Here is a 57,671-nt window from a genome sequence, read left to right as displayed (position 1 = left end):
CGGGACACGTGGGCGTTGACTCCCCAGCGGGGCACGCGGGGCGGGACTTCCGAGACGGACGGGCGGTACGGGCGCGGAGCACGCGCGCGATGGTGCTCGCCGCGTGCGGCGGGCTCCTGGCGACCGGCTGCGCGACGATGCCCGACAGCGGTGACGTCCAGGTCGTGCGGGGCGCCAATCAGGGCGACTCACAGGTCCGGGTCTACGCCGTCGCGCCCCGGGCGAACGCGGACCCGAACGAGATCGTCGACGGCTTCCTGGAAGCCATGACCAGTGACGACCCCGGATTCGCCACCGCCCGCAAGTACCTGACGAAGCAGGCCGCGCGGACCTGGGAGCCGGAGGAGAGCATCACGGTGCTCACCACCGCGCCCGCCCGCGAGGCCGCCGACCGCAACGCCGACCCCGACAACGAGGGCCGCGCCTACCCGCTCTCCGGCCGCAAGATCGCGACCGTGGACGCCCGGCACGCGTACCAGCCGGTCAGCCCCGCCCCGTATCTGCAGTCGATCCATGTCGTGCAGCAGCCGGCCGCCGACGGCAAGTCCAAGGAGTGGCGGATCGCCAGCCTGCCGCCCGGTCTGGTGCTCGGCGAGGCCGACTTCCTGCGCAACTACCGGTCGGTCAACAAGTACTACTTCGCGTCCGGGGAGGACTGGGTCGTCGCCGACCCCGTCTACATCCGGCAGCGGCAGGATCCCGTCACCCGGATGGACTCGGTGACGCAGACGGTGAAGGCGCTCCTCGAAGGTCCCACGAACTGGCTCAAGCCGGCCGTGGACTCCCGCTTCCCGTCCGGTACGGAGCTGGCGAAGGGCGTCACCACGTTGACGACCGACGACCAGTCCACGCTGAAGGTGCCGCTGAACGCCAAGGCGGACCGGGTCGGCGGCGAGGCGTGCCGGCGGATGGCGGCGCAGCTGCTGTACACCCTGGGCGATCTGACCTCCGTACGCGTCGAGCAGGTGGAGCTGCTGGGGTCGACGGGCCAGTCGCTGTGCCGCCTGGGGAAGGGGCAGAAGTCCGAGTTCGCCGCGGTCAGGAACACGGACCGGCAGGAGAACCCGTACTTCGTCGACGCCCACCACAAGCTGATGATGCTGGTCGTCGGGGCCAAGGAGGCGAACACGCCCGTGGAGGTGCCCGGCCCGTTCGGCAAGGGCACGACGCCGCTGCGGTCGGTCGCCGTCGACCGGGGCGAGACCCGCGCCGCCGGAGTCGGCCAGAGCGGCCGGGATCTCTTCGTCTCGTCCATCACCACGGAGCAGGACTCCCTGCCGCCGGTTCTGAGCAGCAAGGCCGCCAAGCCCGGTGACCGGCTGTCCGCGCCCAGCTGGGACGGCCGGGGTGATCTGTGGGTCGCCGACCGCGACCCCGCCGCGCCCCACCTGTGGATGGTGCCCGACGGCACCGGTGCCCCCGTCAGGGTGCGGACGCCGTGGCTGGGGGAGGACGCCAGGATCGAGTCCCTGCGGGTCTCCGCCGACGGGGTCCGGATCGCTCTGGTGGTCACCCGCGGCGATCGCACCACCCTGCAGATCGGCCGGATCCAGCGGCAGACCACGGGGGAGGAGCCGGTTGTCTCGGTGCTCGACCTCCAGCCCGCCGCGCCCCGGATGGAGTCGGTGACGGCCGTGTCCTGGGCCGGGCCGAGCCGGCTCGTCGTCGTCGGTAGGGAGGCGGGCGGGGTCCAGCAGATCCGTTACCTGCAGACGGACGGCTCGACGTCGGCGACCTCGGTGCTTCCGGGCCTGAACGGGGTGACCTCGGTGGCCGCGCCGCACGGCGACTCGGTGCCGCACGACGACTCCGCGCCGGTGGTCGCCGACTCCGGTGACGACGGCATCGTCCGGCTCGCGCCGGGCACCAACTGGCAGCCGGTGGTCAAGGACGGCACCTCGCCCGTCTATCCGGGGTAGCGGGAGGCGCCGTGGGGCTGCGGACCTGACGTACTCCGGGGTCCCGGCCGAGGTTCCTCGGGGCCCGGACGGAAGCTTGGATTCCGGGGTTTTCCACAGGGGTGGTCCGGGGGCCGCGCAGGGCGCAGAGTGGAGCCATGCGGGGGTGGTGGCGCGAGATCGCCGGGCTGGTGCTGCCGGTGGCCTGCGGAGGCTGCGGCAGACCGCGTACCGAGCTGTGCGCCTCCTGCGCGGCCGCACTGACCGGGGGAGGGGCGGGACCGCGGCGGGTGCGGCCCTCGCCCGAGCCCGCCGGGCTGCCCGCGGTCCATGCCGCCGCGCCGTACGCCGACGCCGTGCGGGAGTTGCTCCTCGCCCACAAGGAACGCGGGGCGCTCACCCTGGCCCGCCCCCTGGGCGACGCGCTGGCCCGTGCCGTGGAGGCGGCCGCAGGGGGCGTCAGGGGCTCTTCGGCCGCCACGCTGCTCCTCGTACCGGTGCCGTCCTCCCGGCGCTCCGTGCGGGCGCGTGGCCATGATCCGACGCGGCGGATTGCGCTGGCGGCGGCGGCACGGCTGCGGTCGGCGGGGCGGCAGGCGCGGGTCGTGCCGGTGCTGCGGCAGCGGCGGTACGTGGCGGACCAGGCGGGTCTCGGGGCGCGCGGGCGGCTCGCGAACCTCTCCGGCGCCCTGGAGGTCGTACCGGGCGGCGGGCGGCTGCTCACGGTGGGAAGGGTGGTGCTCGTGGACGACCTGATGACCACGGGAGCCTCGCTGGCGGAGGCTGCGCGCGCCATCGGAGCCGTCCATCTTCCGTTCATTCCTGAATTACCGAACGGTTTACCGGGCGGTTCGGCGCAGCACGGATTCGAACAGCGGGTGGCGGCTGTAATCGCATCCTCTCCCGCTTCGTTCGAAATAAACCGGAACTCCTCGGGAACCTGGATCGTTGCAGGTGGTGAGAGGTGAAAGCACCCGTGCGGAGGTATGTCGCGGTAGCGGGTGCCGACACCCGTCCGGAGGGGCTATGTTCGGTTGAGAGGAATGGTGAAAGCCATCGCCTCGACGAATACTGGTTGCGCCTGCAGGACAGGAGTTCAGTGCGAATCAACCTCTTGTCGATGGGGTGGGGATCTTGTCGACTGGGGAGGAGGAGGTGAAGTCGCCTAGTCCGAGCTCCGGTAAACCACCGGAGTCTGGTGCAAAGGGAGAAGCCCTGCGGCCGAGGAGCCGACCAGGGCGATCCGGGAACGGAGTTCTGCGTGGACATCGTCGTCAAGGGCCGCAAGACCGAGGTGCCCGAGCGGTTCCGCAAGCACGTGGCCGAGAAGCTGAAGCTGGAGAAGATCCAGAAGCTCGACGGCAAGGTGATCAGCCTCGACGTCGAGGTGTCCAAGGAACACAACCCGCGGCAGGCCGACAGGTCTGACCGAGTGGAGATCACTCTCCACTCCCGAGGCCCGGTGATCCGGGCGGAAGCTGCGGCAGGCGACCCGTACGCGGCGCTCGACCTCGCGAGTGACAAGCTCGAGGCGCGACTGCGCAAGCAGCACGACAAGCGGTACACCCGCCGTGGAAACGGCAGGCTTTCGGCGGCCGAGGTCGGGGACGTGGTGCCCGGCGTCGCCCAGTTCGACGGGGACGGCAAGCTCGTCGCGGACGAGACCGACGAGGTGCCGACCAAGATGGTGGGCCCGATCGAGGTCCAGGGCGACGGCCCGCTGGTGGTCCGCGAGAAGACGCACAAGGCCGCCCCGATGACGCTCGACCAGGCGCTCTACGAGATGGAGCTGGTCGGTCACGACTTCTATCTCTTCGTCGACTCCGACACGAAGCAGCCGAGCGTCGTCTACCGGCGACACGCCTACGACTACGGCGTCATCCATCTGGAGAGCGACCCGCTCGCCGAGGGCCGAGGCGCCGGCGGCGCGCTCGGCGGCTGACAGCCGGAGCCTCGCCGCCGACCCCACAACTCCTCAGTTGCCCCCTATGGTGCCCCTGGAGCGCTTTTCGCGCCCTCAGGGGCACCCCCGTGCGTCCATGGAACACGCCGTCGCCGCCCGGGCATGAAATCATGGCGTGCACGCCAACCGGTGCTCTCCGAGTGCCGGTTGAAGGACCGGAAACGAATTCAGGCCACGGCCTTCAGGGGGAAGAACGATGGCGGACAGCTTCGGACCGGTGCTCAGCGGGCGCGAGCACGGTAGTGCGGTCCCGGAGGGATCGGATTCGGACAGCGGCGCATTCCGCAAGGAGCCCATCCGGGTCCTCGTCGTGGACGACCACGCACTCTTCCGGCGCGGACTGGAGATCGTCCTCGCGCAGGAGGAGGACATCCAGGTCGTCGGAGAGGCCGGGGACGGGGCGGAGGCGGTCGACAAGGCCGCCGACCTGCTGCCCGACATCGTCCTGATGGACGTACGGATGCCCCGGCGCGGCGGTATCGAGGCGTGCACCTCCATCAAGGAGGTGGCCCCCAGCGCGAAGATCATCATGCTGACGATCAGCGACGAGGAGGCCGACCTCTACGAAGCGATCAAGGCGGGCGCCACCGGCTACCTCCTCAAGGAGATCTCCACCGACGAGGTCGCGACCGCCATCCGCGCGGTCGCGGACGGGCAGTCGCAGATCAGCCCTTCGATGGCGTCGAAGCTCCTCACCGAGTTCAAGTCGATGATCCAGCGCACCGACGAGCGCCGGCTCGTGCCCGCGCCCCGGCTGACCGACCGCGAGCTGGAGGTCCTCAAGCTCGTCGCGACCGGGATGAACAACCGGGACATCGCCAAGGAGCTGTTCATCTCGGAGAACACCGTGAAGAACCACGTCCGGAACATCCTGGAGAAGCTCCAGCTCCACTCCCGGATGGAGGCCGTGGTCTACGCGATGCGGGAGAAGATCCTCGAGATCCGCTAGCCGTCTCCCGGCGGACGCCCGCTCAGGCCCGGCGGACGCCCGCTCAGGCCCGGCGGACGCCCGCTCAGGCCAGGGCGCGGACCAACTCCGGCGCCAGCTCGGGGTGGTTCATCCGCTCCGGCACCACCGACACCGCGTCGCAGCCGACCCACGCGGCCGCCTCGCGCAGCGCCGTCGCCACCGCGGGCACGGCCCTCGGGCCGTCGAGCGTCACCTGCCGGGCGACGAGCGTCCTGCCCTCGCGGGCGGGGTCCACCCGGCCGACGAGGCGGCCCCCGGCGAGGACCGGCATCGCGAAGTAGCCGTGGACCCGCTTGGGCTTCGGCACGTACGCCTCCAGGCGGTGGGTGAAGCCGAAGATCCGCTCCGTGCGGGCCCGCTCCCAGATCAGCGAGTCGAACGGCGACAGCAGCGTCGTACGGTGCCGGCCGCGGGGCTCCGAGGCCAACGCCGCCGGGTCCGCCCAGGCGGGCTTGCCCCAGCCCGCCACCGTGACGGGGACGAGCCCCGCCGCCTCGACCACGGCGTCGAACTGCTCGCCCTTGATCCGGTGGTAGTCGGCGATGTCCGCGCGCGTCCCCACCCCCAGCGCCTCCCCGGCCTGCCGCACCAGGCGCCGCACGCACTCGGTGTCGTCCAGGTCGTCGTGGAGCAGAGCGTCCGGGATGGCCCGCTCGGCCAGGTCGTACACCCGCTTCCAGCCGCGCCGCTCGACCACGACCACCTCGCCGTACATCAGGGCCCGCTCGACGGCGATCTTGGCGTCGGACCAGTCCCACCACTCGCCCTTGTTCTTCGCGCCGCCCAGTTCCGTCGCCGTCTGCGGGCCCTCGGTCCGCAGCTGGTCGATCACCTTGTCGTACGCCCCCGCGGACAGATCGTGGTGCCACTGCGGGCGGCCGCGGTAGGCGCGGCGGCGGAAGGCGAAGTGCGGCCACTCCTCGACGGGCAGGACGCAGGCCGCGTGCGACCAGTACTCGAAGGCGTGGGCCTCGGTCCAGTAGGCGTCCTCGACCGTCGTACGGCCGACGGCGCCCAGGCGCGCGTACGGGATGAGCTCGTGCGAGCGGGCGAGTACGGAGATGGTGTCGAGCTGCACCTGCCCCAGGGCGCGCAGCACCCCGCGCACTCCGGCGCGACGGTCGGGCGCGCCCAGGAAGCCCTGGGCGCGCAGCGCGATCCGGCGGGCTTCGTCGGCGGACAGTTCGGCGGCGGGGCGCGGCACAGTCGTCATGGACGGCACCCTAGGCCCCGGCACTGACAGCCGGGCCCGGGCGGCCCGTCGGCCCTGAGCGGGCCCGCCAGGCCCCGGTCGCACGGTCAGCCTCGCCCCCGGCCTCCGGCCGCACGTCAGCCCCGCCCAGGTCCGTCCGGCCCCCCGGTCGCACGTCAGCCCGCCCGGCCTCCGGCCGTACGGCCGCCCCGTCCAGGTCCGTCGAGCCCACGGCCGGACGTCAGCCCTGGGCGGGCAGGTCGCGGGTCGTCAAATACGGCAGCGGGCTCGGGAGGCCGAAGTCGGAGGGGAGCAGGGCGCCCACCCAGCTGTCCCTGAGCGTGCCCTTGTTGGTGAGGCCGGCGCGCTGCGCGCCCTCCATCACGAAGCCCACGCGCTCGGCCACCGCGCGCGAACCGACGTTGCCGACCTCGGCACGCCACAGCAGGCGGGTGCAGCCGAGCGCGGTGAAGGCCCAGTGGGCGAGGGCGCGGACGGTCTCCGTCATGTAGCCGCTGCCCCGGTACTCCTTGCCCAGCCAGAAGCCGACCTCCCAGACGCCCGTGCCACGGCTGGACAGGGCGACGGCGGCGAGCAGCGGGCCGCCGGCCAGCGGTTCGACGGCGAAGGCGTACTCGGTGTCGTCGCGCCAGCCGTCGGGCACGAGCCGGTTCAGGAAGAACTCGGCGTCCTGCCGGGTGTAGGGGTCGGGGACGACGGTCCAGCGCAGGATGTCCGGGTCCTGGCAGAGGGCGTACACCGCGTCGGCGTCCTCGGGAACCCAGTTCCGCAGGCGCAGTCGGTCGGTGGTGAGGGTGATCGGCTCCATGACTGGATTGTGGTGAGCCGCCGGATCGGAAGCGAACACTTTTCGGATGGGGCGGCACCTTCCGCCCACCTCGTGCGTTCTCTTTCCGGGCGGACGTACGGCTCCGGCACTGTGGGCCTCCCTTCGCGAGGGCGGTCTCGCTTACGATGGCCGTTGCGGTGGGGACCACCTGCCGTGCCCGCGCTCGCGTCCGTGACAAGACCCAGTGCCAGGCCCGACCGGCAAGGAGACCAGCCTCAGTGTCCGTCTTCAACAAGCTCATGCGTGCAGGCGAAGGAAAGATCCTGCGCAAACTGCACCGCATCGCGGACCAGGTCAACTCCATCGAAGAGGACTTCGTCAACCTCTCCGACGCCGAGTTGCGGGCGCTCACCGATGAGTACAAGCAGCGGTACGCCGACGGTGAGAGCCTCGACGACCTGATGCCCGAGGCCTTCGCGACGGTGCGCGAGGCCGCCAAGCGTGTCCTCGGTCAGCGCCACTACGACGTCCAGCTGATGGGTGGCGCCGCCCTCCACCTCGGCTACGTCGCCGAGATGAAGACCGGTGAGGGCAAGACCCTCGTCGGCACCCTCCCGGCGTACCTCAACGCGCTCTCCGGCAAGGGCGTCCACCTGATCACGGTGAACGACTACCTGGCGGAGCGCGACTCCGAGCTCATGGGCCGGGTGCACCGCTTCCTCGGCCTGTCCATCGGCTGCATCCTCGCCAACATGACGCCGGCCCAGCGCCGCGAGCAGTACAACTGCGACATCACGTACGGCACGAACAACGAGTTCGGCTTCGACTACCTGCGCGACAACATGGCGTGGTCCCAGGACGAGCTCGTCCAGCGCGGCCACAACTTCGCCTGTGTCGACGAGGTCGACTCCATCCTCGTCGACGAGGCCCGTACGCCGCTGATCATCTCCGGCCCGGCCGACCAGGCGACGAAGTGGTACGGCGACTTCGCCAAGCTCGTCACCCGCCTCGCCAAGGGCGAGCCCGGCAACACGCTCAAGGGCATCGAGGAGACCGGCGACTACGAGGTCGACGAGAAGAAGCGGACCGTCGCCATCCATGAGGCCGGTGTCGCCAAGGTCGAGGACTGGCTGGGCATCGACAACCTCTACGAGTCGGTGAACACCCCGCTCGTGGGCTACTTGAACAACGCCATCAAGGCGAAGGAACTGTTCAAGAAGGACAAGGACTACGTCGTCATGGACGGCGAAGTCATGATCGTCGACGAGCACACCGGCCGTATCCTCGCCGGCCGCCGCTACAACGAGGGCATGCACCAGGCGATCGAGGCCAAGGAGGGGGTGGCGATCAAGGACGAGAACCAGACCCTCGCCACGATCACCCTGCAGAACTTCTTCCTCCTGTACGACAAGCTCTCCGGCATGACCGGTACGGCCATGACCGAGGCCGCCGAGTTCCACCAGATCTACAAGCTGGGTGTCGTCCCGATCCCCACGAACAGGCCGATGATCCGCAAGGACCAGTCGGACCTGATCTACCGGACCGAGGTCGCCAAGTTCGCCGCCGTCGTCGACGACATCGCGGAGAAGCACGAGAAGGGCCAGCCGATCCTCGTCGGCACGACCTCCGTCGAGAAGTCCGAGTACCTCTCGCAGCAGCTCTCCAAGCGCGGCGTGCAGCACGAGGTCCTCAACGCCAAGCACCACGACCGTGAGGCGAGCATCGTCGCCCAGGCCGGCCGTCGCGGCGCCGTCACCGTCGCCACGAACATGGCCGGTCGCGGTACGGACATCAAGCTCGGCGGCAACCCGGACGACCTCGCCGAGGCCGAGCTGCGTCAGGCGGGTCTCGACCCGGTCGAGCACGTCGAGGAGTGGGCCGCGGCCCTTCCCGGCGCCCTGGAGCGGGCCAAGAAGGCGGTGCAGGCGGAGTTCGAGGAGGTCAAGGACCTCGGCGGGCTGTACGTGCTGGGAACCGAGCGCCATGAGTCCCGCCGTATCGACAACCAGCTGCGCGGTCGTTCCGGCCGTCAGGGCGACCCCGGCGAGTCCCGCTTCTACCTCTCCCTCGGCGACGACCTGATGCGTCTGTTCAAGGCGCAGATGGTCGAGCGCGTGATGGCCATGGCCAACGTGCCGGACGACGTGCCGATCGAGAACAAGATGGTCACCCGCGCCATCGCCTCCGCCCAGTCGCAGGTCGAGACCCAGAACTTCGAGACCCGTAAGAACGTCCTGAAGTACGACGACGTCCTCAACCGGCAGCGTCAGGTCATCTACGGCGAGCGCCGTCGTGTCCTGGAGGGCGAGGACCTGCAGGAGCAGATCCAGCACTTCATGGACGACACGATCGACGACTACATCCGCCAGGAGACCGCCGAGGGCTTCGCGGAGGAGTGGGACCTCGACCGTCTGTGGAACGCCTTCAAGCAGCTCTACCCGGTGAAGGTCACCGTGGAGGAGCTGGAGGACGCGGCCGGGGACCGGGCGGGCATCACCGCCGAGTTCATCGCCGAGTCCATCAAGGGCGACATCCACGAGCAGTACGAGGCGCGTGAGAAGCAGCTCGGCTCGGAGATCATGCGTGAGCTGGAGCGGCGCGTGGTCCTCTCCGTCCTGGACCGCAAGTGGCGCGAGCACCTCTACGAGATGGACTACCTCCAGGAGGGCATCGGTCTGCGCGCCATGGCGCAGAAGGACCCCCTGGTCGAGTACCAGCGCGAGGGCTTCGACATGTTCACCGCCATGATGGAGGGCATCAAGGAGGAGTCCGTCGGCTACCTGTTCAACCTGGAGGTCCAGGTCGAGCAGCAGGTCGAGGAGGTCCCGGTGCAGGCGAGCGCTCCCTCGCTCGACAAGCAGGACGCGGTACCGGCCCCCGCCGGGCGTCCGGAGATCCGCGCCAAGGGCCTCGAAGCCCCGCAGCGGCCGGACCGGCTGCACTTCTCCGCGCCGACCGTGGACGGTGACGGCGGCGTCGTCGAGGGCGACTTCGCCTCCGACGACGCGGACTCCGGCGACGGGATGACCCGGGCGGAGCGCCGCAAGGCCCAGAAGAACGCGGGCGGTGGGCGTCGCCGTAAGAAGTGACGTCGTGCCGCTGAGGCGGTGACGCGTCGCGTGGGGGCCGGTCGCCTGTCGGGTGACCGGCCCCTTCGTCGTGCGGGGTCGGTGGCTCGTGGGGGTGGCCGGCCCCTTCGTCGTGCGGTGTCGGTGGGCCGTGGGGGTGGCCGGTCCCTTCGTCGGGTCGGGTCGTCGGCCCGTCGGAGTGGCACGCCCCTTCGTCATGCGCGGCCGGTCGTCGTGCCCAGGCCGTCGAGTTCGACCGCGGCGCAGCGCCAGCGCTGGTCGGCGCCGCGCTCCAGGCGGAACGCCATGGCGCGGACGCGGGGCCCGGTGGCGATCGTCGCGAAGGCCTCCACCGCCGTCCGGTCGGTGTCGACCTGGGCCGAGCAGCGGCGCAGGACCGGGCGGGGGCCGAGGGACCGCAGGGGCGTCTCCGGGGCGATCCGGACCAGCTGCTCGTACGCCTCGCCGACGGTGTGGCCGAGCATGCAGTGGACCGGTCGTTCCCCGCTGAGTACGGCGAGCAGGCGCTCGGCGAAGACGGTGTGCGGGGGAAGGGCGCGGGGTGCGGTGGCGGCAGCGGGACGGGTGCCGGCGGGGCCGCGCGGGCGGGTGCCGGCGGGACCGCCGGGCGCGGTGCGGGGGCGGGGGGTGCGCGGGGCGCTGGGTCGGGTGGTCGCGGTGGAGGGGTGCGGCTGCGGGTGCGGTGTCTCGGTGGGAGTCGCGGCGGAGACGTGTGGTGTCGCGGTGGCAGTCGCGGCGGAGGCGCGCGCTGTCCGGGTGGTGGTCCTGAGAGTGGTGGTCATGACGGTCCCCTGTCGTTGCGTAACCGGTTGGTACCGGTCAGTAACTTCCGTTGGGGATCTTGTACGGGTGGGCCCGGACCGCCCGCAAGGGCCCGGGTCCCCGAAGCTCGTCGGAACGGGAATCACCTATCCGGGTGACGCGCCGGAAAATCGGCTCTCAGGGCCGGACGGAAGGGCACGCCGAGGTGGACGCGGGGCGAGCGCCGCCCGGATCCCCGAAGGGGGACCTCCCACGTATCCTGAGGGCCTCTCCGTCGACGAAAGCGGCCAGCCATGCGCGTGTACGTTCCACTGACCCTTCCCGGTCTCGCACAGGCGCACAAGGCGGGCGAGCTGGGCCCGGGCCCGCTGACGGCCTACGCGGTGACCCCCGCCCTGCGCGAGTGGTACGTCTCCGACGACATCGAGGAGCTGGAGTACGCGGCGCTCAACCGGGCCGCGTCCGCCTCCCTGCGCCTCCTCGCCGGCGACCCCGGCGCGCCCCGGCGCCGGATCGTCGTCGCCGTCGACGTGGCCGACAAGGACGCGGTCACGGACCCCGACCGCGGGCTCGACGCCGGTTCCATCGGCGAGGTCCGGATCGCCGGAGCCGTGCCGCTCGCCGAGGCGGCCGCGGTGCACGCCGACGCGGACGACGCCGAGCCGGACGTGACGGCCGCCGCCGCCGCGCTGGGGGCGGCGGACCAGGGTGACGACGACGCGCAGTTCGTCGTGGACGGGGCCGAGGACCACGAACTGCTGTGGTTCGGGGTGCAGGAGATTCCGGCGTTGCTGGGCTGACCTGCGCGGACCCCAACGGCGAGTCTTCGCTGTCACAGCCGCCGGGTACCGTCTTTCCATGGGGAAGCACGACGGCTTGCGCGGCAAGCATCTGGTCTGGGACTGGAACGGAACACTGCTCGACGACACCAGCGCGGTCATCGGAGCGACGAACGCGGCCTTCGCCGAACTCGGTCTCGAACCGATCACGCTGGAGCGGTACCGCGAGCTGTACACGGTGCCGGTGCCCAAGTTCTACGAGCGGCTCATGGGGCGGCTGCCCACCGACGCCGAATGGACCGTCATGGACGGCATCTTCCACCGGCACTACTGGGTGCGCGCCGAGAACTGCGGGCTGACCTCCGGTGCGGCGGAGCTGCTCGCCGCGCGACAGGCGTCCGGGCTGACGCAGTCGCTGCTGTCCCTCGCCCCGCACGCCGACCTGGTCCCCCTGGTCCGGCGGCACGGGATCGCGGAGCGGTTCCTGCGCATGGACGGGCGCGTCGACACCTCGACGGACGGGAAGTCCGGGCACATGGTGCGGCACCTGGCCGCGCTCCAGGGCGTCCCGGCGGACCGCGTCGTCGTCATCGGTGACGCGGCGGACGACGCGGTGGCGGCGGCGCACGTGGGCGCGCGGGCCGTGCTGTACACCGGGGGGTCGCACAGCCGGGCGTCGCTGGAGCGGGTGGGCGTGCCGGTGGTGGACTCGCTCGAGGAGGCGGTGGCAGTCGCGGAGACGTTGATGTAGACCGCCGCCGCGACGAGCCCCGCCTCGCGCCTCAGGCCCTCGTGCGGAGGACCTTCAGGAATTCGCGCATCCAGGTGGGGTGGTCCGGCCAGGCCCGGGAGGAGACCAGGAGGCCGTCGACCACCGCCGCGCTGTCCTGGAAGGTCGCTCCCGCCGCCTGCATGTCGAGTTCAAGCGCCGGGTACGCCGTGACCCGGCGGCCCTCGAGGCCGCCGACCGCCGCGGTCAGGAGGGGGCCGTGGCAGATCTGGGCCACCGGCTTGTCCGCGTCGAAGAAGGCCTTGAGCACCTTGCGGAGTTCCGGGTCGTTGCGCAGGTACTCCGGCGCCCGGCCGCCCGGGATCACCACCGCTACGTAGGCGCCCGGGTCGACCTCCGAGAAGGCCAGGTCGGCGGGCCAGGTGTAGCCGGGCTTCTCGGTGTACGTGTCGAAGCCGGGCTCGAAGTCGTGGACGACGAACCGGAGCTGCTTGCGCGCGGGGGCCGCGATGTCGACCTCGTATCCCTCTTCGAGCAGCCGCTGGTAGGGGTACATCACCTCCAGCGACTCCGCCGCGTCCCCGGTCACGATCAGGATCTTCGCCATGGCTCTCCCAGATCACAGATGGTCGGTCTGCATTGCTGCGCCCGTGCTCGGGTACACGCTGCCCGTGGCGGGGTGCCTTGCCAAGAGGACATGTGTCGCTGTCCATAACGTCAAACTTCCACCCCCTCTTTTGTACACATACGGACCATGACGGCGCGGGGGGCGAGGGCGATAGGCTTTTCCCGTGATCAGCGCAATACGCCGAGGGGGCAATGCGGCCCCCGGCTGCCGCCCGGCCCGCGACAGGGGCCGGGCCGACCGTGCGTTCGCTGATCCCCTCCGTCCGGGCGTGCCGCGCTCCGTGGCCGATAACGACCCGGGCATCTCTCATCAGGGCATAGCGTCGTCTTCGACCGGAATCACCGCGTCGTGGCGTTGTGCCCCTTCTTCCACCGACGTCACGCAACGGCGCGCGACAGGAGTCAGAGGACATGCAGACCAAGCTGGACGAAGCCAAGGCCGAGCTGCTCGAAAGGGCCGCCCGGGTAGCTGAGCACAGCCCGGTCGGGGGGCGACTTCCGACGGGCCCGGAGGGTGCTGGGGAGCGCCCGGACCGGGACGCCGTACTCGAGTACCTCCAGCGCTACTACCTCCACACGGCGCCGGAGGACCTCGGTGACCGGGACCCGGTCGACGTGTTCGGTGCCGCGCTCTCCCACTACCGGCTCGCGGAGAACCGTCCACAGGGCACGGCGAACGTACGCGTCCACACTCCGACGGTCGAGGAGAACGGCTGGACAAGCAGCCACTCCGTTGTCGAGGTCGTCACTGACGACATGCCGTTCCTCGTCGACTCGGTCACCAATGAGCTGTCACGCCAGGGTCGTGGAATCCATGTCGTGATCCACCCACAGGTCCTGGTCCGCCGGGATGTCGCGGGAAGGCTGATCGAGGTCCTCTCGGCCCAGATCCAGGGCGAGCTGCCGCATGACGCGCTGACCGAGTCCTGGATCCACGTCGAGATCGACCGCGAGACCGACCGCGCCGACCTCAAGCAGATCACCGCCGATCTGCTGCGTGTCCTGTCCGACGTCCGCGAGACGGTCGAGGACTGGGACAAGATGCGCGAGGCCGCCCTGCGGATCGCCGACGGCCTCCCGGCCGAGCCCACGGCGACCGATCTGCGTCCCACCGAGGTGGAGGAGGCCCGCGAGCTGCTGCGCTGGCTCGCCGACGACCACTTCACCTTCCTCGGCTACCGCGAGTACGAGCTGGTCGACGGTGACGCCCTGTCCGCCGTCCCCGGAACGGGCCTCGGCATCCTGCGCTCCGACCCGCACCACTCGGGCGACGACGAGGGGCACCACGCCCACCCCGTCTCGCCGTCCTTCAGCCGGCTGCCCGCCGACGCCCGTGCCAAGGCGCGCGAGCACAAGCTGCTGATCCTGACGAAGGCCAACAGCCGGGCGACCGTGCACCGCCCCTCGTACCTCGACTACATCGGTGTGAAGAAGTTCGACGCCGCCGGCAACGTCATCGGTGAGCGCCGCTTCCTCGGTCTGTTCTCCTCGGCCGCCTACACCGAGTCCGTCCGTCGCGTCCCGGTCGTCAAGCGCAAGGTCCAGGAGGTCCTGGAGGGCGCCGGCTTCTCGCCGAACAGCCATGACGGCCGCGACCTGCTCCAGATCCTGGAGACGTACCCGCGCGACGAGCTGTTCCAGACCCCGGTCGACCAGCTCCGGTCCATCGTCACCAGCGTCCTGTACCTCCAGGAGCGGCGCCGGCTGCGGCTCTACCTGCGCCAGGACGAGTACGGCCGCTACTACTCGGCCCTCGTCTACCTGCCGCGCGACCGCTACACGACCCGCGTCCGGCTGCGGATCATCGAGATCCTGAAGGAGGAGCTCGACGGCACCAGCGTCGACTTCACCGCCTGGAACACCGAGTCGATCCTGTCCCGGCTGCACTTCGTCGTCCGTGTCAAGACCGGCACCGAGCTGGCGAAGCTCACCGACGCCGACGTCGAGCGCATCGAGGCCCGGCTCGTCGACGCCGCCCGCTCCTGGGCCGACGGCTTCGCCGAGGCGCTGAACGCCGAGTGCGGCGAGGAGCGCGCCGCCGAACTGCTCCGCCGTTACGGCAACGCCTTCCCCGAGGGCTACAAGGCCGACCACTCGCCGCGCGCGGCCGTCGCCGACCTCGTCCACATGGAAGCCCTCGTCCGCACCAGCGGCAAGGACTTCGCGCTCTCCCTGTACGAGCCGGTCGTCGCGGCCCCCGGTGAGCGCCGCTTCAAGGTCTACAAGACGGGCGACCCGATCTCGCTCTCCGCCGTCCTGCCGGTCCTCAACCGGCTCGGCGTCGAGGTCACCGACGAGCGCCCGTACGAGTTGCGCTGCGCCGACCGTACGCACGCCTGGATCTACGACTTCGGTCTGCGGCTGCCCGTCTCCACCGGCAACGGCGGCGACTCGTTCGGCGACGACGCCCGCGAGCGCTTCCAGGAGGCCTTCGCCGCCACCTGGACCGGCGAGGCCGAGAACGACAACTTCAACTCGCTCGTCCTCTCCGCCGGGCTGACCTGGCGCGAGGCGATGGTGCTGCGCGCGTACGCCAAGTACCTGCGGCAGGCCGGCGCGATGTTCAGCCAGGACTACATGGAGGACACCCTCCGCAACAACGTCCACACGACCCGGCTGCTCGTCTCCCTCTTCGAGGCCCGGATGTCCCCGGAGCGCCAGCGCGCCGGCACCGAGCTGACCGACGGCATCCTGGAGGAGCTGGACGGCGCCCTCGACCAGGTCGCGAGCCTGGACGAGGACCGGATCCTGCGGTCCTTCCTCACCGTCATCAAGGCCACGCTGCGGACGAACTTCTTCCAGAAGACGTCGGACGGGCAGCGCCACTCCTACGTGTCGATGAAGTTCGACCCGCAGGCCATCCCCGACCTCCCGGCGCCCCGCCCGGCTTTCGAGATCTGGGTGTACTCCCCGCGCGTCGAGGGCGTCCACCTGCGCTTCGGCAAGGTCGCCCGAGGCGGTCTGCGCTGGTCCGACCGCCGTGAGGACTTCCGTACGGAGATCCTCGGCCTGGTCAAGGCCCAGATGGTGAAGAACACCGTCATCGTGCCGGTCGGCGCCAAGGGCGGCTTCGTCGCCAAGCAGCTCCCGGACCCGTCCGTGGACCGTGACGCCTGGCTGGCCGAGGGCATCGCCTCGTACAAGACCTTCATCTCGGCGCTGCTCGACATCACCGACAACCTGGTCGCGGGCGAGGTCGTGCCGCCGGTCGACGTCGTCCGCCACGACGAGGACGACACGTACCTCGTGGTCGCCGCGGACAAGGGCACCGCGACCTTCTCCGACATCGCCAACGGCGTCGCGGAGTCGTACGGCTTCTGGCTCGGTGACGCCTTCGCCTCCGGCGGTTCCGCCGGTTACGACCACAAGGGCATGGGCATCACGGCCCGTGGCGCCTGGGAGTCCGTCAAGCGCCACTTCCGCGAGCTGGGCCACGACACCCAGACCGAGGACTTCACGGTCGTCGGCGTCGGTGACATGTCCGGCGACGTCTTCGGCAACGGCATGCTGCTCTCCGAGCACATCCGCCTCGTCGCCGCATTCGACCACCGCCACATCTTCATCGACCCGAACCCGGACGCGGCCGTCTCCTATGCCGAGCGCCGCCGCCTCTTCGACCTGCCCCGCTCGTCCTGGGCCGACTACGACCCGTCGCTGCTTTCCCCGGGCGGTGGCATCCACCCCCGCAGCGCCAAGTCGATCCCGGTCAACGCGCACGTCAGGGCCGCCCTCGGCATCGAGGACGGCATCACGAAGATGACCCCGGCCGAGCTGATGAAGGCGGTGCTCCACGCACCCGTCGACCTGCTGTGGAACGGCGGCATCGGCACGTACGTCAAGTCCTCCGTCGAGTCCAACGCCGACGTCGGCGACAAGGCCAACGACGCCATCCGCGTCGACGGCCAGGACGTCCGCGCCAAGGTCATCGGCGAGGGCGGCAACCTCGGCGCGACCCAGCTGGGCCGCATCGAGTTCGCCCGCTCCGGCGGCCCCGAGGGCCACGGCGGCAAGGTCAACACCGACGCCATCGACAACAGCGCCGGCGTCGACACCTCCGACCACGAGGTCAACATCAAGATCCTGCTCAACGGGCTCGTCACCGAAGGTGACATGACCGTGAAGCAGCGCAACAGGATCCTCGCGGAGATGACCGACGAGGTCGGCACGCTCGTCCTGCGCAACAACTACGCGCAGAACACGGCCCTCGCCAACGCCGTCGCCCAGTCGCCCTCGCTCCTCCACGCCCACCAGCGGTACATGCGCCGCATGGGCCGTGACGGGAACCTCGACCGGTCCCTGGAGTTCCTGCCCAACGACCGGCAGATCCGCGAGCTGCTCAACAACGGCCGGGGCCTGAGCCAGCCGGAGCTCGCCGTCCTCCTCGCGTACACCAAGATCACGGTGGCCGACGAGCTCATCGGTACGGGGCTGCCCGACGACCCGTACCTGCGCGGGCTGCTCCACGCGTACTTCCCGACGCTGCTGCGCGAGAGGTTCCCCGAGGCCGTCGACAACCACGCCCTGCGCCGCGAGATCGTCACCACGATCCTCGTCAACGACGTCGTCAACACCGGCGGCTCGACCTTCCTGCACCGCCTCCGCGAGGAGACCGGCGCGTCGATCGAGGAGATCGTCCGGGCCCAGACCGCCGCCCGCGTCGTCTTCCGTCTCAGCCAGGTTTGGGACGCCGTCGAGGCGCTCGACAACCGGGTGCCGGCCGAGATCCAGACCCGGATGCGGCTGCACTCCCGCCGGCTCGTCGAGCGCGGCACCCGCTGGCTGCTCAACAACCGGCCGCAGCCGCTCCAGCTCACCGAGACCATCGACTTCTTCGCCGAGCGCGTCGACGAGGTCTGGGAGCAGCTGCCGTCGCTGCTGCGCGGTGCGGATCTGGAGTGGTACCAGTCGATCCTGGACGAGCTGACCGCGTTCGGTGTGCCGGAGGAGCTCGCGCTGCGGGTCGCCGGCTTCTCGTCCGCGTTCCCGATCCTCGATGTCGTCGCGATCGCGGACCGCACGGGCAAGGACCCGCTGGCGGTGGCCGAGGTCTACTACGACCTGGCCGACCGGCTGCGGATCACCGACCTGATGGACCGGATCATCGAGCTGCCGCGCAGCGACCGGTGGCAGTCGATGGCCCGCGCCTCGATCCGTGAGGACCTGTTCGCGGCGCACTCGGCGCTGACGGCGGACGTCTTGGCGGCGGGGGACGAGACGGCGAGCCCTGAGCAGCGGTTCAAGGCCTGGGAGGAGAAGAACGCGGCGATCCTGGGCCGCGCGCGGACGACCCTGGAGGAGATCCAGGGCTCGGACACCTTCGACCTGGCGAACCTGTCGGTGGCGATGCGGACGATGCGGACGCTGCTGCGTACGCACAGCTAGGGGTGTGAGACGCAGGGGCCCCGCCGGTGTTCCGGCGGGGCCCCTGCGTCGTTCCGCGTTCCGTCATTCCGTGGGGGGTGTGACCGTCGACGTCCACAGGCGGCGGGCGGCGAGCAGGGCCGCCGCGAGAAGCAGGCCGTTGCGGAGCACCATCACGGCGAGCCCCTGGGTGGTGCCGGCGATGACCTCGTCGTATAGGACGGGGTACGCGAGCGAGCTCAGCGCGGCCGCCGGGAGCAGCAGCAGCGCCACCGGGCGCATCACGGTCTTCCGGGACGTCAGACAGACGGCGGCGAGCCCGAGCAGCCAGATCATGTACTGGGGGCTGATCACCCTGCTGGTCGCGGTGAACAGCAGGACGGCGGCGAGGGCCGCGTCGAGCGGGGTGGCGGGTGTCCAGCGGTGGGCGCGGAGGCGCCACAGGAGCAGCCAGCCGAAGGCGATGACGGTGAGCAGCAGGGCGAGGTGGCCGAGTGTGGAGACGTACGGGCCGACGTACTCGAAGGCCCCGTAACGGAACTCGACCCTTCCCGGCCAGGCCCCGGTGGCCCCGGCGAGCGCGAGGACCGTGCCGCCGAGGGACTCGATCTGGATGCCGCGGGCGCCCTGCTGGCGCAGGAAGCCGAGGGGCCCGGAGAAGAAGAGCGCCAGGGTGGCGAGGAGGGCGAGGGCGGCGACGACCGCGGCGGTCCAGGCCTCGCGGCTGGTACGGCCCCGGGGGGTGCCGATCAGGGTGAGCGCCGGCCAGACCTTGACCATCGCGCCGATGCCGGCGAGGGCACCGCCGAGCCGTCGGGAGGCGGTCGAGCGGGCCCCCAGGGCCAGCAGGGCGAGGACGGCGAGGGCGGTGGTCTGGACGTCGTACCGGGCCAGGGGCAGGTGCAGGAGGAGCGGCAGGCCGCAGACCCAGATCCAGGCGCCGTGGGTGAGGCGGGCACTGTCGGCGCGGGCGAGGGCGAGGGTGACGACCGCGTCGGCGAGGAGGCTGAGGGCGACGAACGCCTGGAAGTACGTCAGCCAGGGCAGGAGGCCCGGCGACATGATGACGAGCCCGGCGCCGGGCGGGTACTGCCAGGTGACGTCGCCGACGGGGAAGGTGCCCTGGGCGAACTGCGTGTACCAGTGCTGGTAGAGCTCCACTTCGCGGCCGACCCCGCCGATGCCGAGGGTGTCGCGGACGAGCAGCAGGACCATGCCGACGCGGGTGAGCAGCCAGACGGAGGCGAGGGCGAGGTAGGGGCCGCTGCCGACGGTGACGAAGGTGGCGGAGGTGAAGGTGTCCGAGTCGAAGGGGGACCCGGTGAGGGAGGGGGGTTCGGGACCGGTCCGGGGCGGGGGCGCGGTGCCGGTGTCCGTTCCGGGGCCGGGTGCGTGGCCGGCTCCGGTCCCGGGTGGGGGTTCGGGGCCGGGGGGCGACTGAGGGTGATCGTTCGTCATCCCTCCGCACTGTAGTCCTCTTTGTCTTATTTGCCCCTTTCCTTCGCGCCCATCCCGGTGAACTCCTCGTACGCCGCCACCGGCTCCTCCGCCGGCCCGTCCCTCCGCAGGGAGCCCGACTCGTCCTCGACCTCGTCGGCGCCTTCGCGGCCGGTGGCGGCGCTCACGGCCTGACCGGGCAGGCCCGGCCGGCCCCTACTTCACCGCGCCCGCCATCACTCCGGTCGCGAACTGGCGCTGGAACGCGAAGAACACCACCAACGGCACCACCATCGACACGAAGGCACCCGGCGCCAGCACGTCCACGTTGTTGCCGAACTGCCGTACCTGCTGCTGGAGCGCCACGGTGATCGGCGGCGACTGCGAGTCCGCGAAGATCAGCGCGATCAGCATGTCGTTCCACACCCACAGGAACTGGAAGATGCCCAGCGAGGCGATCGCGGGACCGCCCAGCGGCAGTACCACCCGGGTGAAGAGACGGATCTCGCCCGCCCCGTCGAGGCGCGCCGCTTCGAGCAGCTCCCGCGGGATCTCCGCGAAGAAGTTCCGCAGCAGGAAGATCGCGAACGGCAGCCCGAAAGCCGTGTGGAAGAGGACCACCCCGAGGGTCGTCTCGAAGAGCCCCACCGCCCCGAACAGCTTCGAGACCGGGACCAGGGCGACCTGCACCGGCACCACGAGCAGCGCGACCACCCCCAGGAACCACCAGTCCCGGCCGGGGAACTCCAGCCACGCGAACGCGTACCCGGCGAACGAACCGATGACGAGCACGAGCAGGGTCGCCGGGACGGTGATCAGGACGGTGGATCCGAGGGAACCGGTGATCGTGTCGTTCGCCAGGAGATGGGTGTAGTTCTCGGTGGTCAGCCGGGCCGGGGCCGTGAACACCTGCCACCAGCCGCTCGCCGCGATGTCGGACGGCGAGCGCAGCGAGGACAGCAGCAGCCCCACCGTCGGCAGCAGCCAGAACAGGCCGGTGAGGACCAGGAACACCCGCACCGCGCCCCCGGCGGCACGGGCGGCGACCCTCGCGACGAGGGGGCGGGACGACCGGACGTCGGGGGAACTGCTCATCGGCGGGCCTCCTGGCGCAGGCGGCGGATGTTGAAGACCATCACCGGGACCACCAGCAGCAGCAGCAGGACGGCGATGGCCGAACCGACCCCGAGATCGGCGTCCGTACCGAAGGACGAGCGGTACAGCTGGAGCGCGAGCACGTTCGCGTCGTCCTGGGCGGAGCCCGGCGCGATGACGAAGACCAGGTCGAAGACCTTGAGCACGTTGATCATCAGGGTGACGAGGACGACCGCGAGGACCGGGGCGAGCAGCGGCACCGTGATCCGGCGGAACACCTGCCACTCGTTGGCCCCGTCCACCCGCGCCGCTTCGAGCAGCTCGCGCGGCACGGCGGCGAGCCCGGCGCCGATCAGGACCATGGCGAACCCGGCCCACATCCACACGTACGCGCCGATGACGGCGGGGGTGACGAGCGACGGCCCCAGCCACTCCACGCCGTTGTACTGCTCCCGGAAGTTGCTCGCGGGCAGACGCAGTACGGCTCCGTCGACACGGTCGGCGGGCAGCGTGAAGGTGCCGTCGGCGGCGGCCGTGGCCCTGGCGACCACCGCTCCGTCCCGCACGGCCTCGATCCGCAGCCCCGCGAGGCCCAGCTCGGCCGGGTCGACGGCGTTCGGCCGGCCGCCGCCGCCCCGGGTGAAGTCAAGCCAGGCCGTGCCGGCGACGGTCCCCGGTGCGGGCGGGTTCTCGCGGGCCGGACGGGCGTTCTCCGGCATCTGCCCGGGGGCCACCCCGATCAGCGGAAGCCGTACGGGCTCCCCGGCGCGGACCGGGACCTTCGTGACGAACGCGCCGCCCTCGGCCGCCTCCAGCGGATGGACGGGCAGCGGCCGGGCCCGGGGGAAGACGGACGACTCGGCGAAGGTGTCGTGGACCCCGACCCAGACGGCGTTGGCCACCCCGCGGTCCGGATCCTGCTCGTAGACGAGCCGGAAGATGATGCCGGCGGCGAGCATCGAGATCGCCATCGGCATGAAGACGACCAGCTTGAACGCCGTCCCCCACCGCACCCGTTCGGTGAGCACGGCGAAGACCAGACCGAGGGCGGTCGCGACCGCGGGCGCGAGGACCAGCCAGATCAGGTTGTTGCGGACGGCGGTGCGGAGCGAGTCGTCGGTGACGAGGGCGATGTAGTTGTCCAGGCCGACGAAGGAGTCGCCGGAGCGGTCGAAGAACGAGCGCTGGACCGAGTACCCGATCGGGTAGACGACGAGCGCGCCGAGCAGCAGCAGGGCGGGGAGCAGGAACCCGGCGGCGACGGTCCTGCTCCTGCCCTTGTCCCTGGTGCGCCGTGGGTGGGCGGCGGTGCTGCTCGTGATGTCGAGTTCGGCGGAGCGGGTGCGGGCGGTCCTCGGCATGCCGGGGCCTCAGCTCTTCGCCGCGGCCCGGTACGCCTTCTCCGCGTCCGCCTCCAGGCGCGCCTGCGTCCCCGCGATGTCCTTCGGGTTCTTCAGGAAGTCCTGGAGCGCCTTCCACTCGCCCTTGCCCGGCGTCCCGCCGAAGGACTGCGGCATCTGGTCCGACATGTCGAAGCGGAAGCCGTCCCCGGCGCCGATGAGCGCCTTCGCGATCTCGCGCTGGACGTCGTTGGGATACGCCGCCGGGTCCAGGTTCTTGTTGGGGGAGAGGAAGCCGCCCTCGGCCGCCCAGATCTTCGCCGCGTCCGGGGAGGCGAGGAAGGCGAGCAGCGCCTGCGCGCCCTTGGTGTCCTTGAGGGCCACGGCCGCGTCGCCGGCCGTCACCACCGGGGTGGAGCCCGTGCCGACGGTGGGGAACGGGAAGACCTTCGCGTCCGTACCGATCTTCGCCTTCGTCTGTGCGATGTTGACGGCGGCGAAGTCACCCTCGAAGACCATCGCCCCCTTGGGCTGGTCACCGCCGGTGAAGGTCTGGGTGACCGAGACCGGGTACTCCGTCTGGAGCGCGCCGCTCGTCCCGCCGGCGAGCAGCGCCGGCTTGCCGAACAGTTCGGCGAGCGTGGTCAGTGCGGCGGTGACGGACGGGTCGGTCCACTTGATCTCGTGCTTCGCCAGTTGGTCGTACTTGGCCGGACCGGCCTGGGAGAGATAGACGTTCTCGAACCAGTCGGTGAGCGTCCAGCCGTCCGCGCCGCCCACCGAGACCGGGGTGACGCCGGAGGCCGAGATCGTCTCGGCCGTGGCGAGGAACTCCTTCCACGTCTTCGGCTCGGTGGCGCCCGCGTTCTCGAAGACGGCGGAGTTGTACCAGATCAGGGACTTGTTGGCGGCCTTGAAGTAGACCCCGTACTGGGTGCCGCCGACCGCACCGAGGTCCTGCCAGCCGCGGGAGTAGTTCGCCGCCAGCTGGGCCTTGACCTCCGGACCGACCGGTTTCAGCCACTTCTGGGCGGCGGCCTGCTGGATCGCGCCCACCTGCGGGAGCATCGCCACGTCGGGCGGCGAACCACCCGCGATCTTCGTGCCGAGGAAGTTCACGATCGGGTCCTGGGCCGGCACGAAGGTGACGGTCGCACCCGTGCGTTTCTCGAACTCCCGCAGGACCTTGGTGAAGTTCTCCTGCTCCGGTCCCGTCCAGACGGCGGCGACCTCGATCTTCTGGCCCTGGAGGGGGAGCGCGCCGCCACTGGGCGCGGTGTCCCCCGGATCCTTCTCGGCTCCGCCGCCGCCGCACGCCGCGAGGGCGAGTGCGGCGAGCGCGGCGAACGCCGTCATGCTCACTGCGGCCTTGCGTGGACGAAGAGTTGTACGCATCACTGCCCCGTCTCTCCTGTGCGTGTCGCTGTCCCGTGCCGACAGGTCTACGCCGCGTCGCGGGGCCCCGCAATACCGCCTTCCGTGTCAAGCGAACGATCGTGACTGCCTTGTGACGTGACGTCAGTGGTGGGACGCGGGGGTCAGCGGGGGCACGGGGGTCGCCTCGACCGAGCGGGCCGCCCGGTCGAGCGCGCTCGCCAGGAGGGCCAGATCCGTCGGTCCGTTGCCCAGCTCGCGGACCGGGCGGCGGGTGGGCGGATCGCCCATGCGTTCCCACTCCAGCGGGACGACCGTCGGGCGGAGCGTCGCCGTCCGGGGGATGCGGCCGGTGACGCGGCCCGCCTGGAACGGGGTGACCCGGCCGTCCGGATGCCCGAGGCGCCCGCGTCCGGCCGCCGGGACGTCGGGGCCGACGGTCACCGGGGGCGCGTCGAGCACGATCCGCAGCCGGGCCCCGTGCGCCAGCTCCGTGTCGGCGGTCCGGTCCGGGCGCGCGGAGGTCGCGACGAGGTGCACGCCGAGCCGCTCGCCGTTCCGCGCGACGGCCTCGAGGGCCCGTACGACCGAGCCGGCGGCGGGCCGTCCTGAGGCGCCGAGCGCGGGGGCGACGAGGGCGTCGAAGTCGTCGACGAGGACGACGAGCCGGGGGAGGTACGCGGGGCCTGCGGCCCTGACCGGTTCGCCGGAGGCGGGGCGCGGGATCCGGCCCCCGGCCTCCTCCCCGGCCGCCCGGGGAGCCCGACCGCCGGAGTCCTCCCCGGCGGGGCGGGGCACGCGTCCGCTGGGGTGACCGCTCAGGTCCTCGGCTCCGGGGCGGGGTACGCGTCCGCTCGGGCGGTCGGTGAGGTCCTCGGTCCCCGGCCGGGGTACGCGTCCGCTGGAGTATGCGACCGGGTCCTCGGCTCCGGACCGAGGTACGCGTCCGCTGGAGTATGCGCCCAGGTCCTCGGCTCCGGACCGAGGTATGCGTCCGCTGGGGTGACCGCTCAGGTCCTCGGCTCCGGGGCGGGCTACGCGTCCGCTCGGGCGGTCGGTGAGGTCACCGTCGCCCGTACGCAGGGTGCGGCTGCTCGGGCGGTCGTCCAGGGGGCCGCCGTCCCGTCGCGGCAGGTGCCCACTGGGCGTGTCGGCCAGAAGGGCGTCCGCACCGGGGCGCGTCCGGGTGCTGGGCCGCTCGTCGAGCGAGCCGTCCCCGGCGCGGGGGACGCGCCCGCCGGGGTGGTCGGCACGCGGCACGCGTCCACCGAGATCCTCGGCCCCCGGCCGGGGCACGCGTCCCGCCGGGCGCTCGCTGAGGTCGCCGTCGCCCGTACGGAGCGTACGGCTGCTGGGCCGACCACCGAGGTCACCCCCCGGATACGCGGTCCGCCCGCTCGAACGCCCCCCGAGCTCCTCGGCGCCCGGGTAGGCGGCGCGGCTGCCGGGGCGGTTGTCGGGATCGCTCGGGTAGGACGTCCGGTCACCGACGGGGTCGCCGGGGTACGGGGTCCGGCCACTGGCGCGGTTGTCGAGGTCGCGCGGGTACGAAGTCCGGCCACTGGCGCGGCTGTCGAGGTCGCGGGGGTGCGGCGTCCGGCCGCCGGCGGGGTCGCCGGGGTGCGAGGTCCGGCTGCTGGGCCGGGCGTCGAGGTCGCCCGGGTGCGAAGTCCGGCCACTGGCGCGGCTATCGATGTCGCCCGGGTAGGACGTCCGGCCGTCGGCCCTGCCGTCGAGGTCTCCCGGGTACGGTGTTCTGCCGTTGTCGCGTTCGTCCGGGGCGCTCGGGTACGTCGGGCGGCCGTTCGTCCGTCGGGGGTCGGGGGTGCCGTACGTGATGCGGCCGCTGGGGCGGCCGCCGAGGTCGTCCGTGCCGGGGTACGGGTCGCCCGTGCGTCCGCCTCGGGTGTTCGGCAGGGCGCCGATCGAGCCGTCGCCCGTGCGGAGGGTGCGGCCGCTGGTCCGGCCGTCGAGGTCGCCCGTGTCCTGGACGCGGACGGTCACCCGGGCCCCCTGGGGCACGGATTCCGCCGCGCTCGGAGCGCGCTGGCCGATCAACCGATCGGTCCCGCGCGTGCCGCGGCGGTCGGCGAAGTGGCCGTCGCCGATGAGCTCCGCCCGCCGCTTCAGCTCCGCGCCGAGCGCCTGCGCGAACTCCCGCATCCGCACCGGGTCCGAGGCGACCAGGTGCTCGGTGACGTGCGGCAGCTCCGTACAGGCCGCGAGTCCTTCGCCGCGCTCGCCGCCCGCCCCGTCCACCAGGAGCAGACCGAGCCGGTCGGGGCGCCCGCCGGCCGCGAGCGAGGCGGCGATCGAGCGGAGGAGCTCCGTCCGCCCGCTTCCGGCGGGACCCTCGATCAGCAGATGCGGGCCCTCCCGGGTGAGGTCCACCGCGAGCGGGCCACGCGGACCGGCGCCCAGGACGGCCGTGCCTTCGCCGGCGGAGGCCCAGCGGGCCATCAGGGAGGCGGGTGTGGCGCGGGCGAGCCCGAGCTCGTCGAGGAGCCGTGCCGATGGGGGCAGCGCGGCGGCACGGGCGCCCGGGGCCGCGGTCGTGTCCGTACGCAGGGGGGCCAGCGCGCGCCCGAACCGCTCGGCCCAGGCGACGGAGACCGCGTCGACCATGCCGACGGTGCCGTGGCCCGCGACCCGGCCGCCGGCGGTCCGCAGCAGCCGCAGCGCCGTCGCCACGTCGCCGCTGAGGAGCACGGCGGCTCCGCACTCGCGGAACGCGAGCGACGAGGCGCAGGCGGTCTCGTACGTGGCGGCCACCGGGGAGACGGGGGAGGCCGAGGGCGCCTCTGCGAGGCACAGGAGGTGGATGCCGGCGGCCGCTCCCGCTCCGGCGAGCCGCGCCACCGTCTCGCGCAGGGCCGCCGAACCGGGGTCGCCGTCGACGACCACGACCGTCCTCGGCCCCTCGTGGCGGGCCGCGACCTCGGCGACGGACGCGCGGTCGGCGCTGGGCCAGCCGGGGCCGAGCGGGCCGTCGTCGAGCCGTCGGGTCAGCTCCGCCGTACGGGCCTGCGCCTGCTCTCGGTCGTACGCCAGGAGCAGTCGGCAGTCCTGGCCGTGGGCCGGTCGGACGTGGGGGAGCCAGCCGAGCCAGCCCCAGGCCCGGCGCCGCTCGTCGAGCGAGCGGTTCCGGTCGGCGCTGATCAGCACGATCTCCAGGTCGGAGGGGGAGTGCAGGGCGGCGAGCTGCGCGACCACCGACCGGGCGAGACCGGCGAGCCGGTCGGCGGGGCCGGCGAGGCCGAGGGAGCCGGCCTCGCGCAGTCCCACGGTGACGGGCACACCGGAGAGTTCGGCGCGTTCTGTCGTGCCGAGCCGGACCACCAGGGACTCGGCGTGGTTCTCGTCGCGCTCCCAGAGTCGGGGGCCGGGGCCGAGGGCGGTGAGCAGGAGGGTGGCCGGGTCGGGCCAGGTGTCGGCCGTCGGGCCGGGCGCGGGCGCGCCGTCCCGTGTGCCGGGGCTGGGCCGGACGCCGGCGTGGGTGTCCGGAACGGTACGGGGGTCGGCGGCGGGTGCCGGGAGTTCCTCGCGGCCGCCGGCCAGCCGCCGGGCCCAGGCGCCGAGCCCGCGCCTGCCACCCGCGCGCGTGGGCGAGGTCGGGGCCTCGCCCCGGCCCTGGCGGGTTCCGTCGAGGTCCTCGCCGCCGGGGCCTTCGGGGCGGTCCTGGTGGTCCTCCGCGCGCGTGTCGGCCGGGGAGCCGGTGTCGTACGGGGCGGCGTACGCGTCCGGGCCCGTGCCGCCGTACGGGACACCGCCCGCGCCGCCGTGGGTCGCGTCGTCCGTGGGGTGCCCGGGAGCCGTGCCGGGCACGCCCGCGTGCCCCGGCCGGTCGGGTCCTTCGGTCCGGTCCGTCCCGTCGGGGGCGGCCGCCCCGCGCGCGATCCGCAGATGGCCCTCGCCGTCCGGGGACGTCGCCCTCGCGTCCGTACCGCGGAGGTCGTCGCCGGCGCCGGTCAGGCGGAGGGCGGACTCGCCGAGCCGCAGCAGCGCGCCCGGGGCGAACCGCACCGGGCGGTCACCGACCGGCACGCCGTCGAGGGTCGTGCCGTTCGTCGAGCCGCGGTCGGCGACCGTGACCCGGCCGTCCTCGCCGACGGTCACGACGCAGTGGGCACGGGAGACGTCCGGGTCGTCGAGCGGCACGTCGGCGTCGACGGAACGGCCGATTCTGATCGGGCCGCCGTGCAGCAGGTGCACCCCGCCCGCGTCCGGGCCCGCCACGACGTGCAGCCGGGCGGTGGCGGTCTCGCCGACGCGGTCGTCCGGTCCCGGGACCTGGAGGGAGAGCACGGCCCCGTCGACCAGCGGGGGCTCGCCGAGGACGCTGCGGCGGGTGTCGAGCCGCTCCGCGCCCGCGTAGAGCACGGTCGTGCCCGAGGCGGAGGTGTCCGGGCCGGTGACGGCCGCGGCGAGGTTCGAGGCCACGGCGGCGAGCGCCGTGCCGGCGGGGGCCGTGACGAGCACGTCGCAGGCGCGCCCGGTGCCGTGGCCGGCGTACGGCGCGAGGACGGTCAGCCGGATCTGCATCGCCGTCAGCGGTCCCTTCTGCGCGACATGCCCGGCAGGGGGACCGCCCTGTGACTCCCCCCACCCGACACGGACACGTCGTCCGGTACAGGTCGGCACGGCGCGGGGGCTCCCGACCCCTTGGCGCGACGTGCTGGAGGCATCCTCGCACCTGCCACCGACAGCCCGTCCCCGGGTCGGCCGGAAGTGATCTTGAATGGTCGGCTGTGGACGCAAAAGTGCCTGGTTGGGCATGCCTTCGGAAGGTGCCCGGCAACCGTCGCGGCCTCAGGAGCGTCTTCCTCCGGACAGATGTCCGGCTGCTCCGGGGCAGGAACCGGGACCCTCCCGACGTCCCGGGCCGGGGCCCTCACCGCGAGGAACCGCCGGTGACCCCGCCCACCGGCTCCGGAACCGGCCTGTGGACGACCGGTCGGCAGCCCGTTCGGCGGCACTAAAGTGGGTCGGAAACCCGGACGGGTCACAACAGAGGACAGGGACCCCGGGGACATCACCGGACCAGCCCCGACCACGGACAGCAGGGAGCGCGCGACGTGCGGCCTATCGGCAGCAAGTACCTGCTCGAGGAGCCGCTCGGCCGCGGCGCCACGGGCACCGTCTGGCGAGCCCGCCAGCGGGAGACGGCAGGCGCCGAGGCGGCCGTGCCCGGCCAGCCCGGCGAGACCGTGGCGATCAAGGTCCTCAAGGAGGAGCTGGCCAACGACGCGGACATCGTGATGCGCTTCCTGCGCGAGCGGTCCGTGCTGCTCCGGCTCACCCACCCCAACATCGTGCGCACCCGCGACCTGGTGGTCGAGGGCGACGTCCTCGCGCTCGTCATGGACCTCGTCGAGGGCCCCGACCTGCACCGGTACATCCGGGAGAGCGGCCCGCTCACCCCGGTCGCCGCCGCCCTCCTGACCGCCCAGATCGCCGACGCGCTCGCCGCGAGCCACGCCGACGGTGTCGTGCACCGCGACCTCAAGCCGGCCAACGTGCTGCTCGCCGAGCACGGCGGCCAGATGCACCCGATGCTCACCGACTTCGGCATCGCGCGCCTCGCGGACTCCCCGGGCCTGACCCGGACCCACGAATTCGTCGGCACGCCCGCGTACGTGGCGCCCGAGTCCGCCGAGGGACGCCCCCAGACCTCCGCCGTCGACATCTACGGCGCGGGCATCCTGTTGTACGAGCTGGTCACCGGCCGGCCGCCGTTCGCCGGCGGCTCCGCCCTCGAAGTCCTCCACCGGCACCTCAGCGAGGAGCCCCGCCGCCCGTCGACCGTGCCGGGCCCGCTGTGGACGGTCATAGAGCGCTGCCTCAGCAAGGACCCGGACCGGCGTCCGAGCGCCGTCAACCTCGCCCGTGGGCTGCGCGCGGTCGCCGCGGGCATCGGCGTGCACTCCACGCCCGCCCAGATCGAGGCTGCGGACGGCGTCGGCGCGCTCCTCGCGCCGGACCCGGCGCCCGCGCCCGTCCCCGAGACGCCGGGGGCCGCGGATCCCACCCAGGTGCTGCCCAGCGGCGCCGGGACGCCGCCGCGGTTCGACCCCGCCGGCGCGACCAGCGTCATGCCGACCAGCGGCCCGGCGGGCGCCGCCGACCCCACGGCCGTCATGCCGCCCGTACCGCCGCGGCCGCCGCAGTCCGGGCAGGGCGCGCAGTCCGAGGAGCCGCACCCCTGGCAGAACCAGCTGAGGGCCGCCCGCGACCGCAACGAGCAGACGCAGGTGCAGTACCTGGACCCGAGCCAGGACCCGCTGCGCCGACGCCCGCAGCGGCAGCCGCAGCCGCAGCAGCCGCAGGACCGGCAGCAGCCCGGGGCGTACGGGCAGCAGCAGCCGCAGCCGTACCAGCAGCAGCGCCCGGCCCCGCAGCGCCCCGCACCCCAGCCGTACCAGCAGCAGCACCAGCAGCACCAGCCGCAGCAGTACGCGCCGCCGCCCGCCCCGCAGCAGTACGCCCCGCCCCAGCAGCAGTACACCCCGCCGCAGCCGCCGCCCCAGGCCCCGGCACCGCGCCGCGAGCCGCGCCCGCCGCGTCAGCGCAGTGCCAACCCGGTGCGGATCCCCGGCCTCGGCTGCCTCAAGGGCTGCCTGGTCATGATCGTCCTGTTCGTGGTCGCGGGCTGGCTCGTCTGGGAGCTGACCCCGCTCCAGGACTGGATCGCCGAGGGCAAGAGCTACTGGGAGGCCATCGGCGACGGCATCACCACGGTCACCGACTGGATCTCCTCGATCGGCGAGAGCACCGGCTCCGGGGGTACTACCGGCGGTACGGGGCAGTAATACTGCCGATTTATCGACTTCCGAGGGGTGATTTCCCCTCGGAAGTGACGACCGGCGGCTGCGGACGCGTAACTTTGCTCGCGAACCGCAGCCGCTGAGGGAGCAGTCTTGGCACGGAACATCGGCAGCCGCTACACCACCCACCAGATCCTCGGGCGGGGCAGTGCCGGAACGGTGTGGCTCGGCGAGGGGCCCGAGGGTCCCGTCGCCGTCAAACTGCTGCGCGAGGACCTGGCGTCCGACCAGGAGCTCGTCGGCCGCTTCGTCCAGGAGCGCACCGCCCTGCTCGGCCTCGACCACCCCCGGGTGGTCAAGGTCCGCGACCTCGTCGTCGACGGCAACGACCTGGCCCTCGTCATGGACCTCGTGCGCGGCACCGACCTGCGTACCCGCCTCGACCGGGAACGGCGGCTCGCCCCCGAGGCCGCCGTCGCGATCACCGCGGACGTCGCCGACGCCCTCGCCGCCGCGCACGCCGCCGGCGTGGTCCACCGGGACGTCAAGCCGGAGAACATCCTGCTCGACATGGAGGGCCCGCTCGGTCCCGGCGGCGCCCACCCCGCCCTCCTCACCGACTTCGGCGTCGCCAAGCTGATCGACACCCCCGGCCGCACCAAGGCCACCCGGATCATCGGCACCCCCGACTACCTCGCCCCCGAGATCGTCGAAGGCCTCCCGCCGCGCGCCGCCGTCGACATCTACGCCCTCGCGACGGTCCTGTACGAGCTGCTCGCCGGCTTCACCCCCTTCGGCGGCGGCCACCCCGGCGCCGTCCTGCGCCGCCATGTCACCGAGACCGTCGTCCCGCTGCCCGGCATCCCCGAGGAGCTGTGGCAGCTGATCGCGCAGTGCCTCGCGAAGGCACCGGCCTCCCGGCTGCGCGCCTCCGAGCTGGCCGCCCGCCTCAAGGACGTCCTGCCGCTGCTCAAGGGCATGCCGCCGCTCGACGTCGACGAGCTGGACCCGGAGGAACCGGCGTCGGCGCCGGAACCGGAGCCGGAGGCGTACGCCACGGGTGCGGGCGGTGAGCCCGCCCCGCGCCGGGCGGCCGTCCCGCTCGTCCCCGGCGCCTCGGCCGACTCCAACCGCGACACCCACACCTCCATGCGGGTCCCGGCCCCCGACGAGCTCTCGGGCGGCCCCCTCGGCACCGCGAGGGCCCCGCGTCCGGCGGGCGCCCGCCGCCCCGGCTCGGCCCGCCACAAGGCGGAGGCGGTCCGCAAGCGCCGGATCACGCTGGCGGTCGCGGCGGTCGTCGTCGCCGGCGCGCTGGGCGGCGGCGGCTACCTGCTGGCCTCCGGGGACGCGGACACCCCGCCGCAGGACTCGAAGCAGTCCTCCGTCCCGTAGCCACCCCGGGGGCGCGGTCAAAGGTTCGGCTCCTTGCCAGGAGCCGTTACGCTGGACGCGTGGCAGTCGTCGATGTATCAGAAGAGCTGAAGTCCCTCTCCTCGACCATGGGGTCGATCGAGGCCGTCCTGGACCTCGAGAAGCTGAGGGCCGACATCGCCGTGCTCGAGGAGCAGGCCGCGGCCCCGTCCCTGTGGGACGACCCGGAGGCGGCGCAGAAGATCACGAGCAAGCTTTCGCACCTCCAGGCCGAGGTTCGCAAGGCCGAGACCCTGCGCGGGCGCATCGACGATCTCTCGGTGCTCTTCGAGCTCGCCGAGGAGATGGACGACGCGGACGCCCTCGCCGAGGCCGAGACGGAGCTGACCTCCGTCCGCAAGGCCCTCGACGAGATGGAGGTCCGCACCCTCCTCTCCGGCGAGTACGACGCGCGGGAGGCCCTGGTCAACATCCGCGCGGAGGCCGGCGGCGTCGACGCCTCCGACTTCGCCGAGCGGCTCCAGCGCATGTACCTGCGCTGGGCGGAGCGCCACGGCTACTCGACCGAGATCTACGAGACCTCGTACGCGGAGGAGGCCGGCATCAAGTCGACCACCTTCGTGGTGAAGGCCCCGTACGCGTACGGCACGCTCTCCGTCGAGCAGGGCACCCACCGCCTGGTCCGCATCTCGCCCTTCGACAACCAGGGCCGCCGCCAGACCTCCTTCGCCGGTGTCGAGATCCTGCCGGTCGTGGAGTCCTCCGACCACGTCGAGATCGACGAGTCGGAGCTGCGCATCGACGTCTACCGCGCCTCGGGCCCCGGCGGCCAGGGCGTCAACACGACCGACTCGGCCGTGCGCATCACGCACCTTCCGACCGGCATCGTGGTCTCCTGCCAGAACGAGCGCTCGCAGATCCAGAACAAGGCGAGCGCCATGAACGTCCTCCAGGCCAAGCTCCTCGAGCGCCAGCGCCAGGAGGAGCGGGCCAGGATGGACGCGCTGAAGGACAGCGGCAGCTCCTGGGGCAACCAGATGCGCTCGTACGTCCTCCACCCGTACCAGATGGTCAAGGACCTCCGCACGGAGTTCGAGGTCGGCAACCCGCAGGCCGTCCTGGACGGCGAGATCGACGGCTTCCTCGAGGCGGGCATCCGCTGGCGCAAGCAGCAGGACAAGTAACCCACGGCAGCACACCTTCGGGCCCCGCACCCTCCGGTGCGGGGCCCGTCGTCGTGCTGTCCCTCGTGCTGTCCGTCGTACTGTCCCTCGTGCTGTCCCGAGGCGCGCGCCGGGCCCGCGGATTCGCTGACGCAAGCGGAATCCGGGTGAGCGGGACGCTTTGTCGACAAGGGAACTGGTCTTGCGGGGCCCGGAGTTCGGGGTTTACGTCACAGTTGCATCGTCGCATGTGGGGCGCGCGGTGATCTTTCGGACATCGCACGCGCAACGACCTTGACGCCTCATCGGAAACTCGGAAGGGTGACGTACTGGCATGCGCATTTCCGGGGCGTGTGCGAGCGGGGGCAGGCCCAGTCGTGAGCCGCCTCTGCCGCTGCCCCGAGCGCTGCCCCATGACGAGTTGAGCTACTGGGGGTAGCAGCCAGATGACCAAGCAGATGCGAGTCCGTATCGCGCGCATCGCCGCCGGTGCGGTGATCGCAGCGGGTGCGTCGCTCACCGCGGCGGGTGCGGCGCAGGCCGTGGGCGCCTTCGGCGACGGACCGACCCCGACGCCCACGTGCCTTCCCGAGAGCGCCGGTTGTGAGACCACGCCTCCCGTGGAGACCACGCCTCCGGTGGAGACCACTCCGCCGGTCGAGACGACCCCTCCGGTCGAGACCACGCCTCCGGTGGAGACCACTCCGCCGGTCGAGACGACCCCTCCGGTGGAGACGACCCCGCCGGTGGAGACCACTCCGCCGGTCGAGACCACGCCGCCGGTGGAGACCACTCCGCCGGTAGAGACGACCGAGCCGGGCACGGGTGAGACCACCGAGCCGGGCACGGGCGAGACCACCGACCCCGGCACGGGCGAGACCACCGCGCCCGGCACCGGTGAGACCACCGACCCCGGTTCGACCGACTCGCCCGTCACCCCGGGTGACGACACCGACGGCGGTTCCACCGACTCCGGCGACCCGGGCACCTGCACCGTCGACCTCGACGGCGCCGAGTGCGTGGACACCGGCAACAGCAACACCGACACCAACAACGCCGGCTCGCAGCCCGTGCAGCAGGGCCAGGCGAAGGAGGAGCTCGCCGAGACCGGTGCGGCCGAGACCTCGTTCCTGGTCATCGGCGCCGCCACCATGATCGCCGGTGGCATCGGCTTCCGTATGCTGCCGCGTCTCGTCGCCGGTGGTCGCACCGCCGTCTGACCGCGATCCGTAACGGACAGCGCATGAAGAAGGGCCGGGGAACCCTCCCCGGCCCTTCCTCGTGCTTTCCGGCTCGTGTGGACGCCGCGCGGCCCGGCTAGGCCGTACGGACCGCAGCGAGCAGTGCCAGCGCGGCCAGCAGGGCGATCGCCAGCGCCAGCAGCATCGCGGGCGAGAGACCCTGCGGGGTCAGACGCTCCCGGTTCGCCCGGCAGACGCGGCAGCGGCCCTCGGTCACCGGGGCCGCGCAGTTGGCGCACACCAGTCGGTCGTAGGTCATGCGCTCTCCTCCTCCCGCACTGGGGGCTCATCAGGACAACGCCCGGTGGTACCCGGACGTTCCCCCTACCACTGTGCCAGCTCGACGGCGTTTCGGCGCGCCCCACCGGATCGTCCCCGTTCGGCCCGCGAGGGCGAAAAGGATAAAGTACGCAAGCCAGGACCGCGACTGCGCGGGGTCACCCCGTTCGCGTAAGGTCACGCACACCTACTCCCGGCCGACCGTGGTGCATCCGTGATCCGATTCGACAACGTCTCCAAGTCCTATCCGAAGCAGAACCGCCCCGCGCTCCGGGATGTCTCCCTGGAGATCGAGAAGGGGGAGTTCGTCTTCCTCGTCGGTTCCTCCGGCTCCGGTAAGTCGACTTTCCTGCGGCTGCTCCTCCGTGAGGAGCGCGCCAGTCAAGGCCAGGTGCACGTCCTCGGCAAGGACCTGGCCCGGCTGTCCAACTGGAAGGTGCCGCACATGCGGCGTCAACTCGGCACCGTCTTCCAGGACTTCCGCCTGCTGCCCAACAAGACCGTCGCCCAGAACGTGGCCTTCGCCCAGGAGGTCATCGGCAAGCCGCGCGGCGAGATCCGCAAGGCCGTGCCTCAGGTGCTCGACCTGGTCGGCCTCGGCGGCAAGGAGGACCGGATGCCGGGCGAGCTCTCCGGCGGTGAGCAGCAGCGCGTCGCCATCGCCCGTGCCTTCGTCAACCGCCCGATGCTGCTGATCGCCGACGAGCCCACCGGCAACCTCGACCCGCAGACCTCGGTCGGCATCATGAAGTTGCTCGACCGCATCAACAGGACAGGGACCACCGTCGTCATGGCGACCCACGACCAGAACATCGTCGACCAGATGCGCAAGCGCGTCATTGAGCTCGAGAACGGCCGCCTGGTCCGCGACCAGGCGCGCGGCGTCTACGGATACCAGCACTGAGCCTGTAGCGAGTAGGAGAAAGCAGACCCATGCGCGCTCAGTTCGTGCTCTCCGAGATCGGTGTCGGTCTCCGGCGCAATCTCACGATGACCTTCGCCGTCATCGTCTCCGTGGCCCTTTCGCTCGCCCTCTTCGGCGGCGCGCTGCTCATGCGCGAGCAGGTCAGCACGATGAAGGACTACTGGTACGACAAGGTCAACGTCTCCATCTACCTCTGCAACAAGGCCGACGCGTCGGCCGCGGCGGCCAAGTGCTCCAAGGGTGCGGTCACGGCCCAGCAGAAGGAGCAGATCGAGGCCGACCTGAAGAAGATGGACATCGTCGAGACCGTCTACTACGAGTCGGCCGACGAGGCGTACAAGCACTACAAGGAGGAGTACAGCGACACCGCCATCGCCTCCGTCATCACGCCGGACCAGATGCCGGAGTCGTTCCGGGTCAAGCTCAAGGATCCGGAGAAGTACAAGGTGGTCGCCACCGCCTTCGCGGGTCGCGAGGGCGTCGAGTCGGTGCAGGACCAGCGGAACATCCTGCAGAACCTCTTCGACCTGATGAACGGCATGAACATCGCCGCCCTCGGCGTCATGGGCCTGATGCTGGTCATCGCGCTGATGCTGATCGTCAACACCGTGCGCGTCTCGGCGTTCAGCCGCCGCCGTGAGACCGGCATCATGCGGCTCGTCGGCGCGTCCAGCTTCTACATCCAGATGCCGTTCATCATGGAGGCCGCGTTCGCCGGACTCCTGGGCGGCGCGGTCGCCTGTGTGCTGCTGCTCGTCGGCCGGTACTTCCTGATCGACCACGGCATCGCCCTCGCGGAGAAGATGCAGCTGGTCAACTTCATCGGCTGGGACGCGGTCTTCGCCAAGCTGCCGCTGGTGATCGCCATCGGGCTCCTCATGCCCGCCGTGGCTGCTTTCATCGCGTTGCGCAAGTACCTGAAGGTGTGAGAAGAGACCCCTGATGACGGATGGCGTCGTACGGCCAAAGCCCGTGCGGCGCCATCGTCTTGTCCTAGAGTGGGCGGCATGTCGGCCGACACCGAACACCTCTATATCCGGCCCCGCGGCTTACTCCGTGGGGCCGTTCTGACGTTGGTCTTCGCCGGGGTCCTCGCCACCGCCGCCGCCACCGGCTCCCTGCCCCGGCAGGACGCGGGAGGCGATCCCGCTGCCGCGTCCACGCGCGCGGGGCAGCGGCCCCCGGCCGACGCGCCCGTCGACCGCGCCGCCCTGAACCGCGCCGCCGCCTCGGCCATGGCCGACGGGAAGTCGGGCAAACAGGCAGCCGAGGAGTTCGTCAGCCGCAGCGGCGACCGCTGGGGGGCGGTGTACGACAAGAAGGAGTACGCCGAGTTCGAGCAGGCCCTCGACGGCGCCTACACGGGCGTCGGACTCTCCGCGGGCCGGGCCGGCGGGAACCGCGTCCGGGTCACCCGGGTGCAGTCCGGCGGCCCCGCCGAGCGGGCCGGGCTCCGGGCCGGGGACCGGCTCGTCTCCGTCGACGGACGCCCCGTCGACGGGCTCTCGGTCTCCGAGGTCGTCGCCCTGCTGCGCGGCGACGGAGTGCCCGGCTCGGTCGTCTCCCTCCGCGTCGAGCGCGGCCGCGCCGCCTGGACGCGGACCCTGCACCGGGCCCGGCTCGCCACGGACCCCGTCACCGTCCGCCGCCTGGACGACGGGACCCTGCTCATCCGGGTCGCCGCCTTCACCAAGGGCGCGGGCACGCGCGTGCGTGACGCGGTACGGGACGCCCCGGCCGGCGCCGGCGTCCTCCTGGACCTGCGGGGCAACGCGGGCGGCCTGGTCGCCGAGGCGGCGGTGGCCGCCTCCGCCTTCCTCGACGGCGGTCTGGTCGCCACGTACGACGTGGAGGGCGAGCAGCGGGCCGTGTACGCGGAGGGCGGCGGCGACACCGACCGGCCCCTGGTGGCGCTGATCGACGGGGGCACCATGAGCGCGGCCGAGCTGCTCACCGGCGCCCTCCAGGACCGGGGCCGGGCGGTCACGGTCGGTTCGCGCACCTTCGGCAAGGGCGCCGTCCAGATGCCGAGCGCCCTGCCGGACGGCTCCGTCGCCGAGCTGACCGTCGGCCACTACCGGACGCCGGCCGGGCACGCGGTGGACGGCCGGGGCATCACGCCCGACCTCGCGGCCGGGGAGCGGGCCGAGGAACGGGCGAAGACGGTATTGAGTGGCCTCGGAGGGGGCTCGTAGTGCGAAAATGACCGCACTATGGCAAAGGGACTCGTGAACGTGCAGGGCAAGCCTGCGAAGAAGAACCAGGACAAGGCGCCCGAGCGCAAGATCATCGCGCAGAACAAGAAGGCGCGCCACGACTACCACATCGTCGACACGTACGAGTGCGGTGTGGTCCTCATGGGCACCGAGGTGAAGTCGCTGCGGATGGGCCGCGCCTCGCTGGTCGACGGCTTCGTGCAGATCGACAACCACGAGGCGTGGCTGCACAACATCCATGTGCCCGAGTACATGCAGGGCAGCTGGACCAACCACTCGGCGAAGCGGAAGCGCAAGCTGCTGCTGCACCGCGAGGAGATCGACAAGCTGGAGTCGAAGTCCCAGGAGACGGGTCACACGATCGTGCCCCTGGCCCTGTACTTCCTCAACGGCCGGGTCAAGGTCGAGATCGCGCTCGCCAAGGGCAAGAAGGAGTTCGACAAGCGTCAGACCCTGCGTGAGAAGCAGGACACCCGCGAGACCAACCGGGCCATCGCGGCGGCCAAGCGCAGGGAGCGGGCGGCGAAGATCGCCTAGCGGCGCGGCCGCGGGTAATACGCTGGCGACAGCGGCCGTCGGTCACGTACGATGGGCCGTGCCCGCCTCGCAAGGGGCGTGCACCTTGAAAAATCAACATGGGGATGATCGGTTTCGACAGCGGATACCGATGCAGAGGAAGCGTGTCGAGGAAGCGGCAATGATCTCGTTAACCATATGTCGCAACCAATAATCGCCAACTCCAAGAGCGATAACTCCCGCTTCGCCCTCGCTGCCTAATTTTAGGTAACGACAAGAAGCCTCTGTGAGGAGCGTCAGCCCGGGGGTGGTCCCGACCCGGATCCTGGCGTCATTTAGGGATCTAAACCTCTCGGCCCGGTCACGGGGCTGAGGGGGAAATCAAACAGTGACTGAGCCCGTCGGAGACTTGTCCGCGTGATCTCCGGGGCTGAGAAACTCGTAGCGGACTGCACACGGAGAAGCTCTGTTTCCGTACCGTTGGACGCGGGTTCGATTCCCGCCATCTCCACCGAGCGTCCGAGGGGGTAGCCCCGCTCGGACACCTCATCCCATGTGGGCAGAGGCCCGGCAGTCGTCAGACTGCCGGGCCTCTGCCGTGCCTCGGGAAGTGGTAGCGGTCTTGAGGATCGCGGTCACGGGCCACGGCCTCCATCAGGCGCTGGGCGTTGGCGGGAGAGCGGAGCAGGTAGACGGTCTCCTGCCAGGAGTCGTAGTCGTCGGCCGACATGAGGACGGCGTCGCCGTTCTTGGAGGTGATGCGTACGGGGTCGTGATCGGTGTTGACGCGCTCGATCAGGGGGAACAGGGTCGCCCTGGCTTCGTCGGCACTTATGGACATGGCGTCCGCCCCCCCTGTGTGCCCTGATGGCCGGTACGAGTACCAGAATGTACTGGTCTAACGAGCGGAGGGCCCGCAGTCGGCACGGTCGACGCGCAGGGCCAGCGTCAGGGCCAGGCTCGCCGCCGTGACCGGGATCAGGAAGCCGAAGGCGGGGAACGGGGCGTGGTCGGCGGCCCAGCCTCCGGTGGCGGAGCCGGCCGCGATGCCCCCGAGGAGGGCGGTCACGGCAAGGGTCATGCCTTCGTTGAGCTGGGACGCAGGGGTCATGCGCTGGACCATCCCCATGCCCGTCACCATCGTGGGAGCCGTCGCCATCCCCGCCACAAGCAGCCCGGCGGCGAGGGCGAGCAGCGAACCGGTCGAGGCGGCGAGCAGCGGCAGCGTCATCAGGACGCTCATCGCGGCCAGGCAGGAGCGCAGCCGGGCGGTGCGGCGGGCGCGGCCGTAGAGGAGACCCGCAGCGCAGGACCCGGCGGCCTGGAGGGCGAGGACGGGGCCGGCGAGAGGGCCGTCCACGTAGGCGAGGGTCACCACCTCCATGGAGCCGAAGACCGCCCCGGTGGCGAGGAAGACCGCGAGCAGGGGGACCATGCCGGGGACCCGCAGCGGGGAACCGGCGGTGGAGCGGGGCGCGACCGGCGGTTCGGTGGCGCGCTGGGCGGTGAAGACCAGGACCCCGCCGAGGAAGAGGGTGGCGGCGACGAGGGTGCCCGCCTCGGGGAAGAGGGTCGAGCAGACGAGCGCGGCGACGACCGGGCCGAGCATGAAGCAGAGTTCGTCGACGGCCTGTTCGAAGGCGTTGGCGGTGTGGAGGGCGTCCCGGTCGCCCCGGAAGAGGTGGGCCCAGCGGGCCCGGGACATGCCGCCCGTGTTGGGGCTCGTGGCGGTGAGGGCCGCTGTGGCGAAGAGGGCCCAGACGGGCGCCCTCTGGTGGACGCAGAGCAGCAGGACCAGCTGGCCGAGGACCGCGTAGGCGGTGGCGGGGACCGCGATCCGCGCCTGGCCGCACCGGTCGACGAGCCGGGCGATCCAGGGGGCGGTGAGGGCCCCGGCGGCGGTGCCGGTGGCGGTGACGGCGCCGGCGAGCGCGTACGAGTCGTAGGCCGCGGCGATCATGATGACGGCGCTGACGCCGAACATGCCCACGGGCAGCCGGGCGATCAGATTGCCGGCGGTGAAGGCACGGGTGCCGGGTGCGGCGAAGAGCCGGAGGTAGGGGTTGCGGGGGAGGGGACCGGGGACGGGGGCGGGTTGTTCGTGGTGCGCGGAGGCCGAGGGCGGTCGTCCCTGGTCGCCGGGGGCGGCAGGTGGTCGTTCCTGGGGGCGGGGGGAGTGGAGGGCCTGGTGGCGTAGGGCGAGCGCCGGGCCCGCCGGGGTCGGGGGGAGCTCCGGGTGCGGCATGGGTCAAGGCTCGGGGAGCGGGCCGGGTGGGTCCAACACCTGTTCGGTGGCCATTCACGCGTCTGTGTTGTTGAATGCGGCGGTGCCCGCCACCTCTTCCCCGTACGACATCGACCCCCGTCTGCTGCGCGCCTTCACCGCCGTCGCCGAGGAGCTGCACTTCACCCGCGCCGCCGCCCGCCTCTACGTCGCCCAGCAGGCCCTCAGCCGCGACATCCGGCGCCTGGAGCGCGAGCTCGCCGCCGAGCTCTTCGTACGGACCACCCGGCAGGTCGCCCTCACCCCGGACGGGGAGCGCCTCCTCCCGTACGCCCGCCGGGTCCTCGCCGCCCACGACGAGCTGACCGAGGCCTTCCGCGCCGCACCCCGGCCCCTCCTCGTCGACCTCAACAGTCCGGGCCTCGTCCAGGAACGCGTCCTGCGCCGGGCTCGTGAACTCGCCCCGGAGCACGAGCTGATGGCCCGTTACGAGAGCGGGCTCACCGGCGCGGTGCGGGACATCCTCGCCGGACGGCTCGACGCCTCCTTCGGCCGGTACGGAGGGCTCGAAGCAGGGCTCCGGGCGCGGCTCGACTCCCAGTTCGTGCGGTACGAGCGGATGGCGGTGATCCTCCCCGAGGACCATCCGCTGGCCGGCCTGCCCGAGGTGCCGCTCGCGGGCCTCGCCGGGGAACGGGTCTACGCGGGCGCGGGGAACGACCGTACGCCCGAGTGGACCGACCTGGCCGCCCGGCTCTTCGCCGGGCGCGGCATCGAGGTCGCCCCGCCCGCGCCGCTCGCGGTCGGCCACGAGGAGTTCCGCCGCATCATGGCCAAACACCGCAACCCGGTGCTCGCCGTCGTCGACTTCCCGCCCATGCCGGGCTGCGTCCTGCGACCGCTCACCGACCCCGTACCCCTGTCGCCCGTGAGCCTGGTGTGGCGCAAGGGTCTGCGCCACCCCGGTCTCGACGCCCTGCGGGCCGCCGCCGCGGAGATCGGCGCGGCGGAGAGCTGGCTGAAACGCCCGCCCGGCTCCTGGCTGCCCGAGGCCGAGCCCGGCGTGGACCGGGCGGGACCGCAGGCGCTCACAGGAGCCTCCCGCGCCGGGTGAGAGCAAGGTTCCGCTCCCGTCACCTCTCGGCATCGGGCCGAAACGCGACCTCACTAGCCTCGCTGGCAGGTGGACCGGGGCTGTGGACGCCCCAGGACCCGACACCCGCGGAGGTACGACATGGGCGGCCGGTGGATCGAGCAGTGGGAGCCGGAGGACGAGACCTTCTGGCGCGAGAAGGGCGAGCGGATCGCCCGGCGGAACCTGATCTTCTCCGTGCTCTCCGAGCACATCGGGTTCTCCATCTGGAGCCTGTGGTCGGTCATGGTGCTCTTCATGGGGCCGCAGTACGGCGTCGACCCGGCCGGCAAGTTCTTCCTGATCGCGACCGCGACCTTCGTCGGCGGGCTGATCCGGATCCCGTACACCTTCGCCGTCGCCCGCTTCGGCGGTCGTAACTGGACCGTATTCAGCGCCCTGATGCTCCTGCTGCCCACGGGCCTCGCGTTCGCGGTGATGGAGCCCGGCACCTCGTACACCACGTTCGTCCTGGTGGCCGCGCTCACCGGTGTCGGCGGCGGCAACTTCGCCTCCTCGATGACCAACATCAACGCGTTCTTCCCGCTCCGCAGGAAGGGCTGGGCGCTCGGGCTCAACGCGGGCGGCGGCAACATCGGCGTCCCCGTCGTACAGCTCGTCGGCCTCCTCGTCATCGGCACCGCCGGCGCCGTGCACCCCCGGATCGTGCTCGGGGTCTACCTCCCGCTGATCGTGGTCGCCGCCGTGTGCGCCGCGCTCTTCATGGACAACCTCGCCCCCGTCAAGAACGACACCGGGGCCGCGAAGGAGGCCGTGCGGGCCCGCCACACCTGGATCATGGCCTTCCTCTACATCGGTTGCTTCGGCTCCTTCATCGGCTACAGCTTCGCCTTCGGACTCGTCCTCCAGACCCAGTTCGGACGCACCCCGCTCCAGGCCGCCTCGCTCACCTTCATCGGCCCGCTGCTCGGCTCGCTGATCCGGCCCGTCGGCGGATCCCTCGCCGACCGGCACGGCGGCGCCCGCATCACCCTGGGGACCTTCGCCGGGATGGCCGCCGCGACCGGGGTGGTGATCTACGCCTCCGTCGTCGAGTCGCTCGCCGTCTTCCTCGTCGGCTTCATCGCCCTCTTCGTCCTCAGCGGCCTCGGCAACGGCTCCACGTTCAAGATGATCCCGGCGATCTTCCTCGCCCAGGGGCACCGCAAGGGGCTCTCGGGAGACGCGGCGGAGGCGTACGGCCGGCGTCTCTCCGGCGCCGCCATGGGGCTCATCGGGGCGGTCGGCGCGCTCGGCGGACTCGGCATCAACCTCGCCTTCCGCCAGTCCTTCCAGACCGTCGGCAGCGGCACCGCCGCCTTCGTCGCCTTCCTGGTCTTCTACGCGGCCTGCATGGCCGTCACCTGGGCGGTATACCTTCGGCGCCCCACCGCGGTCCCCGAGACCGCCGAGGCCGTCACCGCGTCGGAGCCCCGGCCCGGCTACGCCGAGGTGTGATCTCCGGTGCCCGGCGCGGACCGTAACGACCAGGAAATACGGGCGAACCGAGTCTGTCACGCGTCGCCGTCAAGCTCTGGGCCCATGGACGAGCAAGAACACGGCCCCCTCGCCGGCTTCACCGTCGGCGTCACCGCGGCGCGGCGCGCGGACGAACTCATCGCGCTGCTGCGCCGGCGCGGCGCCGCCGTCGTCCACGGCCCCGCCCTGCGGATCGTGCCCCTCGCGGACGACACCGAACTCCTCGCCGCCACCAAGGAACTCCTCAGCCACGCCCCGGACGTCGTCGTCGCCACCACGGCGATCGGCTTCCGGGGCTGGGTCGAGGCGGCCGAGGGCTGGGGATGCGGCGAGGAACTCCTCGCCGTCCTGCGGGACACCGAACTCCTCGCCCGGGGCCCCAAGGTCAAGGGCGCCGTACGGGCCGCAGGACTCACCGAGTCCTGGTCGCCCGGCTCGGAATCCATGGCCGAGGTCCTCGACCGGCTCCTCGACGAGGGCGTCGCCGGGCGCCGGATCGCGCTCCAGCTGCACGGGGAGCCGCTGCCCGGCTTCGTGGAGGCGCTCAGCGCCGCCGGCGCGGAGGTCGTCGGCGTCCCCGTCTACCGCTGGATGCCCCCGGAGGACACCGCACCGCTCGACCGGCTCCTCGACGCGGCCCTCGCCGGCACCCTGGACGCCGTCACCTTCACCAGCGCCCCCGCGGCCGCCTCGCTGCTCTCCCGGGCCGAGGAGAAGGGCGTACGGGACGCACTCGTCGCCGCGCTGCGGCACGACGTGCTCGCGGTGTGCGTCGGGTCCGTGACGGCGCTGCCGCTCCAGGCCGAGGGCATCGACACGTACCAACCGGAGCGGTTCCGGCTCGGGCCGCTCGTCCAGCTCCTCTGCAAGGAGCTGCCCGGCCGCTCGCGGGTCCTGCCGGTGGCGGGGCACCGGGTGGAGGTCCGGGGCCACGCCGTCCTCGTCGACGGCGTCCTGCGGCCCGTCCCGCCCGCCGGAATGGCCCTCCTCGGGCTGCTCGCGCGCCGCCCCGGCTGGGTGGTCTCCCGGGCCGACCTGCTGCGGGCGCTGCCCGGGGCGGGCCGGGACGAGCACGCGGTGGAGACGGCGATGGCGCGCCTGCGGGCGGCGCTCGGGACACCGAAGCTGATCCAGACGGTGGTGAAGCGGGGGTACCGGCTGGCGCTGGATCCCTCCGCGGACGCGAAGTACGACGGCTGAGACCCCCTCGGGGGTCAGGGCCGGGTGGCTGCCTCGCTGTCCGGGTGGAGGGTGAAGACCTGGTCGAGTCCGACGATGTGCAGGATGCGAAGGGTGTGGGCGGGGACGCCGGCGAGGGCGATGTCCGCCCGGGCGGCGTGGGCGTGCGCGCGGGCGGCGAGCAGGGCGGTGATGCCGCTGGAGTCGCAGAACTCCATGCCCGTCAGGTCCAGCACGAGTCGCTGGCCCGGCCGCAGGGTGACGGTGGCGAGCATGTCCCGCAGCCGGGTGGCGGTGGTGTAGTCGAGTTCGCCGACGACCTGGAGGACGGGTCCGGTCGTGGCGTCCCGGGTGGTGATGCTCAGCGGTGTCATGTCCGACTCTCGGTCGTAGGGACGCCGAGGGCGAGGAGCGCGGTGTCGTCGTCCAGGCCGTCGCCGAAGCCGTCCAGCAGGACGGTCAGGGCCTCGATGACCGCCTGGGGCGGTCTGCCCGCGTGGGGGGTGGCGAAGGCGCGCAGGGCGTCGTCTCCGTACAGATCGGTGCGGCCGGGGCCGGTGCGGGCTTCGGTGAGCCCGTCGGTGTAGAGCAGCAGGGTGTCACCGGGGCCCAGGGTGGTGGTCGCGGTGACGAAGGGCGCGGTGGGCAGGATGCCGACGAGGAGTCCGCCCGGCGTGGGCAGGAAGTCGGCGGTGCCGTCGCCCCTCAGGACGAGGGCCGACGGGTGGCCTCCCGAGGCTATGCGGACGGCGGCCCGCCCGGTGGCGGAATCGGGTTCCATGACGCCGACGATGGCCGTGCAGTACCGCGGGTCGCCGGCGCTGTAGCGCTCGTGGAGCGCGGTGTTGAGTGTCGTCAGCGCGGCCACCGGGTCGGGGTCGCGCAGGGCTGCGGTCCGCAGGGTGTAGCGGGCCAGTGAGGTGACCGCGGCGGCCTGGGGGCCCTTGCCGCACACGTCTCCCAGGAAGAAGGCGAAGCGTCCGTCGCCGAGGGGGATGACGTCGTAGAAGTCGCCGCCCAGCCGGTCGGGGGAGGCCGTGCGGTAGTGGGCGGCCGTCTCCACCCCCGGGATCCGCGGCAGGGTGTCGGGCAGCAGCGATGCCTGGAGTACGGCGAGGGCGTCCTGCAGCCGGGCGCGGTCGGCCTCCGCCTCCCGGCGGGCCTGTTCGGCGGCCTTCCGGGCCCGCAGGAGCTCCACTTCGTAGGCGCGGCGGTCGCGGGCGTCGAAGACGGTGGTGCGGATCAGAAGCGGCTCGCCGGATTCGCCGTACTTGAGCGCGGAGGAGATCAGCACCGGCAGGCGGCCGCCGTCGGCCTGCCTCATCTCCAGGGCGATGCCGCCGATCTCGCCCCGCATGCGCAGCAGCGGCGCGAAGTGGGTTTCGTGGTACAGCCTGCCGCCCACGGTCAGCAGGTCGGTGAAGCGCATGCGGCCGATCACCGCCTTCCGCTCCAGACCGAGCCAGCCCAGGAGCGTTCCGTTGATCTTCGCGATGGTGCCGTCGAGCAGCGTCGACAGGTAGCCGCACGGCGCGCTCTCGTACAGCTCCTCGGCGCTGTCCTCGAGGAGCGCGGTGAACGTGATGTCCGAGGACTCCTCGCCGCCGGTGCCGTAGGGGTCGGGCTGGTGCCCGGTGCGGCACATCACCGCAACCCCGCCAGGAAGCGGGTCATCGCGTCGTTGGTGGCCTCCGGCGCGGACAGGTGGGGGCAGTGGCCGGTCGCGTCCAGGGTGACCAGCGTGGAGCCGGGGATCGCCCGGTGGACGAAGGCGCCGACCTCCCGGGGGGCGATGACGTCCTGCGCGCAGTCCAGGATCAGCGTCGGCACCTCCACGCCCTTCAGGTCGTCCCGCGAGTCCGACAGGAACGTGGCCCGTGCGAAGACACGTGCCATGTCCGGGTCGGTGGCGCAGAAGCTGTCGGTCAGCTCCTCGCCGAGTTCGGGGCGGTCCGCGTTGCCCATGATCGCCGGAGCCATGGCCGCCGACCAGCCCAGGTAGTTCGACTCCAGGGACGTCAGCAGTTCGTCGATGTCCTCGGCGCCGAACCCGCCCCGGTAGCCCTCGTCGTCGAGGTAACGCGGCGAGGGGGCGACCATGATCAGCGCGCCTATCCGCTCCGGGACCATGCCGAGGGCCAGTACGCCGATCATCGCGCTGACCGAGTGCCCCACGAACACCGCGTCACGCAGGTCGAGCGCCTCGCACACCTCGGCCACGTCCCTGGCGTAGCCGTCCAGGGAGGCGTAGCGCTCCGCGGAGAAGGCGGACGCGTCCGAACGTCCCGAGCCGACGTAGTCGAACAGCACCACGCGGTGGTCCGGCGCCAGAGCGGGCACCGTCAGCCGCCACATGTTCTGATCACACCCGAACCCATGAGCCAGCACCACCGTGCGTCCCTCGGGGTTCCCGGTCACGGTGACGTTGTTCCTGCGCTCGATGTCCATACCTGCAGCCTCTCAGACTCCCGCCACCACTCCCACACGGCCATGAATCCCCGCAATCCGCCCGGCGCCTCCCTCTGCGCCCCGAGATCTGCCGCCGGGAGTCGATCGCGCCTGACACGGGGCTCCCGGTGGCGTACGCTCGACGGCTGCCCAGTGCACGTCAGAAGGGGGCCTTAGGTGGCCGCGCAGGAAGCCGTGGACACGGTCAGAGACCGTGAGATCGGTGTCGAGCAGGAACATCTGGATCACGTCTACCGCCGGCTGGAGGAGAAGATCCACGAAGCGGAGTTCCTGATGAACGACGCCGCCCAGCGGGGCCAGGTCGGCACGCCCGGCGCTCTCGCCGAGCGCGACGCCCAGGTCTTCCGGGCCGGCATCCACCTCAACCGGCTCAACAACGAGTTCGAGGACTTCCTCTTCGGCCGGATCGATCTGCTGTACGGCGAGGACGGCAAGAAGGGGCCCGACGGCGCCTACACCTCGATCGAGCCCGCCGAGGACGCCGTCCGCCCCGACAACACCGCCGACATCGGCGAGACCCTCCACATCGGCCGGATCGGCGTCCTCGACTCCGACTACGCGCCGCTGGTCATCGACTGGCGCGCGCCCGCCGCCGCGCCCTTCTACCGGTCCACCCCGGTGGACCCCGGCCGGGTCGTGCGCCGCCGGGTCATCCGCTCCAAGGGCCGCAAGGTCCTCGGCGTGGAGGACGACCTGATGCGCCCCGAGCTGCGGGCCACCCTCGACGGGCGCGAGCTGCCCGTGATCGGCGACGGCGCCCTGATGGCAGCCCTCGGCCAGGCCCGCAGCCACACCATGCGGGACATCGTCTCCTCCATCCAGGCGGAGCAGGACCTCGTCATCCGCGCGCCCGCCGCCTCCGTCACGTACGTGGAGGGCGGCCCCGGCACCGGCAAGACCGCCGTCGCCCTGCACCGGGCCGCGTACCTGCTCTACCAGGACCGGCGGCGGTACGCGGGAGGCATTCTCATCGTCTCCCCGACCCCGCTCCTCGTCTCGTACACCGAGGGTGTCCTGCCCTCCCTCGGCGAGGAGGGCCAGGTCGCGATCAGGGCCGTCGGCTCGCTGGTGGACGGCGTCGAGGCCACCGCCTACGACGAGCCCGCCGTCGCCCGGATCAAGGGCTCCTCCCGGATGCTCCACGTGCTGCGCAAGGCGGCCCGCGGAGCCCTGGAGAACCCGGCGCCCAGGAGACCGCAGGGCCAGCTCGCCCTGGGCGAGGAGGAGCGCACCGGGACGCCCGACCGGCTCCGTGTCGTCGCCTTCGGCCGCCGCCTGGAGCTGGAGTCCGACGAGCTGCGGCGCATCCGCCACAACGTCCTCGGCGGCACCGCCCCCGTCAACCTGCTCCGCCCCCGCGCCCGCAGGCTGCTCCTCGACGCGCTGTACGCCAAGTCCGGCGCCGTCGGCCGGCACAGCGACCCCGAGCTCGCCGCCGAGCTGCGCTCCTCCTTCGACGAGGACGTCTCCACCGAGGACTCCTTCCTCTCCTTCCTCGACGCCTGGTGGCCGGAGCTCACCCCGCGCGGGGTCCTCGACGCGATGGCCGACGAGCGGCGGCTCGGCCGCTGGGCCCGCCGCATCCTCAACCAGGGCGAGGTGCGGCGGCTGGCCCGCTCGCTGCGCCGCCGGGAGCTGTCCGTCCACGACGTGGCCCTCCTCGACGAGCTGGGCACGCTCCTGGGCGCCCCCGCCCGGCCGAGGAAGCGCCGGGAGTACGACCCGCTGGACCAGCTCACGGGCCTGGAGGAGCTGATGCCCGAACGGGAGGAGACGCAGCGCGAGCGGGCCGAGCGGCTCGCGGCCGAGCGCACCGAGTACGCGCACGTGATCGTCGACGAGGCGCAGGACCTCACGCCCATGCAGTGGCGGATGGTCGGGCGGCGCGGCCGGCACGCGACCTGGACGGTCGTCGGCGACCCGGCGCAGTCCTCCTGGTCGGACCCGGACGAGGCCGGGGAGGCCCGCGACGAGGCCCTCGGCTCCCGTCCGCGGCGCCGCTTCGAGCTGACCGTGAACTACCGCAACCCGGCCGAGATCGCCGAGCTCGCCGCCAAGGTGCTCGCCCTCGCCATGCCGGGCAAGGAGTCGCCGCGCGCCGTCCGCTCCACGGGCGTCGAGCCCCGCTTCGTGGCCGTACCGGAGAAGGCCGATCTGGCCGAAACCGTACGGTCCGAGGCGCGGCTGCTCCTGGAGCGGGTGGAGGGCACCGTCGGTGTCGTCGTCGCCATGAACCGGCGCGCGGAGGCGGCCGGCTGGCTCGCCGAGCTGGGCGACCGCGTGGTGGCGCTCGGCTCCCTCGAGGCGAAGGGCCTGGAGTACGACGCCACGGTGGTCGTCTCGCCGGCGGAGATCGCGGACGAGTCCCCGGCCGGTCTGCGGGTGCTGTACGTGGCCCTCACCCGTGCGACGCAGCAGCTCACGGTGGTAGCGGGTGCGGGCGACATGCCGGACGGGGCGGGGGTGCCCGACCTGCTGCGGGACTGAGTCGCCAGGAGTCACCGGGGGCCGACCCGAGGCCGATTTCAGGTCAACCTGTGGCGCCTGAATCACTTGGCAGGGTGGTTTGTTAGCCTTGTGGTGGCACCGGCTCGATCCAAGCCCCCGGGCCCAACCTTCGTCCCCCAGAGGGACCACTTGCCGCGAGGCGAGCATGGCGGGTCGGTGCCACTTAGACGCTTTTGTTCTCGTACCTAGTCACGAAGTCGAGGTCCTCGTCGCCCCTGGTGACGGGGGCCTCTTCTGTTTCCCCATGGGTTCTCGTATGGTGGAAACTACTTTCCGAAAACAAAATGACCGCATTACCTGCTACCGGCAGGTAGGTGCGACCATCGGAGGGCGCCGCCGGGCAACCAGCCGGGGCGGCGTAGCAACGAAGCTCAGGGAAAGCAGAGGAACTCGGCCATGGCAACGGCGCCCAGCGTCTCGTACTCGATGACGGTCCGGCTGGAGGTTCCCGCGAGCGGAACCGCGGTCTCGCAGCTGACCACGGCGGTGGAGTCCCACGGCGGATCCGTCACCGGCCTCGACGTGACCGCCTCCGGCCACGAGAAGCTCCGCATCGACGTCACCATCGCCGCGACGTCCACCTCGCACGCCGACGAGATCGTCGAGCAGCTGCGCACCATCGAGGGCGTGACCCTCGGCAAGGTCTCCGACCGCACGTTCCTGATGCACCTCGGCGGCAAGATCGAGATGGCGTCCAAGCACCCCATCCGCAACCGTGACGACCTCTCCATGATCTACACCCCGGGCGTCGCCCGGGTCTGCATGGCGATCGCCGAGAACCCCGAGGACGCCCGCCGCCTCACCATCAAGCGCAACTCGGTCGCGGTCGTCACCGACGGCTCCGCCGTCCTCGGCCTCGGCAACATCGGCCCGATGGCCGCCCTGCCCGTCATGGAGGGCAAGGCGGCCCTCTTCAAGCGCTTCGCAGGCATCGACGCCTGGCCGATCTGCCTCGACACGCAGGACACCGACGAGATCGTCGCGATCGTCAAGGCCATCGCCCCCGGCTTCGCGGGCATCAACCTGGAGGACATCTCCGCGCCCCGCTGCTTCGAGATCGAGGCCCGGCTGCGCGAGGCCCTCGACATCCCCGTCTTCCACGACGACCAGCACGGCACCGCCATCGTCGTCCTCGCCGCCCTCACCAACGCCCTGCGCGTGGTGAACAAGAGCGTCGGTGACGTACGGGTCGTCATGTCCGGGGCCGGCGCCGCCGGTACGGCCATCCTGAAACTGCTGATCGCGGCGGGTGTCAAGCACGCCGTGGTCGCCGACATCCAGGGTGTCGTGCACGCGGGCCGCGAGGACCTCGTGGACGCTCCCGCGGACTCGCCGCTGCGCTGGATCGCCGACAACACCAACCCCGAGGGCGTCACCGGCACCCTCAGGGAGGCCGTCGTCGGCGCGGACGTCTTCATCGGCGTGTCGGCCCCGAACCTGCTCGGCGCGGAGGACGTCGCCGCCATGGCGGAGGGCGCGATCGTGTTCGCGCTCGCGAACCCCGACCCCGAGGTCGACCCGGCGGCCGCCCGGCAGACGGCCGCCGTCGTCGCCACCGGCCGCTCGGACTTCCCGAACCAGATCAACAACGTGCTGGTCTTCCCGGGTGTCTTCCGCGGCCTGCTCGACGCCCACTCGCGTACGGTCAACACGGAGATGATGCTCGCGGCCGCCACGGCCCTCGCGGACGTCGTCACCGAGGACGAGCTGAACCCGAACTACATCATCCCGTCCGTCTTCAACGACAAGGTGGCCGGCGCGGTCGCAGGAGCGGTGCGCAACGCGGCGAAGGCCGCGGGCGGCGGCTCGGCGGCGACCGGGCGCTGACGGCGCGTCGCGATTCGCGGAGCCGGAAACCCGCCTTTAGGGTGGCTTTTCGGCTCCGCTTCGTTTTCGCGGAGTCGACAGAACGTCACCACCACGGGGCTCTGGCGTTTTTCGTGTGACCCCAGGGGGTGCCGGATTGGCGTTCCCGCCGCTGGTGGGGGCAGGATGCGTGTTTGGGCGCGAGGGTCTGTCATTAGACCCGGGTCCGGGGACTGTCCGAAGGCCCTGGCAGCATCGGCTTCGCTGTACCCAATCACGCGGCTTCCGCCGCGTGGCACGCCTCACAGGCAAGAAGAACACGGGAGTAACAACATGAACCGCAGTGAGCTGGTGGCCGCCCTGGCCGACCGCGCCGAGGTGACCCGCAAGGACGCCGACGCCGTGCTGGCCGCGCTCGCCGAGACCGTCGGTGAGGTCGTCGCCAAGGGCGACGAGAAGGTCACCATCCCCGGCTTCCTGACCTTCGAGCGCACCCACCGTGCCGCTCGCACCGCTCGTAACCCGCAGACCGGCGACCCGATCGACATCCCGGCCGGCTACAGCGTGAAGGTCTCCGCGGGCTCGAAGCTCAAGGAAGCCGCCAAGGGCAAGTAAGGCAGCTTGTAGGCGCAGAAAGGGCGGCCACCCCGTTCAGGGGATGGCCGCCCTTTCTTGTGCGCTGTACGGGCCTGGGGCCCGTAAGGCGCTCGTACGGGCCCCAGGGGCCTGCCGCGGGCCCCTGCGCCTCCGTGCGGGCCCCGTGAGGCCCGCACGGGCGGCGCTCCGTGCGGGCCCCGTGAGGCCCGCACGGGCGGCGTGACGCCCTACACCAGCGCGCGGCCCGGGAGCTCGACCTTGGCGCCCAGCTCGACGAGCTTCTCCATGAAGTTCTCGTAGCCGCGGTTGATCAGCTCGATGCCGTGCACCCGGGAGGTGCCCTGGGCCGCGAGCGCCGCGATCAGGTACGAGAAGCCGCCGCGCAGGTCGGGGATGACCAGGTCGGCGCCCTGGAGCCGGGTCGGGCCGGACACGACCGCCGAGTGCAGGAAGTTCCGCTGGCCGAAGCGGCAGTCGGAGCCGCCCAGGCACTCGCGGTACAGCTGGATGTGCGCACCCATCTGGTTCAGCGCGGAGGTGAATCCGAGCCGCGACTCGTACACCGTCTCGTGGATGATGGAGAGGCCGGAGGCCTGCGTCAGGGCCACGACCAGCGGCTGCTGCCAGTCGGTCTGGAAGCCCGGGTGGACGTCCGTCTCCAGGTGGATGGCGTTGAGCGAGCCGCCCGGGTGCCAGAAGCGGATGCCCTCGTCGTCGATCTCGAAGGCGCCGCCGACCTTCCGGTACGTGTTGAGGAAGGTCATCATCGAGCGCTGCTGGGCGCCGCGCACGTAGATGTTGCCCTCGGTCGCCAGCGCGGCCGACGCCCAGGAGGCGGCCTCCAGGCGGTCCGGGAGCGCCCGGTGGGTGTAGCCGTCGAGGCGGTCGACACCGGTGATCCGGATGGTCCGGTCCGTGTCCATGGAGATGATCGCGCCCATTTTCTGCAGGACGCAGATCAGGTCCTCGATCTCGGGCTCCACCGCCGCGTTCGACAGCTCGGTGACGCCCTCGGCGAGGACGGCCGTCAGCAGCACCTGCTCGGTCGAGCCGACCGAGGGGTACGGCAGCCGGATCTTGCAGCCGCGGAGGCGCTGGGGGGCCTCCAGGTACTGCCCGTCCGCCCGCTTCTCGATGGTGGCACCGAACTGGCGCAGCACGTCGAAGTGGAAGTCGATGGGCCGACCGCCGATGTCGCAGCCGCCGAGGCCCGGGATGAAGGCGTGGCCGAGGCGGTGCAGCAACGGGCCGCAGAAGAGGATCGGGATGCGCGACGAGCCGGCGTGGGCATCGATGTCGGCGACGTTCGCGGATTCGACGTGCGTCGGGTCGAGGACGAGTTCGCCGGGTTCCTCACCCGGACGGACCGTCACGCCGTGCAGCTGGAGCAGTCCGCGGACGACGCGGACGTCACGGATGTCGGGAACGTTGCGCAGGCGGCTGGGGCCGCTGCCGAGCAGGGCGGCGACCATCGCCTTGGGCACGAGGTTCTTCGCGCCGCGGACGCGGATCTCGCCCTCCAGCGGGGTTCCGCCGTGGACAAGCAGGACATCGTCTGTGCCGGTCATGAATCTCGCGTTCCGGAGTGGGTCGGTCGGGTGGCCAGTGAAAAGGGTAAGGGGCCATGAGACCTCTCTTGGATGCCCCGGGGGGCCTGTCAGACGTAATGAATTCGGCACAACACCCTCTGTTCCCGTGATCTTGCGGAGCGTCACCGTCCGCTTCCTTCGCCAAGGCGCCCCCGGGCCGCCTCCCGGCCGCCGCGGTCACCGATCTGATCTGCGGCGCTCGTCGACTTCCCGCCATCCCGTCCCTCCGTCGCCCCGACAACCCCCGCGAACGTCGAAGATGCGGGATCATGTGCCGCATGACCGAGGTGTCCTCGCTCACAGGACGGCTGCTCGTCGCCACCCCCGCGCTCGCGGACCCGAATTTCGACCGCGCGGTGGTCCTGCTCCTCGACCACGACGACGAGGGCTCCCTCGGCGTGGTCCTCAACCGGCCGACGCCGGTGACCGTCGGCGACATCCTCGCCGGGTGGGCCGGGCTCGCCGGTGAACCCGGAGTCGTCTTCCAGGGCGGCCCCGTCTCGCTCGACGCGGCCCTCGGCGTCGCCGTGATCCCCGGCGACGAGGGCCCCCTCGGCTGGCGGCGCGTGCACGGGGCGATCGGCCTGGTCGACCTGGAGACCCCGCCCGAGCTGCTCGGACCGGCCCTCGGCTCGCTGCGGATCTTCGCGGGGTACGCGGGCTGGGGCCCCGGACAGCTGGAGTCAGAGCTCGGTGAGGGCGCCTGGTACGTGGTCGAGTCCGAGCCCGGCGACGTCTCCTCGCCGCGGCCCGAGACGCTCTGGCGGCAGGTGCTCCGCAGGCAGCGCGGGGAGCTCGCGATGATCGCCACGTACCCCGACGACCCGTCGCTCAACTGAGGGCCCCGGCTTTCAGTACCCTTGGCGCTTATGAGCACTCTCGAGCCCGAGCGCGGGTCAGGTACGGGAACCCTCGTCGAGCCGACGCCGCAGGTGTCCCACGGTGACGGGGACCACGAGCGCTACGCCCATTACGTCCAGAAGGACAAGATCATGGCGAGCGCCCTCGACGGGACGCCCGTCGTGGCGCTGTGCGGAAAGGTCTGGGTGCCGGGGCGCGACCCCAAGAAGTACCCGGTCTGTCCGATGTGCAAGGAGATCTACGAATCCATGGGCGCCGGCGGCGGCGACAAGGACAAGGGCAAGGGCGGCAAGGGCAAGTAGCAGGCGGCCGCCGGCGGTGTCCTGACGACGGGGACGGCCCCCGCCGCGCGTACTTCGGTACGTGCGGCGGGGGCCGTTCCCCGTTTCGGGCGCGCTTCCGTGTCTCCGGACCCGCGAAGTGGTCTCCCGCCCGTCGAGGGGCCTCCCGCCCGTCGAAGTGGTCGAGACCTCTTGTCGGCCCACCGGGGCCGCGCCTACCCTCACGCGTGTTGTGGAGAACGAAACGCGCGTTGCGCATGATGCAACGCATGCCTCCTGAGGGGATCCGCCATGAAGCTTCCCGCCCTCCCCCGAGCTCTCGGCTTCGCTCGAGCAGGGGGGACCCCCGTCACCGCCACCGCACTCCTGCTCGCAGGTCTCACCGCCACCGCCTGCGCCCCCCAGACGTCCGACGGCAGGGCCACCACCGACGAGAGGACCGGCACCCTGCGCGTGTGGCTCTTCCAGGAGGTCGGCAACGCACCCAAGGAACAGGTCGTCGACCAGGCCGTCGCCGCCTTCGAGAAGACCCACCGGGGCGCGAAGGTCGAGATCGAGTACATCCCCGTCGAGACCCGCGCCCAGCGCGTCAAGGCGGCCTTCAACGACCCGAAGTCGGCCCCCGACCTCATCGAGTACGGCAACACCGACACCGCCGGATACGTGAAGGACGGCGGACTCGCCGACATCAGCACCGAGTTCGCCGCCTGGGACGAGGCCGAGGACACCGACCCCACCGCGAAACGGTCCGTCACCGTCGCCGGGAAGGTCTACGGCGCCCCGCTCTACGTCGGCGTCCGCGCCCTCTACTACCGCACCGACGTGTTCCGGGAACTCGGCCTCACCGCCCCCAAGAGCCAGGCCGAACTCGTCTCCACCGCCAAGAAGATCCGCAAGGCGAGGCCCGAGCTGTACGGGATGGCCGTCGGGGGCGCCTACACCTACGGCGCCCTGCCCTTCGTCTGGGCGGCGGGCGGCGAACTCGCCACCGCGGACGGCGACTCGTACAAGGCCGCCGTCAACAGCGAGGCCGCCCTCAAGGGGATCACCACGTACACCTCGCTCTTCGGCGACGACAACTGCCCGGCCGCCAAGTGCGCCCAGATGGGCGGCAACGCCACCGTCACCGCCTTCGCCTCCGGCAGGGCCGCCATGGCCATCGGCGGCGACTTCAGCCACGCCGCCGTCGAGGCCGGCACCGTCAAGGGCCGGTACGCCGTCGTCCCGCTGCCCGGCACCACCCCGGGCTCCATCGCCCCCGCCTTCGCCGGCGGCAACAACATCGGCGTCCTCAGGAGCACCTCGCACCGCACCCTCGCCGTCGACCTGCTCAAGTCCCTGACCGGCAAGGAGACCCAGGGCCGACTCTTCGACGCGATGGGCTTCCTCCCCACGTACACCGACGTCCGCGCCGCCGCCGCCCGGCGCCAGCCGTCCGTGAAGCCCTTCATCGACACCCTCGGCGCCGGCACCGAGTTCGTCCCCGCGTCCCCCGGCTGGGGCCGGATCGACGCCTCCCTCGTACTGCCCACGATGTTCCAGGAGATCGTCAGCGGCCGTAAGGACGTCAAGACGGCCGCTGACGACGCCGCGAAGAAGATGGACGCGGCCTTCGCGCCGGCGGGCTGAGACCCATGACCACCCGGCTCACCGAGAAGCACGCCGGGGCCGGCCCGGGCACGCGGCCCACCCGCACCGCCCCGGCCGCGCGGCGCACCAGCATCCGGGGGCACCACCCCTGGACCCCCTGGCTGTACCTCCTGCCCGCCCTCGTCGTCATCGGCGGACTGCTGGTCTACCCCGTCTACCAACTCGGCCTGATCTCCTTCCTGGAGTACACCCAGGCGCAGGTCAGCGGCGGCGAACCCACCTCCTTCAAGGGTTTCGGCAACTACACGGCCCTCTTCGCCGACGCCCAGTTCCGGCAGGTCCTCCTCGCCACCGTCCTCTTCGCCGCCGCCTGCGTCGTCACCACGCTCACCGTCGGCTGCGCCCTCGCCGTACTCCTCACGCGCGTGCGTGCCCTGCCCCGCCTCGCCCTGATGCTGGCCGCGCTCGGCGCCTGGGCCACCCCCGCGGTCACCGGCTCCACCGTCTGGATCTTCCTCTTCGACCCCGACTTCGGCCCCGTCAACAAGCTGCTCGGGCTCGGTGACTTCTCCTGGACGTACGGGCGGTACAGCGCCTTCGCCCTCGTCCTCCTCGAAGTCGTCTGGTGCTCCTTCCCGTTCGTGATGGTCACCGTCTACGCGGGCATCCGGGCCATCCCGTCCGAGATCCTGGAGGCCGCCGCCCTCGACGGCGCCTCCCAGTGGAGGATCTGGCGCTCCGTCACCGCGCCGACGCTCCGGCCGATCCTGGCCGTCGTCACGATCCAGTCGGTCATCTGGGACTTCAAGGTCTTCACCCAGATCTACGTGATGACGAACGGCGGCGGCATCGCCGGCCAGAACCTCGTCCTCAACGTGTACGCCTACCAGAAGGCCTTCGCCTCGTCCGAGTACAGCCTCGGCGCGGCCATCGGCGTCGTCATGCTGCTGATCCTGCTGACCGTGACGATGGTCCACCTGCGCCTGCTGCGACGACAGGGAGAAGAGCTGTGACCACGTTCCGCGTCAGGCGCCCCGGGCGCCTCGCCGCCGAGGCCCTCACCCTCCTCGTCGCCGCCGCCGTCGCCTTCCCGCTCTACTGGATGGTCCTCTCCGCCTTCAGGCCGGCGGGGGAGATCCAGTCCACGAACCCGCGGCCGTGGACCCCGGCCCCGTCTCTCGACTCCTTCCGGCGCGTCCTCGCGCAGCAGGAGTTCGGCCGCTACTTCCTCAACTCGCTGATCGTCGCCGGCACCGTCGTCCTCGCCTCGGCCCTCATCGCCTTCCTGGCGGCGACGGCCGTCACCCGCTTCCGCTTCAGGTTCCGCACCACGCTGCTCATCATGTTCCTGATCGCCCAGATGGTGCCGGTCGAGGCCCTCACCATCCCGCTCTTCTTCCTCATGCGGGACGCCGGCCAGCTCAACACCCTCGGCTCGCTGATCCTGCCGCACCTCGCCTTCTCGCTGCCGTTCGCGATCTGGATGCTGCGCGGCTTCGTCAGGGCGGTCCCCGAGGCCCTGGAGGAACAGGCCCGGATCGACGGCGCGAGCCGCACCCGGTTCCTGTGGCAGATCCTCTTCCCCCTGGTCCTCCCCGGCCTGGTCGCGACGAGCGTCTTCTCGTTCATCTCGACCTGGAACGACTTCCTCTTCGCGAAGTCGTTCCTCATCAGCGACACCTCGCAGTCGACCCTCCCCATGGCCCTCCTCGTCTTCTTCAAGCCCGACGAGAACGACTGGGGAGGAATCATGGCCGGGTCGACCGTGATGACCGTCCCGGTGCTCGTCTTCTTCGTACTCGTACAGCGCCGTCTGGTCTCCGGACCGGGCGGGGCGGTGAAGGACTGACGCGATGACCCACCCCATGGACCTGATCCCGGCACCCGCGCGGGTCGAAGGGCCGTACCGCTGCGGCTTCCTCCTGGACGCGCGCACGACCCTGTACGCCGCCCCCGGCACCGGCACCACCGAACGCTGGCTGCGCACCACCCTCGGCGCCGCCTTCGCGCTCCCCCTGCGGGAGACCGCCGACGAGAACGCCGTCAACAGCGTCCGGCTTCGCACCGACGA

The 57,671-nt window shown here is 71.8% G+C and carries 45 protein-coding genes, 1 other RNA gene and 1 pseudogene (2 of these 47 running past the window's edge); 30 read left to right on the top strand and 17 right to left on the bottom strand.

Annotated elements, in window-relative coordinates:
• From mtrB to ABZ567_RS05435, 5 genes are all read left to right on the top strand, one after another.
• On the top strand, nt 1-19 hold the 3' portion of the coding sequence (gene mtrB / locus ABZ567_RS05455) for an MtrAB system histidine kinase MtrB (protein WP_360784945.1). Its footprint begins 2,000 nt before the window's first position; the window shows 19 of its 2,019 coding nt (coding positions 2,001-2,019); the start codon falls outside the window, past its left edge; its stop codon occupies nt 17-19.
• 70 nt (nt 20-89) lie between these two features.
• Nucleotides 90-1,919, top strand: a complete 1,830-nt coding sequence (locus ABZ567_RS05450) for an LpqB family beta-propeller domain-containing protein (RefSeq protein WP_360784943.1) — start codon at nt 90-92, stop codon at nt 1,917-1,919.
• A gap of 137 nt (nt 1,920-2,056) precedes the next feature.
• Nucleotides 2,057-2,866 carry a ComF family protein gene (locus tag ABZ567_RS05445; protein ID WP_360784941.1) on the top strand — a complete coding sequence of 270 codons (810 nt, stop codon included), beginning with the start codon at nt 2,057-2,059 and terminating at the stop codon, nt 2,864-2,866.
• A gap of 293 nt (nt 2,867-3,159) precedes the next feature.
• On the top strand, nt 3,160-3,840 hold the full coding sequence (gene raiA, locus ABZ567_RS05440) for a ribosome-associated translation inhibitor RaiA (protein WP_360784939.1): 681 nt from the start codon (nt 3,160-3,162) through the stop codon (nt 3,838-3,840).
• A gap of 217 nt (nt 3,841-4,057) precedes the next feature.
• A complete protein-coding gene (locus tag ABZ567_RS05435; RefSeq protein WP_360784938.1) occupies nt 4,058-4,810 on the top strand; it encodes a response regulator transcription factor in 753 nt (250 codons plus the stop codon).
• Nucleotides 4,811-4,874: 64 nt separating this feature from the next.
• Here the strand turns inward: ABZ567_RS05435 and ABZ567_RS05430 are convergent, their stop codons facing one another.
• Together ABZ567_RS05430 and ABZ567_RS05425 are read right to left on the bottom strand one after the other, a co-directional pair.
• Nucleotides 4,875-6,044, bottom strand: coding sequence for a crosslink repair DNA glycosylase YcaQ family protein (locus ABZ567_RS05430; protein WP_360784937.1), 1,170 nt, complete (start codon nt 6,042-6,044; stop codon nt 4,875-4,877).
• A gap of 220 nt (nt 6,045-6,264) precedes the next feature.
• Nucleotides 6,265-6,852, bottom strand: coding sequence for a GNAT family N-acetyltransferase (locus tag ABZ567_RS05425; protein ID WP_360784936.1), 588 nt, complete (start codon nt 6,850-6,852; stop codon nt 6,265-6,267).
• Between the two features lie 239 nt (nt 6,853-7,091).
• On the opposite strand from ABZ567_RS05425, the gene secA reads away from it, so the two are divergent.
• A complete protein-coding gene (secA, locus tag ABZ567_RS05420; protein ID WP_360784935.1) occupies nt 7,092-9,902 on the top strand; it encodes a preprotein translocase subunit SecA in 2,811 nt (936 codons plus the stop codon).
• A 194-nt stretch (nt 9,903-10,096) separates the two neighbouring features.
• On the opposite strand, the pseudogene ABZ567_RS05415 reads toward secA, so the two are convergent.
• Nucleotides 10,097-10,429 (bottom strand): annotated as a pseudogene (locus ABZ567_RS05415) (Rv3235 family protein); the annotation flags it as partial.
• 528 nt (nt 10,430-10,957) lie between these two features.
• Here ABZ567_RS05415 and ABZ567_RS05410 point away from each other — a divergent pair.
• Nucleotides 10,958-11,464, top strand: coding sequence for a hypothetical protein (locus ABZ567_RS05410; RefSeq protein ID WP_360784934.1), 507 nt, complete (start codon nt 10,958-10,960; stop codon nt 11,462-11,464).
• 58 nt (nt 11,465-11,522) lie between these two features.
• Nucleotides 11,523-12,194 (top strand): HAD family hydrolase, encoded by a 672-nt coding sequence (locus ABZ567_RS05405; RefSeq protein ID WP_360784933.1) that lies wholly within the window; start codon nt 11,523-11,525, stop codon nt 12,192-12,194.
• Nucleotides 12,195-12,225: 31 nt separating this feature from the next.
• Here the strand turns inward: ABZ567_RS05405 and ABZ567_RS05400 are convergent, their stop codons facing one another.
• A complete protein-coding gene (locus ABZ567_RS05400) occupies nt 12,226-12,780 on the bottom strand; it encodes a DJ-1/PfpI family protein (RefSeq protein WP_360784931.1) in 555 nt (184 codons plus the stop codon).
• Between the two features lie 431 nt (nt 12,781-13,211).
• Between ABZ567_RS05400 and ABZ567_RS05395 the strand changes: the two genes are divergently transcribed.
• Nucleotides 13,212-18,182 (top strand): NAD-glutamate dehydrogenase, encoded by a 4,971-nt coding sequence (locus ABZ567_RS05395; RefSeq protein WP_360784929.1) that lies wholly within the window; start codon nt 13,212-13,214, stop codon nt 18,180-18,182.
• 63 nt (nt 18,183-18,245) lie between these two features.
• Here the strand turns inward: ABZ567_RS05395 and ABZ567_RS05390 are convergent, their stop codons facing one another.
• The 6 genes from ABZ567_RS05390 to ABZ567_RS05365 form a co-directional block, all read right to left on the bottom strand.
• On the bottom strand, nt 18,246-19,376 hold the full coding sequence (locus ABZ567_RS05390) for a glycosyltransferase family 87 protein (RefSeq protein ID WP_360785061.1): 1,131 nt from the start codon (nt 19,374-19,376) through the stop codon (nt 18,246-18,248).
• A gap of 269 nt (nt 19,377-19,645) precedes the next feature.
• The gene (locus ABZ567_RS05385) at nt 19,646-19,786 is read right to left on the bottom strand and encodes a hypothetical protein (protein WP_360784927.1); all 141 of its coding nucleotides are present in this window, start codon (nt 19,784-19,786) and stop codon (nt 19,646-19,648) included.
• Nucleotides 19,787-19,814: 28 nt separating this feature from the next.
• Nucleotides 19,815-20,693, bottom strand: coding sequence for a carbohydrate ABC transporter permease (locus tag ABZ567_RS05380; RefSeq protein ID WP_360784925.1), 879 nt, complete (start codon nt 20,691-20,693; stop codon nt 19,815-19,817).
• Entirely contained in the window at nt 20,690-22,054 is a 1,365-nt protein-coding gene (locus ABZ567_RS05375; RefSeq protein WP_360784924.1) for a sugar ABC transporter permease, read from the bottom strand. The genes ABZ567_RS05380 and ABZ567_RS05375 overlap by 4 nt, the downstream gene beginning before the upstream one ends.
• A 9-nt stretch (nt 22,055-22,063) precedes the next feature.
• Nucleotides 22,064-23,428 carry an ABC transporter substrate-binding protein gene (locus ABZ567_RS05370; RefSeq protein ID WP_360784922.1) on the bottom strand — a complete coding sequence of 455 codons (1,365 nt, stop codon included), beginning with the start codon at nt 23,426-23,428 and terminating at the stop codon, nt 22,064-22,066.
• Between the two features lie 123 nt (nt 23,429-23,551).
• A complete protein-coding gene (locus ABZ567_RS05365) occupies nt 23,552-27,949 on the bottom strand; it encodes an FtsK/SpoIIIE domain-containing protein (RefSeq protein ID WP_360784921.1) in 4,398 nt (1,465 codons plus the stop codon).
• 533 nt (nt 27,950-28,482) lie between these two features.
• Here ABZ567_RS05365 and ABZ567_RS05360 point away from each other — a divergent pair.
• The 4 genes from ABZ567_RS05360 (at nt 28,483) to ABZ567_RS05345 (ending at nt 33,928) form a co-directional block, all read left to right on the top strand.
• Nucleotides 28,483-30,216 (top strand): serine/threonine-protein kinase, encoded by a 1,734-nt coding sequence (locus tag ABZ567_RS05360; RefSeq protein WP_360784920.1) that lies wholly within the window; start codon nt 28,483-28,485, stop codon nt 30,214-30,216.
• A 108-nt stretch (nt 30,217-30,324) separates the two neighbouring features.
• The gene (locus tag ABZ567_RS05355; protein ID WP_360784919.1) at nt 30,325-31,566 is read left to right on the top strand and encodes a protein kinase; all 1,242 of its coding nucleotides are present in this window, start codon (nt 30,325-30,327) and stop codon (nt 31,564-31,566) included.
• Nucleotides 31,567-31,625: 59 nt separating this feature from the next.
• Nucleotides 31,626-32,729, top strand: coding sequence for a peptide chain release factor 2 (gene prfB, locus ABZ567_RS05350; RefSeq protein ID WP_360784917.1), 1,104 nt, complete (start codon nt 31,626-31,628; stop codon nt 32,727-32,729).
• Nucleotides 32,730-33,154: 425 nt separating this feature from the next.
• Nucleotides 33,155-33,928 carry an LPXTG cell wall anchor domain-containing protein gene (locus tag ABZ567_RS05345; protein ID WP_360784916.1) on the top strand — a complete coding sequence of 258 codons (774 nt, stop codon included), beginning with the start codon at nt 33,155-33,157 and terminating at the stop codon, nt 33,926-33,928.
• 97 nt (nt 33,929-34,025) lie between these two features.
• Here ABZ567_RS05345 and ABZ567_RS05340 read toward each other — a convergent pair whose 3' ends face one another.
• Nucleotides 34,026-34,208, bottom strand: coding sequence for a hypothetical protein (locus ABZ567_RS05340; RefSeq protein WP_360784915.1), 183 nt, complete (start codon nt 34,206-34,208; stop codon nt 34,026-34,028).
• A 234-nt stretch (nt 34,209-34,442) separates the two neighbouring features.
• Here ABZ567_RS05340 and ftsE point away from each other — a divergent pair, with 234 nt between their 5' ends.
• From ftsE to ssrA, 5 genes are all read left to right on the top strand, one after another.
• Nucleotides 34,443-35,132, top strand: a complete 690-nt coding sequence (ftsE, locus tag ABZ567_RS05335; protein WP_360784913.1) for a cell division ATP-binding protein FtsE — start codon at nt 34,443-34,445, stop codon at nt 35,130-35,132.
• Between the two features lie 29 nt (nt 35,133-35,161).
• Nucleotides 35,162-36,082, top strand: coding sequence for a permease-like cell division protein FtsX (gene ftsX, locus ABZ567_RS05330; protein WP_360784912.1), 921 nt, complete (start codon nt 35,162-35,164; stop codon nt 36,080-36,082).
• 78 nt (nt 36,083-36,160) lie between these two features.
• Nucleotides 36,161-37,348, top strand: a complete 1,188-nt coding sequence (locus tag ABZ567_RS05325) for a S41 family peptidase (RefSeq protein WP_360784910.1) — start codon at nt 36,161-36,163, stop codon at nt 37,346-37,348.
• Nucleotides 37,349-37,366: 18 nt separating this feature from the next.
• A complete protein-coding gene (gene smpB, locus ABZ567_RS05320) occupies nt 37,367-37,906 on the top strand; it encodes an SsrA-binding protein SmpB (protein ID WP_360784908.1) in 540 nt (179 codons plus the stop codon).
• Nucleotides 37,907-38,006: 100 nt separating this feature from the next.
• Nucleotides 38,007-38,399, top strand: a transfer-messenger RNA (tmRNA) gene (gene ssrA / locus ABZ567_RS05315).
• A 63-nt stretch (nt 38,400-38,462) separates the two neighbouring features.
• Here the strand turns inward: ssrA and ABZ567_RS05310 are convergent.
• Together ABZ567_RS05310 and ABZ567_RS05305 are read right to left on the bottom strand one after the other, a co-directional pair.
• Nucleotides 38,463-38,726 carry a type II toxin-antitoxin system Phd/YefM family antitoxin gene (locus tag ABZ567_RS05310; RefSeq protein WP_360784906.1) on the bottom strand — a complete coding sequence of 88 codons (264 nt, stop codon included), beginning with the start codon at nt 38,724-38,726 and terminating at the stop codon, nt 38,463-38,465.
• 57 nt (nt 38,727-38,783) lie between these two features.
• Nucleotides 38,784-40,130 (bottom strand): MFS transporter, encoded by a 1,347-nt coding sequence (locus tag ABZ567_RS05305; protein ID WP_360784904.1) that lies wholly within the window; start codon nt 40,128-40,130, stop codon nt 38,784-38,786.
• Between the two features lie 46 nt (nt 40,131-40,176).
• On the opposite strand from ABZ567_RS05305, the gene ABZ567_RS05300 reads away from it, so the two are divergent.
• The 3 genes from ABZ567_RS05300 to ABZ567_RS05290 all read left to right on the top strand — a co-directional run bounded on the left by ABZ567_RS05300 (nt 40,177) and on the right by ABZ567_RS05290 (nt 43,920).
• On the top strand, nt 40,177-41,223 hold the full coding sequence (locus ABZ567_RS05300) for a LysR family transcriptional regulator (protein ID WP_360784902.1): 1,047 nt from the start codon (nt 40,177-40,179) through the stop codon (nt 41,221-41,223).
• A gap of 120 nt (nt 41,224-41,343) precedes the next feature.
• On the top strand, nt 41,344-42,699 hold the full coding sequence (locus tag ABZ567_RS05295; RefSeq protein ID WP_360784900.1) for a nitrate/nitrite transporter: 1,356 nt from the start codon (nt 41,344-41,346) through the stop codon (nt 42,697-42,699).
• An 84-nt stretch (nt 42,700-42,783) separates the two neighbouring features.
• Nucleotides 42,784-43,920: a uroporphyrinogen-III synthase gene (locus ABZ567_RS05290; RefSeq protein ID WP_360784898.1), complete on the top strand. Its 1,137-nt coding sequence runs from the start codon at nt 42,784-42,786 to the stop codon at nt 43,918-43,920.
• A 14-nt stretch (nt 43,921-43,934) separates the two neighbouring features.
• On the opposite strand, the gene ABZ567_RS05285 is transcribed toward ABZ567_RS05290, so the two are convergent.
• From ABZ567_RS05285 to ABZ567_RS05275, 3 genes are read right to left on the bottom strand one after another with little or no spacing between them, the layout of a single operon-like run.
• Entirely contained in the window at nt 43,935-44,273 is a 339-nt protein-coding gene (locus tag ABZ567_RS05285) for an STAS domain-containing protein (protein WP_360784896.1), read from the bottom strand.
• On the bottom strand, nt 44,270-45,544 hold the full coding sequence (locus ABZ567_RS05280; RefSeq protein ID WP_360784894.1) for a SpoIIE family protein phosphatase: 1,275 nt from the start codon (nt 45,542-45,544) through the stop codon (nt 44,270-44,272). Before ABZ567_RS05280 ends, ABZ567_RS05285 begins: the two co-directional genes overlap by 4 nt.
• Nucleotides 45,544-46,347 carry an alpha/beta hydrolase gene (locus ABZ567_RS05275; protein ID WP_360784892.1) on the bottom strand — a complete coding sequence of 268 codons (804 nt, stop codon included), beginning with the start codon at nt 46,345-46,347 and terminating at the stop codon, nt 45,544-45,546. Before ABZ567_RS05275 ends, ABZ567_RS05280 begins: the two co-directional genes overlap by 1 nt.
• A 177-nt stretch (nt 46,348-46,524) precedes the next feature.
• Between ABZ567_RS05275 and ABZ567_RS05270 the strand changes: the two genes are divergently transcribed.
• The 3 genes from ABZ567_RS05270 to ABZ567_RS05260 all read left to right on the top strand — a co-directional run bounded on the left by ABZ567_RS05270 (nt 46,525) and on the right by ABZ567_RS05260 (nt 51,297).
• Nucleotides 46,525-48,855, top strand: coding sequence for a UvrD-helicase domain-containing protein (locus ABZ567_RS05270; RefSeq protein ID WP_360784890.1), 2,331 nt, complete (start codon nt 46,525-46,527; stop codon nt 48,853-48,855).
• 417 nt (nt 48,856-49,272) lie between these two features.
• Nucleotides 49,273-50,703 (top strand): NAD-dependent malic enzyme, encoded by a 1,431-nt coding sequence (locus tag ABZ567_RS05265; RefSeq protein ID WP_360784888.1) that lies wholly within the window; start codon nt 49,273-49,275, stop codon nt 50,701-50,703.
• A 312-nt stretch (nt 50,704-51,015) separates the two neighbouring features.
• Nucleotides 51,016-51,297 carry an HU family DNA-binding protein gene (locus ABZ567_RS05260; protein WP_015033921.1) on the top strand — a complete coding sequence of 94 codons (282 nt, stop codon included), beginning with the start codon at nt 51,016-51,018 and terminating at the stop codon, nt 51,295-51,297.
• Between the two features lie 209 nt (nt 51,298-51,506).
• On the opposite strand, the gene murA is transcribed toward ABZ567_RS05260, so the two are convergent.
• Nucleotides 51,507-52,847 carry a UDP-N-acetylglucosamine 1-carboxyvinyltransferase gene (gene murA / locus ABZ567_RS05255; protein WP_360784886.1) on the bottom strand — a complete coding sequence of 447 codons (1,341 nt, stop codon included), beginning with the start codon at nt 52,845-52,847 and terminating at the stop codon, nt 51,507-51,509.
• A 299-nt stretch (nt 52,848-53,146) separates the two neighbouring features.
• On the opposite strand from murA, the gene ABZ567_RS05250 reads away from it, so the two are divergent.
• The 6 genes from ABZ567_RS05250 to ABZ567_RS05225 all read left to right on the top strand — a co-directional run.
• The gene (locus ABZ567_RS05250) at nt 53,147-53,707 is read left to right on the top strand and encodes a YqgE/AlgH family protein (RefSeq protein ID WP_360784884.1); all 561 of its coding nucleotides are present in this window, start codon (nt 53,147-53,149) and stop codon (nt 53,705-53,707) included.
• Between the two features lie 30 nt (nt 53,708-53,737).
• Nucleotides 53,738-54,031 carry a DUF3039 domain-containing protein gene (locus tag ABZ567_RS05245; RefSeq protein ID WP_360784882.1) on the top strand — a complete coding sequence of 98 codons (294 nt, stop codon included), beginning with the start codon at nt 53,738-53,740 and terminating at the stop codon, nt 54,029-54,031.
• A 270-nt stretch (nt 54,032-54,301) separates the two neighbouring features.
• A complete protein-coding gene (locus ABZ567_RS05240) occupies nt 54,302-55,639 on the top strand; it encodes an extracellular solute-binding protein (RefSeq protein ID WP_360784880.1) in 1,338 nt (445 codons plus the stop codon).
• Between the two features lie 5 nt (nt 55,640-55,644).
• Nucleotides 55,645-56,613, top strand: coding sequence for a sugar ABC transporter permease (locus ABZ567_RS05235; RefSeq protein ID WP_360784879.1), 969 nt, complete (start codon nt 55,645-55,647; stop codon nt 56,611-56,613).
• Nucleotides 56,610-57,449: a carbohydrate ABC transporter permease gene (locus ABZ567_RS05230; RefSeq protein WP_360784877.1), complete on the top strand. Its 840-nt coding sequence runs from the start codon at nt 56,610-56,612 to the stop codon at nt 57,447-57,449. The genes ABZ567_RS05235 and ABZ567_RS05230 overlap by 4 nt, the downstream gene beginning before the upstream one ends.
• 4 nt (nt 57,450-57,453) lie before the next feature.
• On the top strand, nt 57,454-57,671 hold the start of the coding sequence (locus ABZ567_RS05225) for a beta-N-acetylhexosaminidase (protein WP_360784876.1). 1,417 nt of this gene lie beyond the right edge of the window; the window shows 218 of its 1,635 coding nt (coding positions 1-218); the start codon lies at nt 57,454-57,456; its stop codon lies off the right edge, out of view.

Source organism: Streptomyces sp. NPDC016459 (assembly GCF_040632845.1).
In the GTDB taxonomy this organism is placed as follows: Bacteria; Actinomycetota; Actinomycetes; order Streptomycetales; family Streptomycetaceae; genus Streptomyces.
This window is presented reverse-complemented; position numbering and strand designations above follow the sequence as displayed.

Bases quoted from the DNA above. Each gene is read 5' to 3' on its own strand.
- ABZ567_RS05375 (WP_360784924.1), bottom strand. From the start codon at position 22,054: ATGCCGAGGACCGCCCGCACCCGCTCCGCCGAACTCGACATCACGAGC.
- ABZ567_RS05235 (WP_360784879.1), top strand. From the start codon at position 55,645: ATGACCACCCGGCTCACCGAGAAGCACGCCGGGGCCGGCCCGGGCACG.
- ABZ567_RS05370 (WP_360784922.1), bottom strand. From the start codon at position 23,428: ATGCGTACAACTCTTCGTCCACGCAAGGCCGCAGTGAGCATGACGGCG.
- ftsX (WP_360784912.1), top strand. From the start codon at position 35,162: ATGCGCGCTCAGTTCGTGCTCTCCGAGATCGGTGTCGGTCTCCGGCGC.
- ABZ567_RS05295 (WP_360784900.1), top strand. From the start codon at position 41,344: ATGGGCGGCCGGTGGATCGAGCAGTGGGAGCCGGAGGACGAGACCTTC.
- murA (WP_360784886.1), bottom strand. From the start codon at position 52,847: ATGACCGGCACAGACGATGTCCTGCTTGTCCACGGCGGAACCCCGCTG.
- ABZ567_RS05390 (WP_360785061.1), bottom strand. From the start codon at position 19,376: ATGGTCCTGCTGCTCGTCCGCGACACCCTCGGCATCGGCGGGGTCGGC.
- ABZ567_RS05285 (WP_360784896.1), bottom strand. From the start codon at position 44,273: ATGACACCGCTGAGCATCACCACCCGGGACGCCACGACCGGACCCGTC.
- ABZ567_RS05365 (WP_360784921.1), bottom strand. From the start codon at position 27,949: ATGCAGATCCGGCTGACCGTCCTCGCGCCGTACGCCGGCCACGGCACC.
- ABZ567_RS05450 (WP_360784943.1), top strand. From the start codon at position 90: ATGGTGCTCGCCGCGTGCGGCGGGCTCCTGGCGACCGGCTGCGCGACG.
- smpB (WP_360784908.1), top strand. From the start codon at position 37,367: ATGGCAAAGGGACTCGTGAACGTGCAGGGCAAGCCTGCGAAGAAGAAC.
- ABZ567_RS05280 (WP_360784894.1), bottom strand. From the start codon at position 45,544: ATGTGCCGCACCGGGCACCAGCCCGACCCCTACGGCACCGGCGGCGAG.
- ABZ567_RS05435 (WP_360784938.1), top strand. From the start codon at position 4,058: ATGGCGGACAGCTTCGGACCGGTGCTCAGCGGGCGCGAGCACGGTAGT.
- ABZ567_RS05325 (WP_360784910.1), top strand. From the start codon at position 36,161: ATGTCGGCCGACACCGAACACCTCTATATCCGGCCCCGCGGCTTACTC.
- ABZ567_RS05425 (WP_360784936.1), bottom strand. From the start codon at position 6,852: ATGGAGCCGATCACCCTCACCACCGACCGACTGCGCCTGCGGAACTGG.
- ABZ567_RS05275 (WP_360784892.1), bottom strand. From the start codon at position 46,347: ATGGACATCGAGCGCAGGAACAACGTCACCGTGACCGGGAACCCCGAG.
- ABZ567_RS05240 (WP_360784880.1), top strand. From the start codon at position 54,302: ATGAAGCTTCCCGCCCTCCCCCGAGCTCTCGGCTTCGCTCGAGCAGGG.
- ABZ567_RS05405 (WP_360784933.1), top strand. From the start codon at position 11,523: ATGGGGAAGCACGACGGCTTGCGCGGCAAGCATCTGGTCTGGGACTGG.
- ABZ567_RS05290 (WP_360784898.1), top strand. From the start codon at position 42,784: ATGGACGAGCAAGAACACGGCCCCCTCGCCGGCTTCACCGTCGGCGTC.
- ABZ567_RS05305 (WP_360784904.1), bottom strand. From the start codon at position 40,130: ATGCCGCACCCGGAGCTCCCCCCGACCCCGGCGGGCCCGGCGCTCGCC.
- ABZ567_RS05410 (WP_360784934.1), top strand. From the start codon at position 10,958: ATGCGCGTGTACGTTCCACTGACCCTTCCCGGTCTCGCACAGGCGCAC.
- ABZ567_RS05430 (WP_360784937.1), bottom strand. From the start codon at position 6,044: ATGACGACTGTGCCGCGCCCCGCCGCCGAACTGTCCGCCGACGAAGCC.
- ABZ567_RS05445 (WP_360784941.1), top strand. From the start codon at position 2,057: ATGCGGGGGTGGTGGCGCGAGATCGCCGGGCTGGTGCTGCCGGTGGCC.
- ABZ567_RS05340 (WP_360784915.1), bottom strand. From the start codon at position 34,208: ATGACCTACGACCGACTGGTGTGCGCCAACTGCGCGGCCCCGGTGACC.
- ABZ567_RS05380 (WP_360784925.1), bottom strand. From the start codon at position 20,693: ATGAGCAGTTCCCCCGACGTCCGGTCGTCCCGCCCCCTCGTCGCGAGG.
- ABZ567_RS05345 (WP_360784916.1), top strand. From the start codon at position 33,155: ATGACCAAGCAGATGCGAGTCCGTATCGCGCGCATCGCCGCCGGTGCG.
- ABZ567_RS05245 (WP_360784882.1), top strand. From the start codon at position 53,738: ATGAGCACTCTCGAGCCCGAGCGCGGGTCAGGTACGGGAACCCTCGTC.
- ABZ567_RS05260 (WP_015033921.1), top strand. From the start codon at position 51,016: ATGAACCGCAGTGAGCTGGTGGCCGCCCTGGCCGACCGCGCCGAGGTG.
- ABZ567_RS05265 (WP_360784888.1), top strand. From the start codon at position 49,273: ATGGCAACGGCGCCCAGCGTCTCGTACTCGATGACGGTCCGGCTGGAG.
- ABZ567_RS05310 (WP_360784906.1), bottom strand. From the start codon at position 38,726: ATGTCCATAAGTGCCGACGAAGCCAGGGCGACCCTGTTCCCCCTGATC.
- ABZ567_RS05400 (WP_360784931.1), bottom strand. From the start codon at position 12,780: ATGGCGAAGATCCTGATCGTGACCGGGGACGCGGCGGAGTCGCTGGAG.
- ABZ567_RS05250 (WP_360784884.1), top strand. From the start codon at position 53,147: ATGACCGAGGTGTCCTCGCTCACAGGACGGCTGCTCGTCGCCACCCCC.
- ABZ567_RS05395 (WP_360784929.1), top strand. From the start codon at position 13,212: ATGCAGACCAAGCTGGACGAAGCCAAGGCCGAGCTGCTCGAAAGGGCC.